Genomic DNA, 57,671 nt, shown 5'->3' with positions numbered 1-57,671 from the left:
ATTTTCAGCGGATGATGGACCTGCTGGCAGAAGAGTCAGGTTATGCGGAGTTGAAAACAGCACCGGTCATACCCATCGGCCATTCGGCCTATGCCACCTTTCCCTGGAACTTTGCTGCATGGAATCCGCAACGCACCCTGGCATTGGTATCGGTACATGGAGATGCACCGCAAACACCGCTTACGGGGTATGGCGGCAAAAATGTGGAATGGGGAGGCCGGAATATAGATGGGGTTCCGGCCTTATTTATAATGGGTGAATATGAATGGTGGGAGGACCGCATTACTCCGGGTTTCGATTATGTTAAAAGCCATCCCGCATCGGTGGTTTCTTTTTTTGCAGATGCGGGTCACGGACATTTTGACTACAGCGAGGCGATGATCCGGTATGTGTGCCTGTTCATAAAAAAGGCAGCGGCAGCAAGGATCGGAACGGCAGGCAGGTTGAAGCCCGTAGATCCGCAACAGGGCTGGCTTATGGACCGGTGGCGGAAGGACAGCCTGCCGTTTTTTAAGGCGGCTCCTTATAGCAAATACAGGGGCGACCGTTACACGGCTTCCTGGGTTTTTGACAAAGAGATGGCCGATGTTGCGGAACGATCGTATGCAAAAGCAAGAGGTAAGAAGGAACAGTACATCGGGTTTGTGCAGAAGGGTATTGTTTTACAGCCGCAGAAGAGCCATGCAACGTTCTCCGGAAAATTCAGCCCGCTTGCGGATGGTATCAGTTTTAAGATCAAAGCATTTTTTGCAGATAGTACCAAAGCAAAGACGGGCAGGAACCATGCTGTAACGCCGCTGGTAGTTTCAGGGATATGCGGGCCTGTAAAAAAAATAGATGACAGCACTTTCCGGATCCATTTCGGTAAACTGGGTTTTAATAATAAAAAACGCAGCAATGATATTTGGCTCCTGGCCTACAATGACGGAGACGATGCTTATAAAAGCGCTGTACAACAGCTGGATATGCACATTCCCCTGGTAAATGCAGAAGGCGCTATACAAACGATCCGTTTCCCGGAGCTGGCAGATGTGTCCCGTTCCGTCAGATCCGTACCGCTCCATGCCGTATCTTCTGCAAGTCTGCCGGTGTATTATTATATCAAGCAGGGCCCGGCTTATATAGAGGGAACGCAGCTGATCATCACCAATATTCCGCCAAAGGCAAAGTACCCGGTAAAGATTACAGTGGTTGCCTGGCAATACGGCATTGCCGGAAAAATACAGTCTGCCCCGCCTGTTGTGCAGGCGTTTTATATAAGGTAAACAGTAGGGCAGCAGGTATAATGGGCTTGTTTTAAAACTTACATGCGCATCTGTATTCTCCGTGATGCCCGGTACTTAGCGGAACAGCGCTGCCTTCCATTTCTTGTATGCTTCCGGCAGGCAATGACCGCAGGGACGGTATCCGTGCGCCAGGGCCTCTGCTTCATCTTTAAAGAATACCCGGTTCTCTGCCATCATCCTTTTGCCGGAAGCACATTGCAGCAGACCGTAGATCCGGTATCTTTTATGACCGCCGAGCGTGATGTGGCCTTTACGGATCAATGCCCGGGTATACGGTCTCCGCCCCGCAGGATCGACGCCCAGTTCTATATGATGTATCATATCTGTAACGATGATTTTATGGTGGAGCGAAGGTCCTGCAGCTGCCGGATCCCGGCAATCCGGAACTTGCGCAGTGTACAGGAGTGCTTAAGACAATTGCTTTTACATAACAATCAGTATCTTTCACACCTGGTTGCAATTGCCCTGTAAAGTTGAAACAGGATTAATGATATATAAATAGGACTATGATCGGTTATCGTTTATGGATATTCGCCGGATTGTTGCTGGCAATAAATACAAGCGCACAGAAAAACGGGATGCCATCCGGCCTGAGGGTAGACCTGGCCCGCAATACGGACAGGGTATGGCAGAATGGCTTTGCTGTTAGCCGGAGCCTGGAACAGGCATTACGGGAACCCGGTACTTTCCAGATGACGCGTATTGCCAGTATACATCCCTGGTTTTCCTGGATCATGACCGGCAATGAGCCGGGCGCCGGCCAAACAGCTTACCAGATCCTGCTGGCTTCTTCGGCTCAAAGGTTGCAGTCGGGTACCGGTGATGTATGGAATTCGGGCAAAGTAGCCACTTCGCAGCAATCGGGCGTGGTGTACAATGGGAGCGCATTAAAGCCCAATACGATCTATTACTGGAAGGTAAAGTTATGGGACCGGCAAGGCCGACCAACTGCTTTTTCAGCACCGGCGGCTTTCCTGACGGATAGCGTCCCGGAGCGGTTCCGGGAACCATCCGTGCCCCTGGAAAAAACGGTTCAAAAGCCCGTAACACATACCGTGCTCCCTAATAAAAACCGGTTCTATGATTTTGGGAACGCCGCATTCGGACAGCTTCACCTGATTGCAGAGGCAGCAGGGGAGCGGGATACGCTTTGGATTCACGTAGGAGAAGCGATCGATGAAAAGGGCGCGGTTGAAAAAAAACCGGCAGGAACGATCCGCTACCAGCGGCTGGCAGTTCCTTTAAAAAAAGGGTTGCATTCCTATGTTCCCGTATTTCCCCCCGATAAAAGAAATACCGGGAACAAGGCGATACGGGTGCCGGGTTATATCGGGGAGGTATTCCCTTTTCGCTATGTGGAGTTTGAAAGAGGTTCCCCGGTGGTTATAAAGTTGCTGGAACGCTATGCGGTCCATTATCCATTTGAGGATGCCGCTGCTGAATTTGAAAGTTCAGACACCCTGTTGAACCAGGTATGGGCGCTATCTAAGTATACGATCAAAGCCACCAGTTTTACAGGAGTATATGTGGATGGAGACCGGGAACGCATCCCCTATGAGGCCGATGCGTTGATCAACCAGCTTTCCCATTATGCGGTAGATGCCGAGTTCAATATGGCCCGGCGTTCCTTAGCCTATCTTATTTACAATGCTACCTGGCCAACGGAATGGTCGTTGCAGAACCTGCTGATCGCCTGGAATGACTATTGGTACTCCGGGGATATCCGCACCGTTAAAATGCTTTACAGGGAGTTAAAGCCGAAGATATTGCTGGCACTGGCCCGGCCGGATGGACTGATCAGCACCCGTACCGGCAAGCAGGACAGCGCATTTACTGCGTCGATCCACCTGACCAGCTTTAACGGGAATGTAGTGCTGAAGGACATTGTAGACTGGCCGCAAAAAGGTGGTTTTGGCTTGCCGCCCGATGCTCCCGGCGAGTCGGACAGCTATGTGTTTACAGACTATAATGCCGTGGTCAATGCCTTTCATTACGAAGCATTGATCTGTATGAAAAAGCTGGCATGGGCTCTGGGTGAAAAAGCAGATGCCGCTTTTTATGATGCACAGGCGGTAAAAGTAAAGGAAGCATTCCGGCGCAGTTTCATTGACCCTGTTTCGGGGATTGTAAAAGACGGGGAAGGTACGGAGCATGCTTCGCTGCATGCCAATATGATGGCACTGGCCTTTGACCTGGTTCCGCAACAGAACAGGGCTGCGGTCATTGCTTATATCCGCACAAGAGGAATGGCCTGTAGTGTATATGGTGCCCAGTTCCTGTTAAGCGCGTTGTATGATGCAGACGAAGCCGCTTATGGCCTGGAGCTGTTAACTGCAAAAGGGAAGCGCAGCTGGTATAATATGTTGCGCACCGGGTCCACCATGACTACCGAGGCATGGGGTACGGAGTATAAAAATAACCAGGACTGGAATCATGCCTGGGGCAGCGCACCTGCCAATATCATTGTGAGCAGGTTGATGGGTGTTACACCACTGTCGCCGGCTTTTAGTACCATAGCAATAAAACCCCGTCCCGGTCCGCTTCGTCATGCCCGGCTAAAACTGGCTACGCTGAAGGGAAATGTGCAGGTGGAGTTTGACAAAACCGAAGGATCATTTCAGCTGAAAACCGTTATGCCCGCCAATACCGGCGGCAAGGTTTGCTTACCCAGGAAATCAGATGCGGACCAGGTTTTCAGGAATGGGAAAAAGATCACGGCAATAGCCGAAGGCAACTTTTGGGTTGTGAATAATGTACCATCAGGAACGGCCCGATGGACCGTCCGTTATTTCTGAACGGGTCGGTTTCCACATTCGGGCGAATCAGCTGACTAAAAACTGATTGCTGATAACTGAAGGCCGGTAGCCACAAACCGCGTGGTTAGTCTGTATTCACTTTTCTGAAATAGACCATCAGGTGTTTACGCATTTGGCTTCTGAATGTTTCCAGAGTGCCGTCTTTAAGCGTGTTCACCAGGTCCTGGTGTGTTACGGGGTCTTTTTCTTCGATGGCATTTTTTGAATACGCGTCTGAGGATTCGCTGAGTTTGGCATATACGTGGTCGAATATCGGGAGCAACATTTTTTGAAAACGCATGATGGTCTCATTCCCCGAAAATTGATAAAGCATAGAATGAAACTCAATATCGTATTTTACGATTTCGATTTTTTGAGTGGCTTTCTGTTCTTTTTTAATGATATCATTGAGTTTTTTAAAATCAATGTTATGTCTGCGCAAAAAGAGGAGATCCCCCAATCCCACCTCGATCACCAGGCGCATTTCAAAAATTTCATTTAAAGTATCTTCATCCAACAACTGCGGGGTGAGTATGCGCCCTACAATATTGAAAACATCAGGACGGGCGATCAGCATTCCCCTGTTTTTGCGGGATTCAATAATCCCCAGCGTCCGGAACCGGGAAAGTGCTTCCCGGATGGCTGTACGGCTTACTCCCATGGCTTTGGCCAGCTCCATTTCCTTGGGCAGCGGATCGCCGGGCTGAAAATTTTCTGTGCGCAGGTATTCCTGTAAACTCATTTCAATTTTGTCAACCTGGGTTAATGTTTCTACCGGTCGTAGGTTATATAGTGACATATACGTAGCAGATTTTTAAGCACCAAAGATATAAAAAGCAACTTAATAAGCGAATATGTACTACTTTTTAAATGTATGAGAACGACGGTTGAAAGCCCTATGCCCGAAAGTCCTGTTTCGGAAGCGGATTGCTGGAAAAGGAACAATAGGAGCTGTTTTATGCATAAAATGGCTATAAGAACGCGGCATCAGATAGGTGCAGGGCTCATTCATAATATCAAATATGTACTACTTTTTTTAAAAATATTTGGCAAATAGAAGCGGAGCGTTTATATTCGTGTTAATATGTAATACATATTAACGATAACTGTCCGCCATTTATTAAACAAAATTTTTACAATGAGAAGCTTGTCTGCATTTAGGGTGTTGCGGCGCCGGTTCCAGCGCCCGGGCCGTAAGGCGTTTATCAGGGTCTTTCTGATCCAGACCGTATTTCTCTTGTGTTCTAACTGCTTTTATGGTCAGAATACGGGGGAAATAAAAGGTACGGTCAGGAACAGCGCTCAGGAACCATTGTCCGGTATTTCCATTATAATAAAAGGCACGCAAACGGGTGCAGTTACAGATAATGCAGGCCGGTACGCCATAGTGCCAGGCTCGGCTGATCCTGTATTGCTGGTCTCCGGTGTTGGCTATGCTGCTACGGAGATAGTAGCAGGCGGAAGGTCTGTAATCGATATAACACTGCAGCGAGAATCCCAGGAGCTGGAAGATGTAGTAGTGGTGGGGTATGGCCGGCAGAAAAAGATCAATCTTACAGGAGCAGTAGAACAGGTAGATAGCCGGTATTTTGAGAACCGGCCGGTTCCCAACGCCTCCCGGTCACTCCAGGGTGCGATCCCCAATCTTAACATTGGGTACAAGGATGGACGGCCTACTGCTAATCCCGCCTATAATATCCGCGGGCTTACATCCATTGGGGCAGGAGGAAGCGCCCTGGTATTGATAGACGGGGTTGTAGGCGATCCCCTGTTTTTGAATCCGAACGACATCGCCAGCGTTACCGTGCTGAAGGACGCCGCCTCGGCTGCCATATATGGTTCCAGGGGCGCTTTTGGAGTAGTACTGATCACCACAAAAACAGCAAGTAAGTCCAGGCCGAAGATTCATTATTCCGGCAGCTATTCACATGCGGAGCGGACGATCAAACAAAAAATGGTCACCGAAGGCTACTTATGGGCAAAAATGTTCAAAGAGTCCTATACCTCCTGGACGGATTATACAACCCTGCCTTCAACAATAGGTGGCAGCGGTCTTCTGTTTTCCTCCAGCTACCTGGATTCCCTGCTTTACCGTTCCCAGCATCCGGGGGCTCTGCCCGATGTGAGTACAGATCCGGCAACAGGTAACTATATGTATTATGGAAATACCGACTGGTTTAATGAACTGTATGCATCGTCCATTCCTTCCACCCAGCATGCCGTCAGCGTGTCCGGCGGAACCGATAAAGTGGATTATGCTGTTTCCGGTAATTACTACGGCCAGGGTGGATTATACAGGATCAGGGGCGATCAATATCATAAGTATAATCTGCGGGTAAAAGGAGGTGTTCAGGCAACCGATTGGCTGCGGATCAATACGAATAATGATTTTTCAAATTACCAGTATACAGATCCATTTAATAACGGGAATATCTGGAACACATTGAACGTAGGCGGTTATATTGTTCCTATGGCGATGTTATATAATCCTGACGGATCCCTTACCCGGACTGCTGCCGGTAGCCTGGGGCAAATGATCGGGGGCGCCAAAGCCGAAACCAACAGCTCTTTTGTGCGGAATAATATCTCTTTTATCGCCACACTGATAAAAAATAAATGGTCCATCCGGGGCGATTTCTCCCATCAGCAAACGACTTCGGATGTGATCAATAAGAGTGTAGTGGTTCCCTACAGCGTAAAACCCGGCGAGATCCTTACACTGGGCACTTCTGCAATGTCGAATACGCAGCAAAAGACAACCTATACCGCCTATAATCTTTATACAGATTTTAGTCAGTCCTTTGGAAAGAATGATTTCAAGATCATGGTGGGTACCAACACCGAAATCAGCCAGCTGAAAAACCTTTTTGTGTACCGCGATAACTTACTGGTACCGGACCTGACAGACTTTAACCTTGCTGCCGGCCAGAATATCCAGCTTACGGGCGGAGGAAATGAATGGGCCACATCAGGTGTGTTCTCGCGGATTAATTACAGCTTTGCGGGCAAATACCTGCTGGAGTTGAACGGGCGTTATGACGGATCTTCGAAATTCCCGGCGTCGCAGCAGTTTGGCTTTTTCCCTTCCATATCTGCAGGGTGGAGAGTTACGGAGGAACGCTTCATGAAAGGGTCCAGCGCATGGCTGGATAACCTGAAGTTCAGGGTTTCCTATGGCGCTCTTGGTAATAGCCAGATTGATCCTTACCTGTATGTAGAACAGCTAAAAGCAAGGCTTTCCCCGGTAGTTATTTCGGGATTGTACCCTGCATATATTACCAACCCCGCCGTTCTTGCAGATAATTTTACGTGGGAAAAATCGACCACAACGGATTTTGGAATGGATATCGAAATGCTTAAAAGAAGATTGTCGGGGTCTTTTGACTGGTACCGGCGTATGACTACGGATATGATCACTATTGGCCCTGTATTGCCTGCGGTATTCGGGGCCGGCGCACCCAGGGGAAACTATGCCGATCTGAAGACCACCGGCTTTGAACTGTCTGTTGCCTGGAGCGACCAGATCAGGACGGCCAAACCCGTTAATTATATGATCCGTTTAACGCTGGCCGATAATGTTTCCTATATAACAAAGTATAATAATCCCACAGGACTGCTTGCACCGGATCCCAACACTTTTATTACCAACTATTATGTAGGGCAGCGGGTTGGCGATATCTGGGGATATACAACTGAGGGCCTTTTTGCTTCCGAGGAGGATATTGCAAATCACGCCGATCAGAGCGCTGTAATTGTTTCATCCGGGAATAAAGTATTGCCGGGGGATATTAAATTCAAAGATCTGAATAACGATGGCAAGATCAATAAAGGACTCGGTACGCTGAAGGATCATGGCGACTGGAGCATTATCGGAAATTCCACACCCCGGTATAGTTATGGGATCACAACCAATGTTGACTGGAACCAGTTGTTTTTATCGGCATTCTTCCAGGGCATTGGCAAAAGAGATTGGTACCCCTCCTACGGTGCTACGGAATTCTGGGGGCAGTATTCTGTTTGGTATGGAACCATTCCAGCGGCAACCCTGAAGAATAACTGGACGCTGAACGGAAATGATCCCAATTCGTACTGGCCCCGGTACAGAGGCCCTATGCCCTATGGTGAAAGGGAATTGCAGCCGCAAACCAGATATCTTCAAAATGCCAGCTATATACGTTTGAAAAATTTAACGGTTGGATATTCCCTTCCGAAGGCGCTCCTCCGGAAAGCCCGGCTGGAGAACGTACAGGTTTATTTGTCTGGAGAAAACATCTGGACCTATACACCCATGTCCAGGATCAATGGTAATATCGATCCCGAGCTGATCAGCCCGGTTCAGGCCAGCACAGATGGTAATGCTTATCCGATATTGAAGACCTATACATTCGGAATTAATATCGGCTTGTAATGAACAACTAAAAAGAAATGTATGAGACATTTAACTTTTATTATTGCCTTTTGTTTTTTATTGGGCGCCTGCAAAAAAGTGCTGGATAAAAATCCTGTTGATTCTTTAACACCTTCCCAGGCCTTTTCATCTGAGCAGAATTTACAACTATACGTCAATTCATTTTACCAGATGTTGCCCAATGCGTTAAAAATAACCGGAGCCAATGCCGGCACACTGGAAGATTATTATATCAGTGGCGATATCATGAGCGATGTGACTGCCTGGAGTCAAAACCTGCCGTACCTTACCGGCGGTTACACCAGTAAAGTTGCGCAGGGATGGGATTGGGGCAACCTCAGGAATATCAACTATTTTCTTGAACACTACAGGGCGGCTCCTGTTCCGGATGCGCGGAAGGAGCATTTTGGAGGGATCGCAAGATTTTTCCGCGCCTGGTTTTATTTTGATAAAGTGAAACGGTTCGGAAACGTACCCTGGTACGGGAAAGTACTTACGTCGGGCGATTCCCTTCTCTATAAAAAAGCAGATCCCCGGACTCTGGTAATGGATTCTGTTCTCGCCGATATCAACGGAGCTGTTCAAACGATCAGTGATAAAAAGGACAACAGCGCATCCAACATAACCAAGTGGGTTGCATTGGCCCTGAAGTCCCGGATCTGTTTGTTTGAAGGTACGTTTAGAAAATACCATCCGGAACTGGGACTTGCCGCATCAGCCAATGCCTGGCTTAAAGATGCCGCAGATGCCGCCGCGGAAATCATGAACAGCAATTTATACAGCCTGGTATCTTCCAATAACCCTGCAAAGGATTACCGGAGCCTTTTTATCAGTGAAAATCCTGTAAGCGCGGAGGTAATGCTGGCCGCTGTTTATAACAACAATTTAAAAAAATGGAATAACGTAACAGGGTTCTTCTCGGACTATGGCCAGTATCAGCCCGTGCTGATCAAGCGGTTTATGAATACGTATCTGAATATTGACGGCACACCGTTTACGGATAAACCCGGTTTTGATACGATCCGGTTTTCGGGGGAAGTAAAAGGCAGGGATGCCCGGCTCGCACAAACAATCAGGACTCCCGGGTACAAACGGACAGATGGAAGCGCCGCCGCTCCTTATCTGGGAGCGGCCTATACCGGCTATCAGATCCTCAAGTTTTCAATTGATGATAAGGCATATGATCTTAACGGGCAGGGTTATAATTCAATCCCGATCATCCGGTATGCGGAAGTGTTATTGAACTACGCCGAAGCAAAAGCGGAAGCGGGCGATTTGACCGGGGGCGACTGGAATAAGACTATTGCATTACTAAGACAGCGGGCGGGTATTACCAATACGGCGATGCCGGCTACCGTAGACGGCTACCTGAAAGATAATTTTTATACGGATATCAATTCTGTTCCGGTGATGGAGATCCGGCGAGAACGCGCTATAGAGCTGGTAGCAGAAGGGTTCCGGTACGATGACCTGAAGCGCTGGAAGGCAGCTAAGCTCCTGGAAAAGGAAAAGGATGGTATGTATGTTCCGGAAATGAATAAGCTGTATGATCTCAACGAGGACGGGAAAGCAGACGTGTCGTTTGTTGCGGCCAATCCCGCCAATCCTGTGGCCGGGGTCTATTATTTCGTTATTGATAATAAAACAACGAAGTTGTCATTGGGTGATCATGGCCGCATACTCTGGCAGGCGAATATGGTCCGTCAATTTGATGACTATAAATATTTTGCTCCCATACCCTATAATGAATTACTGATCAATCCCAACCTTCAGCAAAATGCAGGCTGGGACCATCCGTGAAAGTATTTGTAAATTGATTTAGAAATCCTAATAAAAGTGAATAGTAAATGAACAACTTCTTTTTACGAACAACCGTTTATTTTGTTGCGGTCTTTTTTTGTGCAGGACTTGTAACTGAAGGTGCCCGGGCAGGGACCGCTGTACCTGGTGACCCGGTCACAAAAGAGAAGCCCGTCCCTCCTGTAAATATTGGGTCAAGGCTGGAGCTATTTGTGGATGGGTATCTTATTGACAGACTGACCGGTGGAGGGAAGATCGTATTGCATCACCCGCAGCCCAGGGAAATCGTGATGATACATGATCAGCCGTGGGAGGGCAGTGGCAGCGGCTATCACAGTATCTTTAAAGATGGCGATAAGTATAAGATGTATTACAAAGCCTGGCAACATGAGGCAAGCAGCGACCTGACGACCGCGCATCCGTTGTACTGCGCCTATGCAGAAAGTGAAGACGGAATCCACTGGACAAAACCTGATCTTGGGCTGTATGAATTCAAAGGCTCCCGGAATAATAATATTGTTTTTGTAAGTGGCAAAATGGGGAAGTTTAACCTGAATGCCGGGCACCCTGCAGTCTTCAAAGATGATAACCCCGATGCACCGGCCGATGCGAAATATAAGGCATTGCTGATAGACCAGGGATTAATAGCTTTTAAATCTGCCGACGGGATTCACTGGAATTTGATGAGTGATGATTATATTATTAAAGACGGGGCATTTGATTCGCAGAACCTCGCATTCTGGGATGCTGACAAAAAGGAATACCGGGCCTACTGGCGGTTCTTTTCAAAGGGAACACCGGATAAACCTTATATTGGTAAACGGCTGATCCGGACCGCAGTTTCAAAAGACTTTATTCATTGGACAGAGCAGGCGAACATACAATATGAAGACTCGCCGGAAGAAGAGTTGTATACCAATCAGATTAAGCCCTACTACCGGGCACCACATATATTGCTGGGCTTTCCCGCCCGGTATATTGAAAGAGGTTGGTCTCCTTCTATGAAAGCCTTACCTGAGCTTGAAGAGCGGGAAAAACGGGCTGCTAAATCGTTGCGCTATGGCACGGCATTAACGGAGTCGCTGCTGATGGCCAGCCGGGATGGCGTGAACTTTAAAAGGTGGAATGAGGCCTTTTTAAGACCCGGTATAGAGCGGAACGGCACCTGGACCTACGGAGACCAGTATATTGGCTGGCATCTGGTGGAAACAAAAGCGGCAGACCCCGGAGCACCCAATGAATTATCACTTTATGCAACGGAACATTACTGGAAAGACAGGGCGAGTTACCTGAGGCGTTATACGCTTCGGCTTGATGGCTTTGTTTCTGTCAATGCACCCCTTAGCGGCGGGGAACTGGTGACCAGGCCGATCATTTTTAAAGGGAATTCGCTCAGCCTTAACTTTTCTACTTCCGCGGCAGGGGGCATACAGGTGGAGGTGATTGATGCAGCAACCAACCGGCCGGTGAAAGGCTTTACACTGGATGATTGCTACCCGGTATTCGGGGATACGATCAGCCGGAAGGTGGAGTGGAAAAAGGGCAGTGATCTTTCCCCGCTGCAGGGGAAGGCCGTTAAATTACGTTTTGTTCTCAAAGATGCAGATCTCTACGCCTTTCAGTTTCAATGACCGGCGTACCGGCAGGGTCGGGGTTCAGCCAAAGCCGCGGCTGAAGAGCCGGCTGGGTTGGAGATGTGTAATAGTATGCCGATGGGCAGATGTTTTTAAAAATAGTAATCTTCAGTATGAAAGAAATATTTAAAGGTTTATGGTCGGCCATGTTTACACCGGTAGATGGTACGGGTGCGCCGGAAATGGAACAATTGGAAAAATTGGCGCGTCTGCTGGTCACTCAGGGACAGGATGGCTTGTATGTCCTGGGGTCAACAGGCCAGGGGGTTTTGTTCACCGAGGCACAGCGAAAGGCCGTACTGGAAAAAGTAACGGAAGTAGTGGCCGGCCGCGTACCGGTAATGGTTCAGGTAGGTGCGCTTACTACTGCAGAGTCCGTAAGGCTTGCCGTACATGCAGCTGAATGCGGCGCCAACGCTATATCATCGGTGGCTCCCATTTATTTTTCCGGGTCCGTCGCCAACGCTTTACTACATTACAGAAAAATTGCGGAGGTAACGGACCTGCCCTTTTTTCCCTATCAGCTCGGCAATAATACCATGGGGGATATACCGGACTTTATTGAACGGTTGCTGCAGATTCCTAATATAGCCGGTATGAAACTGACCACCGGGCAGCTCATGGAAATAAGTGCGATCCATCTGCAGGCAGGCGACCGGCTGAAGTTGTTCAGCGGCGCAGATGAATTGATGTGTCATGCCAGCCTCTGTGGTGCAGACGGTGCTATCGGGTCCTTTTATAATTTGTGGGGAGTAGCCTGCAAAAAGGTATTAGAGGATTTCAGAGAGGGGGACTTTGAACAGGCCAAAAACTTTATGCTGGAATTTCAAAGGACGATCCTCTATGTATTGCCCAATATCTGGACTTTTTTCAGAAAGGCAATGCGGTTGAAATACGGTATTGATATCGGGCAAACCAAGGCGCCGCTGGGGCTGAATCAGGCGGAATGGACAGACGAGGAAGTCCTTTCTTTGTCGGATAAAATTGAGGCTGCAGCGGGCATAAAAGATGTTGCTAGCCAGATAACTCCGGCAATACAGCAGGTACGAAGCATTAAATAATCGTTATTGAACGAGCCTTATGTGGTATTTTTTATGGAATCGGGTCAACTGTTCGTATTTTCCTTGGAAGGCAGCCGGGGCCCTGCTGGCTGTTGTTTTACTGGGAACTTCCTGCGCTGTCAACCGCAAAATCTCCGGCTCACCCCCACTGAGTCAAGTGGTGCTGAAGCTGGAACCGGGGCAGGATAACCCGCGTAATAGCGAAGGATCGTTTGTGACGTTGAAAGATGGCCGTATCCTGTTTGTCTATTCCAGGTATACCGGTAAAAATGCGGGGGATCATGCTCCGGCATACCTGGCAGGCCGGTATTCTTCCGATGGTGGTAAGACCTGGTCCGGAAGGGATGAAGTGATCGTAACACAGGAAGGCAATATGAATGTGATGTCGGTCTCTTTGCTCCGGTTGCGAAATGGAACGATCGCCCTGTTTTATCTCCGGAAAAACTCCGCCGTGGATTGTATTCCTGTGGTGCGCTTTTCTACAGATGAAGCTAAGACCTGGACGACGCCTGTTGACTGCATCACAGATCAGAAGGGCTACTTTGTGCTGAACAATGACCGGGTGATCCAGCTGAAGGATGGCCGGCTGATGATGGCGGTTGCCCGGCATTCCCGCCCCTCAGATGCAAAGTGGCGGGAAACGGGCGCATTGTTTGCCTATTATTCCGATGATAACGGGAAAACCTGGGTGCCGGGAAAACAGGTGAATACTCCTGCAGGGATCATTACACAGGAGCCCGGCCTGGTGGCATTAAAGAGAGGTCGTATAATGATGTATATCCGGGCAAGCGGGGGTACCCAGTATGTTTCCTATTCCAATGACCGGGGTGCTACCTGGAGCACAGCCACGTCATATAATTTGAAATCGCCCCTTTCCCCCGCCACAATAGAGCGTATACCTTCCTCCGGGGACCTGCTGGCAATCTGGAATAACAATGATGGTAGTATTCCTGCTATTAAAGGCAGGCGAACACCCTTAACGGTGGCCATCTCAAGAAATGAGGGACGGTCATGGGAGAAGATTACCGGTATTGAGACGGATACGGATGGCTGGTATTGCTATACCGCGATCCATTTTTATAAAAAGTCCGTCCTGTTGTCTTATTGCGCAGGTAGTCAGAAGGCGGGTACCCATTTATCAGTTACGGATATTTCCCGGTTTGATCTTAAAGATCTTTATAAAAGATAGGCTATGCAGAACCAGCAACAGTTTTTAATAGAATTAAATGGCAATGACGAAGGGCCGCAGGCACTGATCGTTGCCGGTGTACATGGTGATGAATATGAGCCGATGATCGCAGTTATGGAATTGTTCCAAAAACTGGAGGGCATTTTGGCAAAGGGCAGGGTAAGCCTTATTGCTTGTGCAAACGAAACGGCCTACAACGCTGCAAGTCGCACGGGCGCAGACGGGCTGGACCTGGCAAGGATTTGCCCCGGGGCACCTGCCGGAACCGTTTCGGAAGTTGCGGCCTTTGACCTCTCTGAACGAATCCGCAATTGCAGTCACTTGGTGGACCTGCATACAGGCGGTGCTTTATTTGATCTGTTCCCGTTGTGCGGTTACCTGTTGCACCCGGATCCGCAGGTGCTGGATGCACAGCGGCAGATGGCCGCCGCTTTTAATTTTCCGCTGGTTTGGGGAACGGATGCGGCACCGGACGGAAGAACCTTGTCCGTTGCCAGGGATGCAGGTGTTCCCGCCGTTTACGTGGAATATGGAGGTGGTAATAGCGTGCAGGAAACAATTGTTGATGCCTGCGTGGAGGGTTGTTTGAACGTGCTGGATCATTTGGGTATGCTCACAGCCGGGGCAAGGGAAAAAAAACTTTCGGAGGTGGTATACACTGTTGAGGATGCTACGCCCGGAGGTGGTTTCTTACAGGGGAAAATGGTGTCGGCATCTGACGGGATCTTTTTGCCGAAAGTACAGGTAGGCGCGCTTGTTGAGAAGGGGGAAGAATGGGGTGTTATTTATGATCCGCTCCTCCGGCAGCAACGCAGCGTTACAGCAGACAGCTCGGGCCTGGTGTTATTTTTGCGCAGGCACCCCCGTGTACACCCAGGCGATTCACTGGGCGGCATTTTACCGGTTAATAAATAAAAGAGTATGGAAAATAAAGCGGGTGTTGTTTTGATTACAGGGGCCGCAGGTGGAGTCGGGCGGGCTGTAGTTGAAAAGTTTGCAGGCAGGGGATTTGCCATAGCCATGACGGATATTGATGCCGGTCGGCTGGAGGAAACGGCCATGCTGGCTGCATCGTTTACCGGCGGGTATATCAGCTTGGCTGGAGATCTGCAGGATACCGGGTTTTTGGAAAAACTGGTGGATACCTGTATGGCGCGCTGGGGCCGGATCGATGTGCTGGTCAATAATGCCGTGTGGCGTTCGGTGGAAACATTAAATACGATTTCCATAGAGGACTGGGAAAAAACACTGCGGATCAATCTTACGGCACCTGCGTTTTTATCAAGGATTACGGCTGCCCGGCTGATGGAGCAGGGCCTGGCTTGTGTGATCATCAATATTTCCAGCGTAATGTCGGAACTGGCTGGCGGGTATGCGCCTGCCTATACCGTTTGCAAGGGTGCCCTGGAAAGCCTTACCTATGAACTTGCCGTTTTGTACGGACCCAGGGGATTTAGGGTGATTGCGGTAAGGCCCGGTAATGTGGACACATCACTTGGTAAGGACTATCAAAGTGAGGCGCAGCAAAATATCAGCGCGCATATGACGTCGGAGATCAATGAGAGAACACCGTTAAACAGGTCCGCAGATCCGGGAGAAATAGCGGACGCGATTTTTTGGTTGTCTTCTCCTGAAGCCTCTTTTGTTACCGGAACCTGCATTACGGTCGATGGGGGGCTGTCGCATAATTTCAATGCATACATCACAAAAAAACAACTAAAAGCGAAAGAGTTTTGAACGGGATCTGGAAATATGAAGCCTTGCTTCCTGAGGTTGCTGCCAAACATCGCATCTTCATGGGAGAGGGAGATACGCCGCTGGTGAGGTCAAAAAATATCGGTGCGCTTTTAGGACTGGATGCGCTTTATTTTAAACTGGAAAGTCTAAATCCGACGGGGTCCTATAAAGATCGCTTTGCAGCTATGGTACTGTCAGTATCAGGATCGCAGAAGGCATCCTTTTTGCTGGCTACTTCCAGCGGCAATACAGGCGCAGCTTTGGCTGCTTACAGCGCTGCGGCATCCATTCCCTGTTTTTTGGCGGTTGTGGATGGGGCGCCCGCCGGCAAGCTGGAGCAGATGGGGATCTATGGCGCCCGGATTTTTATGATAAAGGATTTTGGTCTTACGAAAGCCGTTACGGAAACCGTAATGAAAGAGTTGAGGGCATTAGCCATTGCGCACCATACGGATGTTGCGATCAGCGCCTACTGCTATGCTCCCCAGGGAATGGCGGGTGTGGAAACGATAGCCTACGAAATTGCAGAGGGGCTGCCGGGTGTAAATGCAGTATTTGTTCCGGCGGGGGGTGGTGGATTAACGCTTGCCAGTATCAAAGGTTTCCGGAACTGGCAAAGACTGCATAGGACATTTGAAACACCCGCTGTTTTTTGCGTGCAGCCTGAAGGTAACAATACCATTGCCGGTGCGCTTATGGGCCAGCAAAAAACAGTAAGGGCACTGGCCCGGTGCACCAGCGGTATCAGCGGGCTGCAGGTACCCAGTTTGCTGGATGCAACACAGGTAATGGCGGCGGCAAAAGAAGGAAGCGTAAAAGGATCACTCGTTTCAGATGCTGCAGTGTATGAGTGTCAGCAACAGCTGGCCGGAATGGAGGGGATCTATTGCGAACCTGCGGGAGCCGTTGCGCTGGCGGGTTTAAAAGAAGCGATCCGGCTGGGACAGGTCCGCCGAACGGACCAGGTGGTATGCCTGGTTACCGGCCACGGGTTTAAAGATAGCCGGGGGCGTCTTTTTTCCGCGGATCGTTGTACCCGCTTTGAACACACAGCTGAATCTATCGCCTTTATCAAAAAAAATATTTAAGAAATGAGTATCGTAAAAGAACTACTGTCGGGGGATGCGATCCCTAAAAGTCACTTGCCTTTTTCACCTGCGATTAGAAGTGGCGGTTTCCTGTTTATTTCGGGTCAGGCCTCGGTGGATGGAGGAGGAAAAATCGTACCCGGTAATTTTGAGGAGGAATGCCGGCGCTCCTTTGATAATCTGAAAAAGATTGTTGAAGCTGCCGGTTTGACCATGGATCATATTGTGCAGGTGCGGAATTATGTTGCGAACCAGGATGACCTTGTGAAATTTAACGAGATCTACCGCGCGTATTTTTCACCTCCCTTTCCTGCACGAACCACATTGATCGGATGTTTGGGAACAGTTTTGAAGTTTGAAGTGGACGCTATAGCGCGTTATTAATAAGAATGTGCGGAATTCCTGTCCGCCTGATCCGGTTGGGATTCATAAAGAATGTACAGATGAAAAAGCGTATTGCATTGGTCGGTATCTATCATGAGTCGAATACCTTTAACAAAAGGCGAACGGGTTATGATGATTTTGAGAATAGCCATTTGTTGACAGGCGCTGCAATTGTTGAACAATATGAAAAAGCGCATCACGAGATCGGCGGCTTTATTGAAGCGCTGGATAAAAATGCGATAGAACTGGTGCCTGTTTTTTACGCAGAGGCCACACCGGGGGGCATGGTGTGTACGGATGCTTATCAGCGTTTAAAGCAGGAACTGTTGCAATTGCTGGAAGCAGTGCTTCCTGTAGATGCAGTATTGGTAGTGCCACATGGAGCAGGCGTTTGCGAAACCTGCCCGGATATGGATGGTGATTGGCTGCAGGCGGTACGCAAAATGGTGGGGCCCGCGATTCCCGTTGTGGGTACCCTGGACCCTCATGCAAATGTAAGTGTACAAATGATACAGCAAACGACTGCATTGATCGCTTACGCTACCAATCCGCATTTAGATCAGCGGCAAACAGGTATCAGGGCTGCACAGCTATTAAACCGGATATTACTGGAGGGGTTTAGCGTGAAACAGGAACTGTTGCAGTTGCCGCTTTCGATCAGTATTGAGCAGCAGCATACAAATGCCGAGCCCTGCCTGTCGCTGTACCGTGAAGTACAGGAGGCAGCTGGTGCAGCCCGGGCTACACATGTAAGTATTGTTCTGGGATTTCCTTATGCGGATGTGCACGAAATGGGCAGTGCCGTGATAGTGATCGCCGGACAGGGCCTGGATACCACTCAATTGATGACGGAAATAAATGCCTGCTTTATAAAACGTCTTTCACAGTTTCGCGGAGAGAAGCTAAGCCCTCAAAGGGCGATTGACCAGGCCTCGCAAGGGGAGAAACCAGTACTGTTGCTGGATATGGGTGATAATGTAGGAGGAGGATCGGCCGGAACAAGTATGTTCCTGATGGATCTGCTGGAAGCAGCAGGAGCAACGAAAGCCGTTATTTGTATTCATGCTCCTGCTACGGTAGCCGCTCTGGCAGGTCTGGGCAGCGGAACAAGGTCGGTGGTCGCACTGGATGCATTAAATGTTCTGAACCGGGCCCAACCCTACAGGGTAACAGTGCTTGGTCATTATAAAGGGCATTTCCGGGAGCCTGATCCCAGGCATGGCGGACAGGTACAATATAATATGGGGGAGGTGGCGTTGCTGAAAACGGAACTGGGAAACCTGATTGTTGTTACCTCGCTTCGCGTGCCGCCCTTTAGCAGCAGGCAGTTGAGCTGTTTGGGTATTGAGCTGGAAGGGCTGAACTGGATTATTGCAAAGGGGGTTAATGCTCCTGTTGCCGCCTACCGGGATATTTGCCCGGTTATGATACAGGTGAACACACCCGGAGAAACCTGTGCAGATATCACATTGTTTGATTTTAAAAACCGAAGGAGACCGCTTTATCCGTTTGAAACCATTACCGGCAATGAAACAGGGAACTTACCAGGAATTTAAAGGAGCCATGACTGTTTGGCAGTATCCTTTTTATACAGAAGGCCCCGCAGTGGATGCTGCCGGAGAGCTGTTTGTGACCAATTTGCAGGGAGGTCAGATCCTGCGTATTACACAGGAGGGGAATGCAGCAGAATGGGCGCGCTCCTCCTGTCCCAATGGCCAGATGATTGCAGCCAACGGGGAACATTGGATCTGTGATAGCAATGAGGCCTGTGTAAAGCGCTTTGATCCTTCGGGGAAATTTTCGGGTGTTTTGGCAGAAGGGATAGTTGGAGATCAGATGATCCGATGTCCGAATGACCTGGCTGATGATGGCGATGGCGGGTTCTTTTTTACTGATTCGGTACGGCATACCGGTATTGTCGGCCATGTAGACCGTCATGGAAAAAAGAGGCTCATCGCCAAGTATCTTGATTATCCGAACGGGATTGCATTGCATCCTGTAACCCACCACTTGTTTATAGCAGAGAGTTATCAAAACAGGATCCTTGTGGTGGATCTGGACCGGGCATCGCCGGCTCCTGTTGTTCTCTGCGATCTGCCCCGGCATGCGTCGGGGAAGGCAACGGCCAACCTGCCGGATGGACTGGCTTTTGATTGTTTTCATAACTTATGGGTGGCGCATTATGGCATGGCCGGCATCCAGCTGCTGGATGAGCAGGGCACCTATATGGGGAAGCTGGAAACAGGGTTTCTACTCACGTCTAATGTATACCTGCAAGACGGGCTGTTGCTGGTTACAGGGGGATCCGGTGAGCCGGGCCCTGGTTTTGTACAGTTGTTAAAAAAAGAAGAAAGTGAAATATAAAAAGATCGGGATATTTGAAATATCTGCATTGACCCTGGGAACCGTTTCCCTGGGTATACCCTACGGGGTGTTCAGTGGTCAGCAGCAACCGGATACCGGTGTGGCCGGGCAGCTGCTGCGGGCAGCGTCAAAATATGGGATCTCATCTTTTGATACGGCAAGAGAATATGGGATAGCCGAACAGTTGCTGGGCACATTGGTGGCGGACGGGCTATCCGCAGGTACGGCCATTGTCAGTAAGTTTAAGATAACGGCAGATGCTGTTACCAGACCCGCGCTTGCAAAGCAGCAGGCGTTTGATAGTGTAAGGGAGTCGCTGTGCCGTTTAAATCTCGGGCAGTTGCCCTTTTGCCTGTTTCATATGGTGTCCGGTTACGATCCCAACGCTGTTTGTGCCGTGGTACCCGGAATACTGGAGTCGCTGATACAGGAAGGCCTGATCGCTTATGGCGGTATTTCGCTGGATAATTTGACGGAGCTCAAAACATTCGCGGCGCTGCCCGCAATAAAAGTGTTGCAGGTTCCTGTAAATATATGGGACCAGCGTTTAATGGGTGACCCCGTATGGGAAACGCTGGCCGCACAGGAAAAAATAATTTTTGCAAGAAGCGTTTTTCTTAAAGGGCTGTTACTACAGCGTCCGGAAGAACTTTCCGGTGATCTGAAGGCGGCCGCTTATTTTATTGAACAATTGGCGCTCTTTGCAAAAGCCTGCGATATGAGTGTTGCCGGATTTTGTTTCTCTTATGTGCGCGATCTTCCGGGGATCACGAGCATCGTGTTTGGAGCGGAAACCCTGCAGCAATTGGAAGAGAATATCGGATTGCTGAATGGTAAACGAATTCCTGCCGACGTACTGGAAAAAGCAAAAGCCTGTTTTAAAGGAGTTCCCGAAAACGTATTGATTCCCCGATCATGGAAATTATAAAAATATGATACAGTTCTTTAGTCTGGAAGGAAGGGTAGCGGTTGTTACAGGAGGCGCCGGCCTTTACGGAAAACCGATTTCACTGGCATTGGCTCAGGCTGGTGCACAGGTGATCATCGCTTCCCGGAATTTGATGGAATGCAAGGCTTATGCAGCGGAGCTGCGGGAAATGGGCTTGAAGGCTGCCGGCCTGCAGCTGGATCTGAAAGATGAAAGGTCGATCACCGGCTTTGTGGCGACGGTCATCCGGGATTTTGGAAAAATGGATGTTTTGATTAATAATGCGGTTTCCCGGGAAGGGTTTAAAAACCTTGATGCAATGAGCAAGGCCGAATGGGAAGGAGCGCAGGCCGTAAACTCCACCGGGTTAATGTTACTGACGAAAGAAGTACTAAAAGATATGTGCCGGCGCAAAGCCGGTAACATCATTAATATCGGCTCCATACAGGGCTCGGTGGGGCCAAACTTCCCGGTGTATGGAGAAACGGGGATGACGAGCCCCGTAAATTACACCTATGATAAATGGGCAATGGTGGGGTTTACAAAATGGATCGCTAACTACTACGGCAGGTTCAATATCCGCTGTAACTGTCTGAGCCCGGGAGGGTATGGCCCAGGGGTTAGTGAAACCTTTGGGGAGACCGAGTTCAGCGTAAATTATAAGCAGCTGACCCCATTGGGGCGATTCGCCAATGATGAGGATATTAAAGGACCGGTTGTTTTCCTGGCATCCGATGCCTCGGCCTTTGTTACCGGCCATAACCTGTTGGTGGATGGGGGATGGACAAGCTGGTGATCATTATGGAGGTAAAGGCAAAGCCTGATTTTAAAAACTATTTTAATTATTGTGTTGATGGAGATCAGTGCCATGGAGCGGGAAATGTTTTATTATAAAAACCGGATTTACAAATCATAAAAAAGCAGCAATGAGCAGGTATCAGTATTCAAGACAATTATTGGATCGCGCGGCTAAGGTACTCGCCGGAGGCGTATCGTCGGAGTTTAGGAAATACAATCATCCGCATGCATTGTTTTATTCGCATGGTAAGGGAAGCAGGGTTGTGGATGTGGATAATAATGTGTACCTGGATTTTACACTAAGCCAGGGACCTTTGATCCTGGGCCACTCGCACCCGGAAGTGCTGCACGCCATTCAATCTTATTCAGAACAGGGACAACTGTATGCGGGTCAGCATATCCAGGAAATTGAGCTGGCCGAGAAGCTGGCAAGGCTGATCCCTTCTGCCGAGCTGATCCGCTTCTGCCTTGACGGGTCAACAGCCGTTCAAACTGCTTTTCGGGTAGCCAGGGCGAAAACGGGGAAGCAAAAATTTTTGCGTTTTGAAGGACATTATCACGGTTGGCTCGATGATGTGGCCTGGGGAATTTCTACTCCGGGAGTAGAAGCACTGGGCAGCCGGGAAGAGCCGGAGGTGTTTCCCTGGTCGGCAGGGATGGCTGCCAATACGAGAAATGAGTTCATCGTATTGCCCTGGAACGACCTGGACCTGGTGAAGCAAACCCTGGAAAAACAGTACCACGAAATAGCAGCGATCATTACCGAGCCGGTGATGTGTAATAACGGATGTATTGAACCGGAGCCGGGCTTTTTACAGGGGCTCAGGACACTATGCGATCAATACGGTATTGCGCTGATCTTTGATGAGGTGATCACCGGTTTCAGGGTCGGACTGGGCGGCGCACAAAGTTATTTTGGTGTAACACCCGACCTGTCAGTGTTTGCAAAAGCGATGGGAAGTGGTTACCCGGTAAGCGCTGTTGTTGGCCGGCGTGAGTGGATGGAGCTGATCGAACAATCAGTGGTGATCCACGCAGGTACTATGAATTCCAGCTGCCCGATGATTGCAGCCGCATTGTCAACCATACGGGTATTGGAGCGGGATAACCCTTACCCGCGGATGTTTGCACTGGGAAAGCGGCTGATGACGGGGTTAGCGGAAGCGGCCCGTCAGCATAACCAGAATTTATTGCTAAGTGGACCCGGACCTGTGTTCAGCAGCTGCTTCACCGATCTGGAAAAAGTAAGGGACTACCGGGATACGCTAAAAACGGATAAACCCAGGTTAAGCAGGTTTATTGCAGCTATGCACGATCGGAATATCCGGATCATTGGCAGGGGCCTTTGGTATATCAGCGCGGTACATACGGAGGAAGAGATTGATGAAGCGATACAGGTGGCTAACGAAGTACTGGCAGCTTTATAGCAGGATTTTTGAAAACAGCCTTCCGGCAATAAACCGGGAGCATTAAAATGATATACGGTTATGGAACGTTCGGGAAAAACGATGGCGAGAGCCTGGATGGTGGTGGGGCTTCTGTTTATAATAGCCATGCTCAATTATATAGATCGTACCATGATCACTACGATGCGCAGCTCTATTGTGAATGCCATCCCGATGACGGATGCAGAATTTGGGTTGTTGACGGCAGCCTTTCTTTGGGTGTATGGATTATTTAGTCCATTGGCCGGCTTTCTGGCCGACCGGTTTAGCCGCAGCAAAGTGATACTGGTTAGCCTGCTGATCTGGTCGCTGGTTACCTGGATGACTTCCTATGCCACGTCGTTTCAGGGGTTGCTGGTTACAAGAGCCCTGATGGGGTTAAGTGAAGCCTGTTATATTCCGGCGGCACTGGCATTGATCATGGATTATCACAAAGGCAGCACCCGGTCGCTGGCTACGGGCATACATATGGCGGGGATTATGGCGGGTCAGAGTCTTGGCTTCTTAGGTGGATGGATCGCCGAAAACCATCAATGGAATACCGCTTTTTTTTCTTTTGGCATTTTTGGAATGGTGTATGCCGTATTGTTGCTGTTTGTTTTGAAAGACGCTCCGCGTGAGCAGATGGGGGATAAGGAAAAGCGCAACCCGGTCACAGGGTTTCCGGCCACCCTGAAACTGCTTTTCAGGAAAAGGTCCTATATCCTGCTGCTTATTTTCTTTGCACTGGTTAGCCTGATGGCCTGGCTGGTAGTAGGCTGGCTGCCTACCTATTTCCAGGAAAAATTTCTGTTGTCTCAAACCAGGGCGGGGATCTACTCTACGGGCTATGTTTTTACAGCAGCGATTTTTGGCGTGCTTGCGGGGGGTGTATTGGCCGATCAATGGAGTAAGGTCAATAAAAGAGCGCGGATATGGGTGCCTGCAATCGGCTTGTGTGTTGCGGCTCCGGCAATTTTTTTGGCCAGTTATACGTCACTGCTTTTTGTGGCTGTCGGGTGTTTTGTTGTGTATGCATTTACCAAATCCTTTACGGATACGAACACGATGCCCATACTCAGTATGATCGTTGGCACTGAGTATCGTGCCACGGGGTATGGGATTCTTAATTTTTGCGGAACATTGATCGGTGGTATTGCCTTGTATTTTGGCGGAGCCTTAAGAGATGCCCATATATCGCTGAGCGTCATTTACCAGTCGGCCGCCTTTCTGATCGTTTTGGCGGCACTGGCTTTAATGGGTATCCGGACAAAAGCGTAAACGGCTGCATCAGAGGGGGCGCTGCTGTGCTGCCCCGGTCCGGGCAGCAGGCATACAGGATACTATCTGCTTTTGTTCTCTCTGACCAATTAACTTTGTCAAAAACGTTGCGTGCAAATGAATACGATATATCTTAAACTGTATAATAATGAAACAGCCCGGTAACCGGTTCCCGATCAACCGCCGTCAGTTCCTTGCTTCCAATGCGGCGCTTGGTGTTTTTTTGTTTTTGCAGGGAATACCGGCCTGGTCTTTTGCCGGGATGCAGGCCGGCAAAAAGGCGCTCGAATTGAAGCATTTTCCCAATGCCCTTTATGCTTTTGTGTGGCGCAACTGGGGGCTGGTACCCCTGGAGCGGATGGCTGCAGCGGTGAACGCCACCCCGCAGCAATTAGGGCAGATTGCCCGGTTTATGGGACTGCCTCCGGCGCCGCCTGTTACAGATGAACAGTGGCAACGGAGTTATTTAACAGTGATCCGCAGGAACTGGCACCTGCTGCCCGATAGCCAGTTGCAGACCCTGATGGGCTGGGATAAGGCACGCATGGATTTTACATTAAAGGAGGATGATTTTTTTTACATCAAGCTGGGCAGTCTGAAACCCGAATGTGCTCCTGTTGTTTATCAACAGTTAGCGGAAATTCCGGCAGAAGGCAAGCAGCGGTTTTCACGGCTTTTACGGCAGGCCTTCCCAAAAGGGTTGCCCAAAGAGCAGATGCCGTATTTTCATTTTGTGAAGGAATTATCTGCGCCGTTTAAAAAGGAGCAGATGCCTGGACAGGCTCCGTCTCCGGCGGGTTTTAACCCGAGGCTGACCTATCCCTATTTTGCCCTGTTTGGCGATCCGTTGCTGGATACATCGATCGATTCTTATCCCGATGCATACCTGGAGCGGCTTGCTGCATCCGGGGTGGAAAGTATCTGGATGCACATCGTTCTCAGCAGGCTTACACCCTTCCCATGGGACCCCTCGGTCAGTCAGCACTGGGAGCAACGGCTTGCGAATTTGCAGAAGCTTTCCAGCCGTGCCCGGGCGCACGGCATTGGTATTTATCTGTATCTGAACGAGCCCCGGCACCAACCGGAAGCCTTTTATAAAAAAAATCCCGGACTTCGCGGACAGGGAACAGCCCTTTGCACCAGCAACCCCGAAGTACAGCGCTACCTGGAAGATTCCATAGCTCAAATAGTGGAGCGTGCGCCGCTGATCGCCGGTTTTTTTTCTATCACGGCTTCTGAAAATCCCACCAATTGCTGGTCGCACGGGCAGGGGAAAGGATGTTCCCGATGTGGCCCGGCTGGCCCGGGAACCGTAATTGCTGCCTTGAACAATACTTACAGCCAGGGCATCCGCAAGGGCTACGAGGCCGCCAAAGCGGCGGGGAACATGGCCGCAGATACGGTGCCGCCACAACTGATCATATGGGACTGGGGATGGCGTGATGATTGGGCGGCAGCGATCATCCCCCAACTTATAACAAAGGATAGTCTGTTAATGAGTGTAAGCGAGTGGGAGCTGGATATTGAGCGGGGCGGTATTAAAAGTAAAGTAGGAGAATATTCGATCTCAGCTATAGGGCCGGGTCCCCGGGCAAAGCGGCATTGGAAGCTGGCGCAGGAGCATGGACTGAAGACGATGGCTAAGATACAGGCCAATAATTCCTGGGAAATAGGCGCGGTACCATACATACCGGCGCTGTATAATGTGGCGAAGCATATTGAGCGGCTTCGGACCGAAGGCGTGGCAGGGCTTATGCTGGGCTGGACACTTGGAGGCTACCCTTCTCCCAACCTGGAAGTAGTAGCATTAATGGGAAGTGATAAAAGCCTGTCCTCCGCCGATGCAGTGCAGCAGGTGGCGGACAGGCGGTTTGGTGCCGCCGCTCCGGTTATGACCCACGCATGGAGGCAGTTCAGTGAGGCGTTCAGTAAGTTCCCTTATCATATAAGCGTAGTTTATGGAGCGCCGTTGCAGGTTGGACCCGCCAATCTTTTGTGGCAGGCTCCCACCGGTTATAAAGCCACCATGGTAGGACTGCCTTATGATGATATCAATGGCTGGCGTTCTATCTACCCGGCAGATGTTTTTACCCGGTTATTGCGCGAGCTGGGCGATACTTTTGCCGGTATCGTTCAACAACTGAACGAAGCGGCTAAAAAAACAGCATTGTCACAAAATGAGCGGCAGGCAGTATTGCAGGAGCGGAACATCATTGAAGCCATTGCCCTGCATTACCGGAGCATCGCCAACCAGGCCGAATTCATCGTATGCCGGGACAGGCTGGCAGCAGCTGCCACGGACCGCAGGAGCATAAAAGACCGCCTTGCACATTTACTGATGCAGGAAACGGCGCTTGCAGAACGCATGGCCGCCTTACAGATCAGCGATTCAAGGTTGGGCTTTGAAGCCTCCAACCAGTATTTTTATACACCGGCAGACCTGTATGAAAAAATACTGAATTGCAGGGATCTGCTGGAGCACTGGCTTCCGGCTGTACCGGATTGAGATCCACAAGCGTGCTACCCGGTTCTGGAGAAGCAGGCTTTCGGCCTGTTTTGTCCGGGCACCAGCCAGATCCGGCATCGCTCTGGTATTATGGGAAGTCTGCTGTCACCGTTGCTTTGAAAGACGGTTCCCTTTAATCAAACGGCTCTTTTGGAAGTTGCATCAGGTTTTAAGGTATCACTCCCTGGCAAATAGGTTGCCGGGATTGGACATCGCAAACACTTCTGTGGCCAGCAGGATTGGTAAATCTTTTGCAATTACTTCATTTCAAACTCCCAAATTGGTTTCAAGCCGAGCAAGTGCTCCACAAAATAATTCCATTTCTTTTTGGTGAAATAGTCGTTATACTTACCCACATACCCATGATGCTGACTTGGCAGTATCAGCATATCAAAATCCTTGTCTGCTTTTACCAGTGCTTCTGCCAGCTTGAAAGTGGCAGAAGGGTTCACATTCTCATCAATGCCGCCATGTACGATGAGCAGCTTCCCTTTCAGATTGCCCGCCATGGTGATATTGGAGACCTGCTCATAAGTGGAATCCACCGGCCATCCCATATACATTTCAGGCCACCAATCCTTTTCCATTCTGAAATCATGATCGGCAGAACTGGCAACGGCCACTTTATAGAAATCAGGGAACTCCAGCACCGCATGCCCCGCATCATAACCTCCGGCAGAATGACCGAAAATACCTACGCGATCCGTATCCATCCAGCTGTATTTTTTGCCTAATTCCCTTATGGCCAGTACATGATCCGTTAAGTTCTTGCCCATGTTTTTATAGGAAACATTGTGGAAAGCCTTGGAGCGGTTGGCTGTCCCTAATCCGTCTACAGTTATAACAATGAATCCCAGTTCTGCCAGCGCCTGGTTGGAGCGTGATATTGAGCTGACAAAATTCTGAGGGAACATAAAGGTATGTGGTCCGGTGTATGTTTGATCAATGACGGGGTATTTTTTAGCAGGATCAAAATTGGTAGGCTTCCAAAGTGCTCCATAGATCGTTGTAACCCCATCGCGGCCGGTGGCTGTAAACGCTTCGGGGAAATGATAATTCATGGCCAGCAAGGCATCTATATTGGCTTTATTCAGCTCCGCTATGATCCTCCCATTCTTACTATCTCTTAACACAAATACAGGTGCCTGATCGAGCGTGGAAATATTATCGGTAAAATATTTGCCATCTGGTGAAACGGTTATGTCGTGATTGGCGTTTTCAGGTGTGAGCAATGTTAATCCTGTGCCATCCAGTTTTACCCGGTACAAATGCTGATAATATGGATTGCGGCCGGCTTCTTTGCCGGAAGCCGTAAAAAAAAGGACTTGCGCTTTTTCATCGAGGAACAGGAGGTCATTCACATAGAAAGCTCCATTGGTGATGGGTGTTACCGATTTGCTCTTTGGGTTAAGCAGGTACACTTGTTTCCAGCCGCTTTTTTCGGAAGTAAATAAAATTTTAGCAGGGTCTTTCGTTAAATAAGAATTATAATTGTCGATGTTGGTGGCACTGGTTTCTGAATATACGTTGTCCTGGGTCCCGGTAGTAAGATCAAGCCGGAACAGATCAACCTGTTGATAGCCACGTACAAGGTTCTTTATGTAAGCGATGCCGGGCTCCCGGGACCAGTCGCAGGATGCTGCGTTGACATTGCGGAATGCATCTTTGCGGATCATTTCCCCGGTCGCAATATTGAAGAAAACGGGCGTCATATATATCATATTTGTATCACCGGGGGAACCGCGATAATAAGAAAGTAATTTGGGTTTATAAAGCGTATCAATGCTCCAGTCGAGCAGGTACATCTTCTCTGCTTTGCGCAGGTCACAGATATAGGCCTGTATCCATTTTGAATCGGGCGACCAGTTCACAGAAAAGTGCGGGGGGCGTTCTCCATTTTCTCCTTCGATGAGCTCTCCCCAGCCATAGTAGGTGGCATATTCATAGTGCTTAGCCCCGTCTTTGCTCAGTTGCTTCACTTCGCCGGTTGCGGTTGAACGAACAAACAGGTTGTGATCTTTCGTATAAGCAACCCATTTGCCATCGGGTGAAGTGCCTTCCTTCCTCCTGTTTTCCGGCCGGTGTTTGCGGACGATCGTATAAGTATTGAGGTCAAGTATATAGTCTTTTCCTGCTGCATTGATATCGATATGCGTTTTGTCGGCATAGCGCGCTGCAGTCAACGGCAGATCGGTAGCGCTGACTTCTTTTTTCAATGAATCACTCAGCAGTTTTGCCAGGCGTTCATGGTCAAACATCCGCTCGGGTTTCATTTTTTTCCAATCCAGTTTATAAAAGACCTTCCCGCTTTTATCCTGGGTAAGGAAAGACAGTCCGGTGCTGTCGGCAAACCAGTTGTGCGGGGTAGTGGTATTGAATATCTTTTTATTGACAAGATTGCTATAAATAAAAGATACGGCACGGGCATAATCCTGCCTGGTTACCTGCTGGGCTTTTAGTGAGCTTACAATAGTCAAAAGGAGAAAGAGGGTACAGTATTGCTTCATAAACATTGTTTATACACTTAAATTTAACGCAGGTTTTGACTCTTATTGGTTGACCATCAACATGGGTAGATAGACAATTATTTGAAAAAGCAGGCGCGCTTTAAGATCAGGCAAACCATCCATATCCATGTTGATAGATGGGCTTAAAGTTATTGAAATCTTTTGTCAGGCAGATGTTTTTGGCGCGTAATATTTTTCGGATTTTGGAGATCTGATCCGGATCCCCCGGGATAAAACCACCAGGCAGAAAGGGTTGTTGGATCCTGTATCGCCTTTATGGCCTCCGGGGCTTAAGTCAAAGGAAAGGGCTTTAAACAAAGTGTGGAATGAAAATGAAGCGGATGCAATCATGCCATTGCCTGGATTGGTGTCTGCGCGAATGTAATAGATCCGGGTACCGGGATGTTCAAATAGCCCGGTGCTCAATATTTCTGTTAAAAGTTGTTTTATTGACCTCCGATGGCTCCTCTCCTTACAGCATCAAGCGGTTGGGCGCTATGCAGGTTCCCATTTCCCGTTCTGCTTTGCAATGTCTATAGATTTTTGCCCGTGCTCAGTCATAAGCCCCAGGGCTATCATCCGTTCCGCCCGTTCAATATTAGGCTTACTCCATTTGCTTTTTCGGGGATTCCTGGGGGAGAAAGTCAGGTAATAACTTTCTGCATCGCGTTTTTTGCATAGACTGTCTATCCATCCAAAACAAAGCGCTTCTTCGGTTGCTTCAATTAAATGAACGCTTTCTGCGTTGCTTTTTTTGTGATATAAGATTAACCAGACCGATTTTTCCGTCAGGCAGTTTTTTGTTAGCCAATCCCTCCAGTCTGCTCTTGTCCTGGCATAGATGGCCTGCTTCCCGTCTTTTGTTTCCATAATTAGTTAAAGGTGTTTTTGATTTCCAGGTAATGGGGGTTGGTCATAACGCCCAGGATATTTCCGAAGGGGTCAACTACTGATGCTGTTACAAAACCGTTACTGCCTCTTGCCGTAATAGGGGCATGTATCGTTGCACCCATCGAAATTAAGCGGTCCACTGTTGACGGAAGATCGTCAACATGCCAATATACAATGGCTCCGGCCGGTTTGTCAGTAAGGCTCCCGGGGGCATATTTACTGTCGATGATACCCAGTTCGTTTTGGTAGTCGCCAATCCGAAACTCGGAGTAACCGGGAACATTGAAATAAGGCTCCATCTCCAGGAGGTCCGCGTACCATTTAACAGCCTCCTTATGGTTGGCGGCGTAAAAATTAACGGTTGCTACTCCTCGTAAAGTATTTGTCATAATTTATTGATTGTTTTGCTAATGTTCTTTGCACCTGGCTCCTGATGGGCACTGCTGTATATAATGGCTTGCATTTTTGCTTTAGACAGGCTTTTCAGTGTGTGGGCACACTGTTCAAATTTAATGTAAATATTCCGACGGCGAACTTTAATGTTCCCGGGGACTTCTGGTCCGGGCAACGCATGCCGCCGCCGGACCAGTTCCAGACCCAATAATTAGTTTCGCAATGTCTTCATCACTGCGGCAAACTCTTCATTTTCGTAGCCCGCGGCCTTGGCTCTTTTGAGCCAGCTTGCGGCCAGTTCAGGAAATTCGCTGTTGATGCCGCTCAGTCTGGCTGTGGCAAGGATCCTTTCGGTAGCGCCTACAGAAATAGAGAGCGGGCTTTGTGAGATCCTGTAATCACCACTGCTGATCACCGCTCCCTCATGCTTTAAAAATTCACCCATTCCGGGAGCAATTTCTGCAATAATATCGCTGTATTCTTTTACATCAAAATTTTCTGATTCGGCTATTAATGCCCCGTGGAAAAATCCTATTGCAGCTCCATAGATATATGAAAGGGTTGCTGTATCCAGCGCAGCGGCGGCAGCTGTATTTTCGCCAAGATATTTTAAGTTGCCCCCAAGGACTTTCAGCAAGTCTTCGATCTCCAGGTACCTGCCTTTTTGACCCGAGAACAAAATCGTTGTATCCGGCTGTGCCATCTGTTCCGGGGCAACCTGTATAGCGCCGTCTATATAGCCGGCGTTCCGGCTGCTAAACCAGGCTTCACTGGCGCGGGCTTCCTGGGCGGTACCGGTAGTTAACTGGACGATGATCCTTCCAGATAATGTATCTCCGGTTTCCGCGGCAAAGATCTTTTTTGCTACATCGTAATCATGAACAATGACGATACTTACCGGGCTGGCTTCGATAGCTTGTTGTACTGTTGGTACAAATGCGGCCCCTTCTTTTATAAGTGGGTCCGCTTTTGCTGCTGTCCGGTTGAATACCGTGACCTGAAACCCCTTTTGTAAATAGAGCTGTGCTATTTTTACTCCCATAGGTCCGAGACCTATAATACTGATCTTATCTTCTTTTGCTTTCATTTGTTCAATTGTATTTGATTAATATTGCAAATGTAGATGCCGGAGACAGGGCATCCAATAAGGGAAAAATGATTCCCCCAGGGAACAATTATTCCCTATGAAAAGATAAATTCAGTAGATAGAATAAAAATGATCAGCCTATGTATACAAGGAAGATCCCGGAAGATCTTGATTGCGGAATTGTGGTTACCATGAAAGTGCTTGGCGGCAAATGGAAAGCCTGTATCGTGGATAGCATCAGTAAAGGTGTAAAACGGCCGAGCGATCTGCATCGTGCCATCGTTGATGCCAGTCCGCGGGTTCTTAATATGCAGCTTCATGAACTTGAAAATTCCGGTATTGTATCGAAGAAAATTTACCCGGGCCTCCCCCTTAAAGTAGAATACAACCTGACTCCATTGGGGTGCAGCTTATTGCCGGTAATAGAAGCGATTGATAAATGGGGTATTGAAAACAGTCAATTGATCACGCATCTGCGGGCAGATGTCCGGGAAGTATAAAGTTAACGCATCATAGTTCAGCGTCACCCGGTCCCGGATCCTTGCTGTGTATTCATAAGCCGGTGGATCCAAATGTTGTCCCTGTGTTTACCTCAATAAAAAAGGTTTGCCAAACTGATTGGATTTCAATTGTATGGGCCTTTGTGAAGTGACCCGGATTAGATTCGAACCAATGACCTTCCCGCCTTATGGGCGGGATGCGCTATCCGGCTGTTGTATGAGCGCAGTAATCCGTTTTGAACTTTTCCATTTTTTAATTTCCCGTTCCCGGTTTAGGGCGGCTTCTTTGGAAGTAAATGTTTCGGTGTATGCGATCCGCCAATCTTTGGCTTTTGCCGTAAAACCGGAATGATTGGTCAAATGTTTTTGCAGACGCTGCTCCGGTTCATCAGAGGTAAATCCAACGTAGAATTTATTCATAGTTGGTGAATAAAGAATGTAGAGGGTGTAAAACATGGAAAGCGTTTTGTGACCCGGATTGGATTCGAACCAATGACCTACTGCTTAGAAGGCAGTTGCTCTATCCAGCTGAGCTACCGGGCCAATTATTTCTCATCAAAACGATCATTGCTTATTGGCCGAACCAATGATCTTCCCGCCTTTATGGGCGGGATGCTCTATCCAGCTGAGCTACCGGGCCAATTATTTCTCATCAAAACGATCATTGCTTATTGGCCGAACCAATGATCTTCCCGCCTTTATGGGCGGGATGCTCTATCCAGCTGAGCTACCGGGCCAATTATTTCTCATCAAAACGATCATTGCTTATTGGCCGAACCAATGATCTTCCCGCCTTTATGGGCGGGATGCTCTATCCATCCCGATGGAATCGGGATACCGGGCCAATTATTTAAAAAAAACGTTGATCCATAAGGAACAGGATCTTTAACTTTTGATCAAATGAGGTTGTCCGGGATTTCTCCTTTTCCTATTAAAGAACTCAAGAATGGGCGCAAATATAGACTAAAATTACCTGTTTTTGAAAAAACATTAAAAGCAAATCCGAAAAAATTTGCTGGTATTGTTTTTCAAATTTATATTTGCCGCTCATGAATTATTCAAACAACAACAATTGGTGGTGGCACGGAAACTCTTTTGGGGTGCTCTGATGCTATTGTCTTGTTGTAAACAATATTATAAGTGAACCCCGGTAGTACCGGGGTTTTTCTTTGAATGAACTGAAAAATTATGAAAAAAGTAAGGATCCAAACAGAAATGCAATCATTGCTGGCCGATATTTTTACGCCGGTGGGGATCTATCTGCGGCTGCGCGACCGCTTCCGGGACACCATCCTCCTGGAAAGTGCAGATACGAATGCCACCAATAACAGCTGGTCCTTTATCGGGGTGAATGCCATTGCCGGGATCGAAATGATCTCCGGGGACACCATTGATCTTAAATTGCCGGGACAAACGGCAGAGAAGATCCGGCTTTCGGAGCGCCAGAAGATCGAAGATGTGCTCACCGACTTTATGAGCCGGTTTGAGACCGAAGAGAACAGCTGCAAAGAGGCGCGTTATGCACAGGGGCTGTATGGGTATACAACCTACGATGCCATTCAGTATTTTGAAACTATACCGGGCAGCCGGTTTAAGAACAGCGGGGAAGATATTCCGCTGATGCGTTACCGGTTGTATCAATATATCATTGCCATCAATCATTTTAAAGATGAGCTGTTGATCCTTGAAAATAAAATAGAGGGCGTAAAAAGTGAAAAAACAGCGCTGCTTTCGCTGATCAAAGGCAGGGATGTACCGGTATACCCTTTCCGCGCAGTGGGAGCGGAAGAGTCGAACATGACGGATGATGCGCACCGCGATATGGTACGCGCAGGCATTGCCCATTGTCACCGGGGCGATGTATTCCAGATCGTACTCAGCCGCCGTTTTACACAAAAGTTTTCCGGTGATGAATTTAATGTGTACAGAAGTTTGCGCAACATTAACCCTTCGCCTTACCTTTTCTTTTTTGACTATGGCGATTACAAGCTGATGGGCTCTTCGCCGGAATCGCAGCTGATCATCAACAAAGGGAAAGCCACCATCCATCCCATTGCCGGCACTATTAAGCGTACAGGTGACGACCGAACGGATGCAGAGCAGACGAAAATATTGCAGGCCGATCCCAAGGAAAATGCAGAGCATGTGATGCTCGTAGACCTGGCGCGGAATGATCTCAGCAGGGGCTGTGGCGATGTGCATGTGAGTCACTTTAAGGAAGCGCACTATTATTCCCATGTTATTCACCTGGTGAGCGAAGTAAACGGAACCGTATTCCCGGGTACCCATCCTTTTGACCTGTTCGGAAAGACTTTTCCTGCAGGCACTTTAAGCGGTGCTCCCAAAATAAAGGCGATGGAGCTCATCAGCCAGCTGGAGCCTACGGCGCGTAGTTTTTATGGTGGGGCCATTGGCTTTATGGGGTTTGATGGAAGCTGTAACCAGGCTATCATGATCCGGAGCTTTTTAAGCCGCAACAACACGTTAACAAGGCAGGCCGGTGGCGGTATTGTGGCCGCCAGTAACCCGGAGGGCGAACTGCAGGAAGTGATCAATAAATTAGGCGCTTTGAAAAAAGCGATCACGGAGGCTGAAAAGATATTATAAAATTTATTGTTTTTAGTTTATCGTTTCTCGGAATCATAAACATCAAACCATAAATAACAAACGCGAAACTATAGATAATGAAATTACTCGTTTTCGATAATTATGATTCCTTCACCTATAACCTGGTGCATATGGTGGAAAAGATCCTGCATCAGAAGGTGGAGGTGTTCCGGAACGACCAGCTGCCACTGGAGGAGGTAAAGCAATATGATAAGATTATTTTATCGCCCGGTCCGGGTATCCCGGTGGAATCTGGCCTGCTGCTGCCGCTGATAGAGGAATATGCCGCTTCCAAATCCATACTGGGCGTGTGTTTGGGGCAGCAGGCGATCGGTGAGGTGTTTGGCGGTACCCTGTATAATCTTCCCAATGTATATCATGGAGTGGCTACCAACTGCAACATCATCCGGCGCAGCGGAAGCCTGTTCAATGATATGCCGGATCAGTTCGAGATCGGCCGTTATCATTCGTGGGTGGTATCCCGCGAAAATTTCCCGGAAACACTGGAGATAACGGCAGTGGACGACCAGGATATGATCATGGGCCTGCGGCATAAAACCTACGATGTGCAGGGCGTGCAGTTTCACCCGGAAAGTGTGCTTACGCCAATGGGTGAAACGATCATCCGCAACTGGCTGAAAAATTAATCCGGATCTTGAAAAGAAGCTATAGACGACCGGCCGGTGCATTGCCATACAAAGCTGCCGCAGCAGCGTTCCATTGATAACAGATCGGAACGGTGAAGCGTGCGACGCAACGCAGATGCCACAAGTATTACAGCCGGCACAAAAAATAAAATAATGAAAAAAATATTATCCCTGTTATTTGAGCATAAGACCCTGGACCGCACGGCGGCAAAGGAGGTGCTGGTAAACATTGGTAAGGGTGTATACAATGAACATGAGGTGACATCTTTTATGACGGTATACCTGATGCGCAGCATTACCCTGCCGGAGTTGCAGGGCTTCCAGGATGCCCTGCTGGAACTTTGCTTACCCATGGAGTTTGACGGTATGGATACCATTGATATTGTGGGTACCGGGGGCGATGGAAAAAATACGTTTAATATTTCCACCTTGTCCTGCTTTATCGTGGCCGGTACGGGCAATAAAGTGACCAAGCACGGCAACTATGGCGCGTCTACCATCAGCGGGTCATCCAATGTGGTGGAATCGATGGGCTACCGGTTTAAGAATGACAATGCTGCACTGCGAAGGGAACTGGAGGAAGCCAATATCTGCTTCCTGCATGCGCCGTTGTTTCATCCGGCTTTAAAGAATGTAGGGCCGATCCGTAAGAACCTGGGGATCCGAACTTTTTTCAATATGCTGGGACCGCTGGTGAACCCGGCATTCCCGGCCTTTAGCATCATTGGGGTATACAACCTGGAAATGGCCCGGCTGTACAATTACCTGATGCAGCAGCAGTCAAAGAATTTTGCGATCGTGCATGGCCTGGATGGTTATGATGAGATCTCGCTGACCGGCGATTCCAAAGTAATTACGGCAACGGGGGAGCAGGTTTGGTCGGCCACAGAGCTGGGCGGTATGGAAGTGACGCCGGAGTCTATTAGAGGCGGGGATACGATAGAAGCAGCGGCGAATATCTTTTCAGACATCATACAGGCAAAAGGCACCCTGCAGCAGGAGGCTGTGGTGCTGGCCAATGCAGCGGTAGCCCTGCAGGTAACGGGCGTTTATCCCAACTATACCGATGCGTTTGAAGCGGCAAAAGAAAGCCTGCGGTCGGGTAAGGCTTATCAGTGTTTGCAACGGTTAATTGCATTGCAGTGATGAATGGCAATAGTCAGGGGTGAATCGTGAATGGTGATCATGCCAAAAACCAGTTCGGTCACAGGGACTGTAGATAGCGTTCCCTGCAGGAGCATCGGATCGGTAAAAAATATACAATAAATGTATGGTGTACCATAGGTACGCCACGGCGGATTTTAAGGAACGACTATGAATATATTAGATACGATCATTGAACACAAGAGAAAAGAAGTAGCAGCCCGAAAGCAGCAAACGGCATATAAGGCGCTGGAAGCAACAGCCGCTTTTCAGCAGCCGGTACGGTTATTGTCGGCATCGCTGGAGCAACCCGGCAGCACCGGTATTATAGCGGAATTCAAACGGAAGTCGCCCTCCAGGGGGTTTATCAATAAGGACGCCGATGTAACGGCGATCACAGAAGCTTATACAAAGTATGGTGCTGCTGCCTTGTCGGTACTGACCGATGAAAACTTTTTTGGCGGTGCTGCTGCAGATCTGATCACTGCACGGAAAAATGATATTCCCATCCTGCGCAAGGATTTTATTGTTGATGAATACCAGATCGTAGAGGCCAGATCCTTCGGCGCAGATATCATTCTTTTGATAGCCGCCTGTCTTACGCCTGCGGAAGTGGAGCGGCTGGCCCTGTTTGCTGCATCCCTGGGGCTTGAAACGATCCTGGAACTGCATGCCGAAGCAGAGCTGGAGCATGTATGCGATGCTACAAAGATCGTGGGGATCAATAACCGGGATCTGAAGACCTTTTCTGTAGACCTGGAGCGGAGTCTGAAAATGGCGGAGAAGATCCCTGCTGATAAAATAAAGATCGCGGAAAGCGGGATCGATAAAATTGAAGACATCCTGCTGTTTCGCCGCAACGGGTTTAAAGGTTTTTTGATCGGCGAATATTTTATGCGCCAGGAAAACCCGCCCGTTGCATTTGCCGACTTTGTAAGCCGTTTAAAAAAAGAAGCATGAGGCGGCCCCTGGTTAAAGTATGTGGTATGACGCAGTTGCAACAGGTGCAGGCGCTGGCTGCGCTGGGAGTGAACTACGCCGGGTTTATCTTCTATCCGCCTTCACCGCGGTATGTGGGCAATAAGATAGAGCCAGGGGCATTGAAACAACTGGAGGGCATTAAAAAAGCCGGCGTTTTTGTAAATGCCACAATGCAGGAAGTGAAGGATGCGGTTGTTGCCTATGGCCTGGATACGGTTCAGCTGCATGGCGATGAAACACCGGAGTATTGCGGCGCGCTAAAAGGTGCGGCAACCATCGTAAAAGTATTTCGCATAACAGGTAATGAGGACGTGGCGCATATTACAGCGCCGTATACAGCAGTTGCAGATGCTTTTTTGTTTGATACAAAAGCGCAGGAATATGGTGGCACCGGTAAAAAATTCGATTGGTCGGGCTTGCAGCATGCCGGGCTGGAACACCCGTATTTTTTAAGCGGCGGCATTGGCCCCCAGGATATAGACCAGCTGCGGTCGTTTCTGAAGAACAATAATGTGTATGCACTTGATCTGAACAGTAAGTTTGAAACCGCCCCGGGGATCAAGGATATGAAATTGCTTGAGGCGTTTATGGGCAGCCTGGGAGGATAGCCTGTAGTTAGTATACGATACCAGCAGGATAATAAGGGAACCATGGAAAATATATTTCTGCGAAAGGCTGCCTGGTCCGACCTTACGGCAGTACTGCAATTGCAAAAGCGCTGCTATCAATCAGAGGCAGCCATTTATAACGATGATACCATTCAGCCGCTCATACAAACGCTGGAAGAGTTGCATGAAGAGATCAGCCAGGGTATGTGTTGCCTGGTTGCCTGCCAGGGGCAGACAATTGTTGGCTCGGTCCGGGGAATTATAAAAGGAATTACCGGGTACATCAACAAATTGATTGTGGCACCCGAATACCAGAACCGGGGCATCGGCAAACAGCTGATGCAGGAAATGGAAGCGCTGCTGGCGCCGGTTGCTGGCTATGAATTATTTACGGGAAACAAGAGTCTCAAAAACCCGGCGCTATACCAAAAGCTGGGTTACAGCGCCTTCAGGGAACAGCCGGTCAATGACGGGCTGACCCTTGTTTTTCTTCATAAGCGATCGCCGGAGGCGGTAATATAGAGGGGAGACCGGAAGTTTCAAGCAAACTGAACAGAAAGCCAGATCCATCTAAATGGTCCCTTCGGTCGTCGTGTCACCCTAAAACTGTAAAAGAAGTCCCAGAGCAGGCCCTGTAGCTTGTTTTTGCTGCCAGGGGTAACAAAAAAGCACCTTTGCGGATATAGTATAAAATAACAACCATCATTTAAAATTTTATACTATGCAAACGAAAGATGTTTCCCTGGTTTTCCGGTACCGGCCGGTCAGTTTTCAGCAGGTCTTTTATCTTATTTTTATGGCGGCGCTTCTGCTGACCTCCCTGGGCGCTTTTGCCCAAACGAGATCCGCATTACCGGAAGACCGGCTGACGGGCAAAGGTTTCCGGTTGGGTTTGAACGGGGGGTACGACCTGTTCCCCGATTATAAGAACAATACCCCTTATATCCGCTATGAGGGTGGCCTGAGCGCGGGTCTTACTGCCGGTTACTACTGGAAGTGGTTCAGTGTGGGTGCTGATGTAGATTATATCAGGAACCGTCCGCAGAACCAATATCCCACCGATTCTGTTTTTGACCCGGTGAACAACTTTCTGATTAAGGATTTTACATTACAAAAACAGGATATTACCCGCATCTTTTATGGAGTTGGGCCGGGCGTACATTATACGGATCGCCAGGGCCGGTTTGCCGTGGAACTCAACGGCAGAGCGGGCTTTGCCTCCATCAGGGGCGGCAGTCTGGCACTCACTGGCCGAAACGGGGCAACAGAGCAGGTGCTCAATTATCATGGAGGATACAATGTGAGCAATGCCCTCAGTTTTAAAGGATCGCTGCGGGCACAATACTTTTTTAATGATTTTATCGGGATGCATATAGGTGCGTATTACCTGCGCCACCTGGATACAAAAGACGCTGTTGGCCCAGCCGGCTATTCAGCAGCCTACCGGGCTTTTGAACCGAACGGGGACGGACTGCGCTCCTTTACGGAAAAAGATCTGAGAACGATCGGTCAGCCCTGTAACTGTGATATAGCATCCATCGGCGCTTACGCCGGCATCAGCCTCCGGCTGCCCTCCCGCAGAAAGGCAAAGGTACCGGCTCCTGTAGTGCCGGTACCCGCGGCGGCCTGTAATACCTGCCAGGTTTACGCGCTGGCTGTTACAGCAAGGGATCAGTATACAAAAGAAGTGCTGCCGCATACCGATGTGGCCGTAAAGGATGCAGCAGGCAATGTGGTCCGTTCCGGTGTTACCAATGCATTCGGCGTGATCGTGTTTCCCGGTATGACACCTGGAAGTTATGCGATCAATGGTAAGTTGTACGATGTGGACCTGGCCCCGGCACAGGCGGCAAAGGGTGAATTCATTGCCAATGGTACCCTGCAGAAAGAACTTTTGTACACCGACCAGAATTTTATACTTAAAGGAAATGCGGTGGTATGTAATACCGCAACTGCATTACCCGGTGCTACCGTGGTATTAAGGGACCGCGCCAGTGCGGTGGAGAAAAATACCCAAACGGATGGTGAAGGTGCGTTTATTTTCCATCTGAAACAAAAATCAGAAATGACCGTGTTTGGCCGCAAGGAAAAATATTTTTCACAAATGGTCAATATCTCCGCGGCCGACTATAACCGGAATACCACACTGTTTGTAAAACTGGAAATGTGCATGGAGGAAGCTGATTGCGACAAGGCCATCCGGTTGGAGAATATCCACTACGACCTGGATAAATTCTTTATCCGTGAAGATGCCAAACCGGAGCTGAACCGCCTGGTGCAATTTATGAACGACAACCCCGGGGTACGCGTGGAACTGTCCTCTCATACAGATTCCAGGGCCTCCGATGCCTATAATCAGAAACTGTCGCAGAACAGGGCCGATGCAGCCAAAGCCTACCTGGTTTCCAAAGGCATTACCGCTGGCCGGATCGTTGCAAAAGGCTATGGAGAAACCCGGTTGCTCAACCGCTGTGCCGATGGAGTAAACTGTTCGGAAGCAGAGCACCAGTTCAACCGGCGCACAGAAATGAAAGTCATCTGCCCCGGAAAATGATCCCGGGCGCCAGGGCAAGGGATCCGGAAACGGCCCGTTGCTCCTATAATAATATATCACTAATCCCATAAAAATGTCAAGAATGAAAAAGTATATCATAAGATCACTGTCAGTAATTTGTTGCTGCTCACTGGTCCTGATGCTGCCTTTGTCCTGCAGCAAAAAAGAAACCTGCGATTACTCAACACCCGAAAGCGCAGGGCAGGGCTGTAATGCCGGAATGGATGTGGCCTTCCTGGTGGATTATACGGGGAGCATGGGCGCTGCGATCGATTCGGTAAAAAAAGAGGTGAACAATATCGCCAACGCTATTGTAACAGAATCCGGTGGTGATTACCGGCTTTCCCTTTCCATATTTGATGAATATACAAAGCCGGGCACCGAACTTCCGCTGCCACAGTACATCAATGCCCCGGATTATACAGGGCTGCCGGCCAATCAGAAACTGGTGATCAGTACAGGGCCCACCACCAACCAGTACCTGACCATGATGGAGAAATTTGCCACGGCGAACAAAGTATCATTCAGCACCCAGCTGGCTAAGCTGAACAATCCCGCGGCTATGAAGCTGGGCGCGGGGATCGGGGGACCCGAGCCGGGCGACCTGTTACTGAACGAAATACTCAGCAACCAGTTTGCCGGAACCTGGCGCAGCGGCAACATTACCAAACTGGCGGTGATCATTACCGATGCGCCGGCCAGCGGCGATGATGATAATGCTACGGCTGCGGATGATACCTACCTGGATGCGCTTGCCGCTACTGCCAATAGCATGGGCGTTCAATGCATTCTCCTGACCACCTTTAAGGGGAACGCCACCTTTCCGGCAAACTATAAGTTGCAGCTGATTGCTCATAATACCGGGGGGAGGGCTTATGAGTTCAATAATTTTAACAATATTTCGCAGGATCTTATTGCCATTATCCAAAATATCTGCAACCAGGATAAGGAACGGAAATAGTTCAGATAAGAGGTCGTTGCAGCTTTCAAAGAAACCCCAAGGCGGAGCCTTTCCAGGTCTGTCCGGTTGATCCGGGCAGGCCTGGTATTGTTTCGCAGCGGGCGCCGATGCCAACAGGCATCCCGGCCTTCATTCTTCAAAAACAGCGAGGCAGGCAGGTACCACAGATTGCCGGTGTTTTCCGGCATGAAGATAAAAACCGCTATTTTTGGACCATTATAATTACCGGATCATGCGTATTGTAAAAGAGATAGCGGGGAGGATTTGTGCGGCCTGGGCATTGGTTACGTTTATTGTGACCTTTATTCTTGTATTGCCCTTCGCATTTGTTTCTTACCTGTTTCCGGAGCCTGCTTCCACGGCCTACTTTATTAAGGTGTCGAGAATATGGATGCATATATGGTTTTTCCTGATCGGCTGCCCGATACGCGTGCGGGGAACAGCGCATTTTAAAAAGGGCGCGGGATATATTGTGACCTGCAATCATAATTCACTGCTGGATATTCCCCTTTCTTCGGCCTTTATTCCCGGTCCCAATAAGACGATTGCCAAAACCAGTTTTGCCAGGATCCCGGTCTTTGGATGGTATTATACAAAAGGGTCCGTACTGGTTGACCGGAAAAGTGAAACCAGCCGCAAGCGGAGTATTGAGAAGATGAAAGCCGTGCTCCGGCAGGGCATGCATATGTGCATTTATCCCGAGGGTACGCGCAACCGTACAAAAGAACCGCTGAAACCCTTTTATAACGGCGCCTTTAAGCTGGCAGAGGATACCGGGCATTCCATCGTTCCTGCAGTGATCCTGGGTACCAAGCAGGCCGTTCCGCTCAATAAACCCTTTTTCTTTTTGCCCCGAACGCTGGAGATCCATTTTTTAAAACCGGTTGAAGTAAACGGAAGGAATGCAGCCGCGCTGAAAGAAGAAGTGTTCAATATTATGAAAGCGCATTTGGAAGTTTGAGGATCTGGATCCTGATCATTCGGTAGTGAAAATTTGGTAATGTGGAAAATGTGGAAATACATCAGGCATGAAACCCGGCCCAACGTTGAACTCTAAACTTTAAACCTGGAACTTCCTAATACCGCGGTCCTCCGTTAAAGAAGGAACGGTTGCGGTTGATCTTCAGATCCTGGAGCATTCCTGATTTGGGACTGATGGTGAAGTTGTAGTATTTATAGATCCCGACAGGAGAAACACTGGCCGAGAACTGCCAGCAGTGAAGATCGCGCGAAATGGTAAACCCAACCGTCTGGATCTGCTTGGTCTTAAAATCATAGGCACCATTTACATTAAAGTTCCATTTTGGGGTCAGGTTAAAGCTGCCGCTCAGGTTAGTGCTGGAGTTGATGCCATTGCCTGCATAGGCGCCGGAAGTGGTAGTGGGCCTGCTGTAGGTGAGTGAGTACGAAATATTGAAGGACCAGGGAGTATTGAAATCTACAAATTCAGCGGGGTTCTGACGCATATACTCCATCAGGCGCTGCTGATCACCCTGCAGCATGGGGTCATTCATTTGTTTGTTCATAGCCTCATCCCGTTGCTTGGCTTTATTGGCATCCTTCGGCTTGCTTTGGAAACTGGTGCTCATGGTAACGCTGGCATTGGTAAGCGTACCGATATTGAACCGCCGGCCCTGCCAGGCATATTCGTCAAATTTGGGTATCCCGTTGGCATCCAGCTTGTAAGGCATAATGGTACCATTCGCGCTCAGGTTGATCTTTTCAAAAAGGTTGGTCCTGAAATAAATATTGAACGGTGCAAGCCGGGGACTGAGCGAATCTGCAAACAGGTTATAAGAGGAGTTGATACCAAAACCTTCGATCAGGCGTATCTTTTTAAACCCGTTCTCGTCTACCCCGCTGTTGCTGGCCGTTTCGCTGTCGGTACTGTCGGACTCTGCCTTCTTCTTTTTCTTAGCCTTTACTTTCATTTCCAGGTTATTATCGATCCCGAAATTAAAGCCTCCAAACCTGCGGGGTTGATAGGTGGGGACTGGAGAATAAGACAGTCCCGCCAGCTTATCGTAATAAACTGTAGACAAACTATCGTTCACCCTGTTCCTGATGGTCACCGGCTGAAAATTGTTCTTGTTGATATCCGGTGTATAGTTCAGCGATATGTTGGGGCGGATCACGTGCCGGATCCCCTGTATCCGCTTGTTGTGGAACTGGTAGGTACCATAAAGGGCCGTATTCAGGCTGATGCCCATGCTCATCTGTTTCCGCAAACCAACGCCGTGATCCATTCTTGCGATAACGGTGTCATAGACCACTGTCTCTCCGAACTGGTTTGGACCCTCCAGTGTTTTTACCTCGTAGTTCGCGATCCGGCTTACCATAGTCTGCGAGTAAGAGATAGAGGGGGATATCATTAAGGCCCCGCCAAGGACGGGCGGCAGTGAAAGCGATATGGGAATGCTCTGGTTGGCGTTCCACTGCAGCGTGTCCCACATGCGTGCAAATGCATTCTTATATTGGTTCAGACCCCTGAGGGAGTCGCGCACCCGGTCGGCATACTCGTAATAAGACATGGAGTTCTGGAAACCCGTCTGGAAGCCGATCCCCAGTTGCTCATACCATTTTTTTGAGCCGCCTGAATTTTTTTTCTGAAAAGGGTAAACGGTGTTTACCGTAAACGCCATGTTCGGAAAATTAAAGGTGACGAGGCGCTGTGCGTTGTTCTGGTTATGGTTGAAGCTGGCGGTAAAGTTAAACGGTTTGTCCTGCCAGGTTTTGGCATAGGTGATAGACGAGCCGGCCGTATTATTGGCCAGGTTCAGCAGGTTGCTGTTGGGTACGTTTTCGTTATACCGCGTGGAACTCATGTTCACATTAGCGGAAAAGGTAACTCCCGGCCTGGAACGGCTGTCGGAAGAGTGCGACCAGTTAAGCGTGTACGTGCTTACCTTCGAAAAATCCGGGTCGCCCTTGAAATTGCGCCGGGTGCGCTGTAATCCAAAGTTCATGGATCCCTGGTACCGGTATATTTTCCGGTAAGTGGGCTGCACGTTCACCATCCAGCTGCCATAAGAGTAGATATTCCCGTAGGTCTGTACATCCCAGTGGTCGTTGATCACCTGGTAGTATCCCAGGCGGGAGAGCCCCAGCCCCATCTGATCATTGCGCTCAAAGGAGGGCGACATCATCCCAGAGTGGCGCCCCTGCGACAGGGGATAAAAACCGAACGGGAGGTAGATGGGCACCGGAACGGAATCAAACTCGGGTCGTACTGCCCCGGTAACCGCCAGTTTTTTATTGATGATCTTGGCCCGGCGCGCCCGGAAGCCAAAGTGCGGATGATCCAGGTTACAGGTGGTAAAAAAAGTGCCCTGGCCGTACATGGTGCGTGCATCGATCTTTTTTGCAATCTCGGAGTGCACATACATTTCGCCTTGCTGGGTGATGGTACCCTTGGTGATCCCCTGCTGCGTTTTTATATTGTACTCCATGCCCTCGCTTTTATAGGCATCCTGCCCCTGCTTCATTTCCGCATAGCTGGATATTTCGCCGGCACTGTCCCTGCCGGCTTTTGCGGTTACAATATGTTCCATCTGGTCGATCCCGATTTCCGGAGCGGTCAGGGTCATATCAAGATATTCCGCTTTGGCGTCGCCATAAAGATTGATCTTCTTGGAATCGAGAAAACCGACAATGGAATCCTTTCCCGAATAGTTAACCGGCCCGGAAAGGGTATCTTTGGACACTTTCAGCCGGAACCTGCTGGTTTTGGGGATGGCCGAGGTATCGCTCTCCAGTTTGGCAGAATCGGCTATCTTTAGGCTGTCTTTTGCCGGGATCGTGTCTTTTATGGATTTTTGAGGAACGGTGTCTTTCTGAAACAGCAGGTTTTCCGCCCCGGTAAGATCCGGAACGGCAAAAGCGCTTACGCCTTTTTTACCAGCCAGTAATATCATAGCTGTTAGAAAAGGGACAACAAAATAAATTCTTTTAAATTTGCGCATTAGGGTTTAAGCCAAAGTACGGCGCAAATGTATAAATAACATAGTAAAGATTTTGTGAAGCTTGAAACTAAAAGTCAGATATTACTTCGAAGCGTGAAAAAATTATGAAAAAAATTGTAATTCAGTCAGTTCTATTTATACTTTCAGTGAGCAGTTTTTCCGGTATTGCTGCGCAGCAGGGCACATCAGGCGCCAAATCCGGAGTGGTGAAAACGATTATTGTGGATGCCGGGCATGGAGGGAGCGACCCCGGGGCCGACGGCCTTCAGACCACCGAGGCAGCCATTACCCTTCAGGTGGCACGGAAGCTGGCTACTGCCATGCGGGCCCAGCTCAACGGTATTAATATCCTGGAAACCAGGACCACTTCCGCACTGCCGGGAGGCTTGTCCAATGCTGTGGCGGCTAACCGGTTCCGGGCCGATTTTGCCAACCGCAACAACGGCGACCTCTTTATTTCGCTGCATTGCAATGCTGCCGGAAGGCGTCCCGGGGGCTGGTATATAAAAAAAGTAATAGGCCGGGAAGCGCATACAAAGACGGTGACCGTAGGAAAAGGCAAAAAGAAAAAGAAAGTCAAAAAGACCTATTATGTTAATAAGTATGAAGACGTTTGGGTCGAAAATAAGGCAAGAGGTACCGAAACCTACATCTGGGCTGTGGGAAAGAATGAACAGAAGGTTAACTCCATGAAGAATATCGATGATGAGGATAAGGACTATTATAATGAAGAGACCGGCGATGGCTCGGATGCGCCCCCGCTGCCCGATGTCAATGACCCCGCAGAACGGGTTCGTATGCTGATTTATGCACAAAACTATTTCCGGAAGAGTTATTCCCTCGCTGCGCTGGTGGAAAAGAACTTTATTGCCGGGGGACGCCTCAGCAGGGGGGTGCAGCAGCGCAATCACAAGGGGATCTGGGTGCTGCAGGCTACCGGTATGCCGAGTATCCTCGTTGAAATGGGCTTTATCAGCAACAAAGAGGATGAAGCTTACCTGATGAGCTCCGATGGACAGGAAGCGATTGTGAATAGTATTCTTGCCGCAGTTAAGACCTATATTGAAAAATACAGCAATGTTGCACCAGGCTCCCTGGCAGCTGCGGACAGGGCCGAGTAGCCGGTTTTAACCTCAGGGTTGTACAAAGAATTAACGATTCCGAAGGTGAGTTTTTTCCATAAATACGCTGGTTTTTAATTTTTTCGGACGTTATTTGCAATATAATCGGAGTTAATTGGCTTCAGAGAGAATTTAAACCATGTTTCAATGAAAATATCAAATGAACTTAAAGTAGGAGTTTTAGCTGTATTAGCTATTACGGCCCTAATATTCGGGTTCAGATTTTTGAAAGGGAAGGATATTTTTAACCATAACCCCAAGATTTACGCCATTTTTAAGTCGGTAGGCGGGCTGGAAAAGTCCAATTTTGTAAAGATCAACGGACTCACCATCGGAGCGGTTTATAAAATTGAACCCTCGAATGCAAATATTGACTCTGTAAGGGTAACCCTCAGCATTACGGAGGATGTGAACATACCCAGCAACTCGGTGGCTTATATTTCGGGAAGCCTGCTGGGCGCGTCCGAAGTGGTGATCGATAAGGGGAGTTCAACCCAATACCTGGGGGATGAGGACCGGGTCAATACCAAGGTGGAAGAAGGCCTGTTGGGAAATCTCTCTTCAGAAGCCAAACCGCTCATGGGAAAAGTAAAAACCGTGGCTGATTCGCTGACCCTGTTATTGTCAAACGTCAACAATACGCTTGATGTATCCACCCAGCGGAACCTGCAGGAAGCGATCGCCCATCTGAAAAATACGGTGGCCTCCCTCAACCTGTTGCTTACAAGTGTGCAGAAACCCCTGGCAGCCTCGCTGGACAATATGAGCGTATTTACAGAATCGCTGAAGCGTAACAACGGTAAAGTGGACCAGATCCTCGGAAATGTAGATACGCTGACCAAAAACCTGTCCGCACTACAGCTGCAGCAAACGATGGATACCTTAACATCAACGGTAGCGGCATTGCGTAACACGGTTAGCCGTATATCAAGCCCGGAGGGCAGCATCGGTGCGCTGATGAGCGACCGCCAGCTTTATAACCGTCTTAATGAAGTGGCGCTGAGCGCGGAGATCCTGCTGGACGACATCAGGGTACATCCCAAGCGCTATGTGAATATCTCTGTTTTTGGCAAAAAAAATAAAGCAGGAGCGCTTACGGCGCCTGCGATAAAGGACACTGTTCCTCAATAACATGCACAATTCTTTTTTTAAGAGATCCTGCTTTTTCTTCCTGCTGCTGGCATGGGTAGGCGCCCTCAGGGCGCAGCAGCCCGGGCCGGCGGCTGCCGGCGGCTCTGCGCCGGTCGACATTATACACGCCGACAGCCTTTCGCTAAAAAAAGCGGATGACAGCACCAATCTTACCATCCTGGTGGGCAATGTGGTCATGAAGCAGGGCACCACCACGTTCAAATGTGACCGTTGTGTGCGCAACGACCGCACCAAAACCTTTGAGGCCTGGGGCAATGTGCACATCAATGATTCGGACACCACCAATATTTATTCGGGGCATTTGCGCTATCTTACGGATAAGCAGATCGCCTACCTGGATAAGAACGTAAAGCTGACCGATGGCCATGCCACGCTTACCACGCCGGACCTGGAGTATAATATGACCACTAATATCGCTACTTATAAGAACGGGGGAAAAGTGGTGAACCAGCGTACCGTTATCACCAGTAAGGAAGCGTTTTACTATACTGATATTAAAGATGTCTATTTTAAAAAAAATGTACTGGTCAACGATCCGGGCTACCGGATCACGACCGATTCACTGTTGTATAATACAGAGAACCAGGTAGCCCGCTTTATTGCACTTACGCATATAAAGGATAGTACCAATGCATCCATGGATACCCGCGAAGGGTATTATAACCTGAAAAACGGCGATGCCCGTTTCGGTCAGCGTCCGCTGATCAATGATGGTAAAGGAGTAACGATAGAAGCGGACCAGGTGTCCCTGGACCAGGGATTTGCAAAGGCCGAAGGAAATGCGGTGGTGATCGATACGATCCGCAAAACAACCATTATCGGTAACCTTATTTACCAGAACCGGGTTACGGAGGCGGTCCTGGCCACGCTGAAGCCCCTGATGATCATACAGCAGGGAGGCGATTCGATCTTTATTACAGCCGATACGCTGTTCAGTGCCAAGCTGACCGACCTGTATGTGATATCCCCGGCGCTGGGTGGTGACAGTATAAAAGCGAAACCCGATACCCTGAGCCACGGAACGCAGGATTCACTGGTGGCAGGGCCGGCAGCGTCCGCTGCAAATCTGGCTGCAGCTCCGGCGGTGGTACCGTCAGTCCGGGATTCGGCGGCGATAAAAACAGCCATCACGGCTGCCGGGAAAAAGACGCTCCCGCTGCCTTCCTCAACGGATCCGGAGCATAAAGCAGCTGTCAGGGACAGTGTGCCGGGCAAAGCCATTACCGATGTACCCAAAGTACTGGCCAAGACGGTAAAGGATACGGCAGCCCGGGCCGGCGGCAGAGGCATACAGCCGGCAGCCAAAACATCAGCAAAGACCGCATTGTCATCAAAGGGGGCGGCAGCCAACGACAGCACCAACCGGTATTTTGAGGCATTTCATCATGTAAGGATCTACAGCGATTCGGTACAGGCCATTTGCGACAGCCTGTTCTATTCTTTTAAGGATTCTACCTTCAGACTGTACCAGGATCCGGTGGTATGGGGGAATGCCAGCCAGATAACGGGGGATACCATCATGCTGCATACCCAAAACAAACAGATACATCATTTTGAGGCCTACAAAAGAGGCTTCATGATCAACCGTATTGAAGACCAGGCCTATAACCAGGTAAAAGCTACCCGTATGGACGGTTATTTTACGGATGGCAATATGGATTCGGTCAGGGCAAAAGGTTCAGCGGAATGTATTTACTATGCGCAGGACGCAGACAGCGCCTATATTGGGGTGAACCAGACCAAATCAGATATCCTGGACGCCTATTTCTCCAATAAACAGCTGCAAAAAGTTGTATTAAGGACGGATGCCAGTGGCACCCTTTACCCCCTGAAGGACAAATCCCCGGAGGAGATGCGCCTGCCTGACTTTAAATGGCGGGAGGCAGAAAGGCCGAAAACAAAATATGAGTTGATGCAATAACCGGCCGCGCGGTGAGACCTGTTTGGTCTTGATACCGCGATTGCAGACCTGTCGGGCCTGCTTTGGATGGGATGCTGTTTCAGGCTTTTTTATCCGTTACGATGTACCATTCCCTGCCGTTGATAATTTCAATGTGCCAGATCCATTCAGCAATATTAAAAGAGGTTGCTTTGCCCGCTAAATGGACAATGGCATCTGCTGTAAAACTGATATTGTTCAAAAAAGCCGACTGGTGAGCATCCTTTTCAGGCCGCCGGGCCCTGTCATCAAAAATTACTCTCATGGCTTCATTGCGCTGCTGGCAGCGCTGTATAAATATACATTATAAAAAAGGCGGATCAAAATTTTTCTATGCAGGGCCCGCACCCGCACATTCCATGCAGCGGCCGGCAGGGGTACCATTCCCCCTTCGCGATGCTTCCGGGGATCCCCTTATCCCATCCATTTCCTGTATCTTTACGCCTCATTAAAAAAAAGCAACAGGAACATGCAGGCATCATATAAACAACCGGATGAGCAGGGGTATTATGGAGCATTTGGAGGAGCTTACATTCCGGAAATGTTATACCGGAACGTAGAAGAACTGAGGGGAAATTATTTAAAGATCATGGCAGAGCCTTCCTTTCAGCAGGAATACCGGCTTTTGCTTACAGATTATGCCGGGAGGCCGACACCGCTTTATCATGCAGCCCGGCTGAGCAATAAATACCAGACCAACGTATACCTGAAACGGGAAGATCTTTGCCATACCGGGGCACATAAGGTCAATAATACCATTGGCCAGATCCTGGTAGCAGAGCGGCTGGGGAAGAAACGCATTATTGCAGAAACCGGTGCCGGTCAGCATGGGGTGGCAACGGCCACCGTATGTGCGCTGAAAGGGCTGGAATGTATCGTGTATATGGGGGAAAAGGATATTGAACGCCAGGCGCCCAATGTGGCCCGGATGAAGATGCTGGGCGCTACCGTGATCCCCGCTAAAAGCGGCAGTAAAACCCTGAAGGACGCTACGAATGAAGCGATCCGCGACTGGATCAATAACCCGAACGATACTTTTTATATTATAGGTAGTGTGGTAGGACCACATCCCTACCCGGATATGGTAGCTCGTTTTCAAAGTGTGATCAGTAAAGAAATAAGGACTCAGCTGGCGGAAAAGACCGGCTCAGAGCTGCCCAGCGCGGTTATTGCCTGCGTGGGCGGCGGCAGTAACGCTGCAGGCACCTTTTACCATTTTTTGGATGAACCTTCGGTAGGTATTTATGCAGTGGAAGCGGCGGGTTGTGGTATCGATACCGATAAAAGTGCAGCAGCCACTCAACTCGGAAAACCCGGTATCCTGCACGGCAGCAGAAGTTTCCTGATGCAAACAGAAGATGGCCAGGTAGAGGAGCCCTACAGCATTTCTGCGGGGCTGGACTACCCGGGTATCGGCCCGATGCATGCCAACCTGTTTGTGACCGGCAGGGGTAATTTTTTGAATGCTACCGACCAGGAGGCACTGGATGCTGCATTTGAGCTGGCTAAACTGGAGGGGATTATCCCGGCGCTGGAAAGTTCCCACGCACTGGCGGCACTTAAGAAAGTATCCTTTGCAAAAGACGACAATATTGTTATTTGTCTCAGCGGCCGGGGCGACAAGGATATGGAAACCTACATGAAAGCCATGGGGCAATAAAGATGTAACTTTATTGGATAAATTGTAAAACAATGGGGCTGGTGTACGCGGATATAGAATTGATCAATGCAGCGGATCTGGAATTTGCCAAACGGCATGTGATCGGCGAAGAGGAAGTAAGGCGCATGCGTCTGAATATTTTGGTGGATTCCGGTGCCTATATGATGGCCATCAATGAAACCATCCAGTCGCAGCTGGAATTACCTTTTGTTGAAAAACGTAAGGTACAGCTGGCCAGCGGCCAGGTAGTGGAATATGATGTGGTAGGCCCGGTTGACGTACGTTTTGCCAACCGGAAGGCGCTTTGCAGTGCTTTTGTATTGCCGGGTGATCGCGAACCACTCCTGGGCGCTATTCCTATGGGGGAGATGGATGTATTGATCCACCCGAAAAGACAGGAACTTGTGGTAAATCCGGAGCACCCTAACTACGCCGTTTTAAAAATGAAATGACTGAAAAAAGCGAAAAAGAATTTTGATGAGCCGATTAAAAGAACTATTTGAGCGAAAAGAACGGAACGTATTAAACGTATATTGTACCGCGGGTTTTCCAAGCCCGGAAAGTACCCTGCCGGTTATGGAAGCGCTGCAGGAGAGCGGCGCCGATATCATTGAGCTGGGGATGCCCTATAGCGACCCGCTCGCAGATGGGGAAGTGATCCAGAACAGCAGCACCATCGCCCTCAGGGGCGGAATGACCCTTTCCCGGTTATTTGAGCAGCTGAAGGAAATGCGTGCCCGCGTCCGGGTTCCTGTAGTGCTCATGGGGTATATGAACCCGGTGCTGCAATATGGGTTTGAAAAATTCTGTGCAGATGCGGCTGCCGCCGGGGTAGACGGGCTGATCCTTCCGGATCTGCCTCCTTTTGAATTTGAGGCTTCTTATAAAGTCATCATAGACCGGTACGGACTGGATTTTATTTTCCTGGTAACGCCCGAAACTTCAGAAACACGGGTGCGGCAACTGGACGCGCTCAGCAGCGGGTTCCTTTATGCCGTGTCCTCTTCCTCTACCACCGGCAACGAAAAAGACTTTGCGGCAGTGGAGGCCTACCTGGAACGGTTGAAAAGCTACCAGCTTAAGAACCCGGTACTGGTGGGTTTTGGTATAAAGGACCAGGATACATTTTCCAGGGCCTGTAAATATGCAAACGGTGCCATCATCGGCTCGGCCTATATAAAAGCGCTGGAAGGTAAAACAGAAGTTGCAGCCGCTACCCGCGATTTTATCCGGAATGTGCTGGGCTGATCCATCCCCCTGCAACAGGTGGGCCCGGTAAGCTGCATTTATTAATGTTTTGCTAAATTGTTGTTACAGTGCCTGCCATCTGTAGCTATTTACGTCACGTAATCAGTTGGTTGCAGTAATTCCCGGTTTGTTGCCGGGTGTATCTGCCATAAAAAGCGCCAACAAATAAAACAGGATCTTGTTTCACTGGGAGGCATGGTTATTGAAGAATGAAGTGTCCCAAAAATTATTGAGTTAAATGAATAAAATCAGTCTTTTTCTTGCTTTGGTGTTGCCGGTTTGTGCAATGGCTCAAAAGCTTACATTAACAGGAACTGTAACGGGGTTGCCCGACAATACCCCGGTGATATTAATCGATCTTGAAAATGGCTCCTCCAAATTGGGCGAAGCCAGGTCGAAAGCCGGGGGCTTTGTGCTTACCGGTAAACTGGAAGCGCCCACGATTTTGGGGCTGATGGTAGGGGATACAATGAAGACGGCTGTATTCCTGGGAAATGAAAAGGTAAAAGTTTCCGGATCTGTGAAAACAAAAATGGATGACTGGAAATTTACCGGATCCAAAACACAGGATGATTTTACCGAATTCCAGGATCAGTTTATCCCCAGATTTGAAAAGGTCAACCAACTGGGAATGGTATTGCAGTCGGGCATGGGCAGTGATAGCCTGAGTAATGCTATGAAAAGCCAGGTAGATGATATTCAGAAAAATGTAGATCTCTTTATCAGCAAACATCCGTCATCGCCGGTGAGTGCAATGGTGATCTTATCAACCATCGGTTTTACAGAAGATATTGCCGTTCTTGAAAAACGGGCAGGCAGTCTTACCAGAGAAGCCATGGCTACAGCCATGGGCGGCCAACTGAAAAAGGCGCTTATTGATGCCCGCTTTAATGCAGTAGGGAGCGTAGCCATCGACTTTATGCAAAAAGATACCCTGGGTAAGGATGTATCACTGGCCCAGTTCCGTGGTAAATATGTACTGGTCGATTTTTGGGCAAGCTGGTGCGGACCCTGCCGCAGGGAGAATGTGAACCTGGTAAAAACGTTTCAGAAATATAAGGATAAGAATTTTACCGTATTGGGCGTGTCGCTCGATGAAGAAAAGGACCGCTGGCTCGCAGCTATCAAAAAGGATGAGCTGGCCTGGACCCAGGTCAGCGACCTGAAGGGGTGGGAAAATGAAGTGGCCCAGAAATACCGGATCACTGCTATTCCCCGCAACCTGCTGCTGGGGCCGGATGGAAAGATCCTGGCCAAAGATCTCAGGGGTGAGGACCTGGATCATAAACTGGCGGAGCTGCTGGATAAATAGCCGGAGCAGGGGATCTGCTGCATTTTTCAGTAAGAAGCTGTTGAGAAACGGATCAGCATAATCGATACCCATGGCACCATGGGGTTATCGCCTCGTTAAAGCTGCGCTGATGCACGACTTTAACAGGAACAACGCGCCTGTAACGCTTATAAGGATAATCAGAATGCTACTTTAAATAGCTTCTATGAAAAAATAGTCGCTACTTTTAACCAATGAAGTTTTGGATGTTCCTGTTGCTTTGTGCCGGGGGCTTTACCGCCTTTGCACAACGGACAATAGCCGGCCAGGTGGTAGCAGAGGGCACCGGGCTGCCGGTGCCGGGCGCCAGCGTATACATCAATAATACAGCAACCGGGGTGGTTACGGCGGCCGACGGTAGTTTTCAACTGAATGAAGTACCACCCGGCGACCTGGTGGTTTCCTGTATCAATTTCGAAACGCTGATGTATCCGGTAAAACCGGAGGCATTGCCATTAAAGCTGAGGTTTGAGCTGCGGCCCAGGATCAGGGAGCTGGAAAATGTGGTGGTAGGAGGATGGGTTACTGAAACCTGGGAAAAATGGGGAAGTGTATTCCTCGAAACCTTTTTGGGCGCAACCCCGGCGGGCCGGCGATGTGTACTGACCAATAAGGACGTACTCCGGTTCCGTTTTTACAAAAAACAAAACATCCTGGAAGTGGTTGCTGAAGCCCCCCTGCTGATCGACAACCCGAAACTGGGATATATCATCCAGTACGACCTGCTCGATTTTAAGATCAACCTTACAGAACATTCTTCTTATTATGCCGGCTTTGCCTTGTTTTCCGGACGGCAGGGCTCATTGAAGCGATCCGTGCAGAAAAACCGGAAGGCAGTGTATTACGGGTCTCCCATGCATTTCATGCGGGCACTTTATTTTAAAAGAACCGTGGAAGAGGGATTCCAGATGAAGAGGATGACCCGGGTCCGGAACGCCGAAAAAGAACGGGTACGGCAGATAAGAAAGAACGGGGCTGCCCGGATAGCGGATAAACGGCTGGAAGGCACAGCCATGAATGAACCCACGGATTCAGCTGCTTACTATGACACGGTAATGTTCCAGAAAGATTATGAAGAAGTGTATGCTGATCACGATCTGACGCCCGATAGCCTGCTGGTGGGAACGGATCGTGCGAATAAAGTGGTATACTGGAATAATTACCTGGCGGTGCTTTATGTAAAGGAAAAAGAACCCGCGGAGTTCCTCAGATATACCGGGGAACAGCGCCCGGCCTATTATCCCCGTTCCTGGATACAATTAAAAGGTCCCCTGATCATTGATGCACGTGGCAATTGGTCTCCTCCGCAAAATATTGTTACCTCCGGCTATTGGTGGTGGAGCGATAAAGTGGGTAATATGCTGCCATTGGATTATGAACCCTGATCGTATTGCTCCGGTGCCAGCTACGAGGGGATCTTAAAGAAAAAATAAAAGGATCAAAGCCCTGCTTCCTGCCGGATGAATTGCTCATAGTCAGGATCAAAACAAACGAAAAATACTTTTTTAACGGGGGGAGCCCGTATCAGGAACGCCTTTACAGCACTTACGGCAACAGCCGCTGCCTCCTTTTTGGGATAGCCGTAAATACCGGTACTGATGCCGGGGAACGCAATGCTCCGGCAATGATGAACGGCCGCCAGTTCCAGTGAATGGGTGTAGCAGGCACGCAGTTTTTCGGCTTCCTGTTTGTTACCTCCATTCCATACGGGTCCTACAGTGTGGATCACATAGGTCGCAGGGAGCCGGCCGGCGGTTGTGATCACAGCTTCGCCAGTCTTGCATCCGCCCTGCCGGGCAACGATTTTCCTGCATGCTTCAAGAATTGCGGGGCCTCCCGCACGATGGATGGCGCCATCCACACCGCTGCCGCCCATCAATGAGGAATTGGCGGCATTTACGATGGCATCTGCAACAATTTTTGTGATATCTCCTTTTAGAACTTCGATCATCATAAGGGCGGTTATGAGCGATTATCCAACCCGGAGGCCGTTGGGCACCGGCTGCTCCGGAGACAGCAGTGTAATGGTATTTCCGTCGCCAACCGTACCCAGTACCAGGCACTCACTAAAGAAGTTGGAGATCTGTTTGGGCGGAAAATTCAAAACAGCGACGACCTGTTTCCCCGGCAGTGATTCAACACTGTAAAGCTTTGTAATTTGTGCGGATGACCGGTAATGGCCAAATTCTCCAAAGTCGATGGTAAGTTTGTAGGCAGGCTTATGAGCTTCCTTAAAGACTTCGGCATGTATGATGGTACCTACCCGCATTTCGATTTTTGTAAAGTCCGACCAGTTGATCGTTGGTTCTTCCTGCATGTGCTTTGTTATTTATGTATATGCGGAATATACGATAAAAAGACCATGCTGCAGGATTTGGGCGCAGGACAAACACAACTAATGTCAGCATTGATCTGCTCCCGGGGGAGCAGCGTGTTTATAGCAAATGTGTTGTTTTGATCAACAGGGTTCCAAAGGAACCCCGTGTTTGTTTGGCCCCGGCAATTTTACGTGGCTCCGGCGGGAGCCGGGAAACACCTTGCCATAAGCAAGAGGTACAATATCTGAAACGGTTCCGGGCTCCCCTTTTTACCCGATTTAGATAGGTTTGCCCCGGTTTGGGCGCGGTTCCGTGTTTATGGGAAAAATATTTATGATAACCGATGGCCTGCTTATTTTCGCTGCCTGCGGGCTATTGTATTTCTTTTGGAAAACGGTCGCCCACCAGGTTTAGCAGGATGTTATGTTCCAGCAAGGCTTTCAGATTAGCGAGTACAAGCGTAAAACCTTCAGTGGAATCACGTACCTGTGCAATGAGGTGACCGGCATCTCCTTTAAAACCGCTGTTGACGATGCTTACGAAGGTCTTGTCATCGCTCAGTGCTGTAAAGGTCCAGGATACTTCCGTTTTTTCGTCATAGTTGCCCCATTCGATCGTGATATGCTTATTGAGCTCCGCGCTGGTTACGGTTACCGGAACGGTGTGGTTGTACATTTCCCAGGTCCATTCAACGGATTTTCCTTGTTCAAGGGGGCCGGTGCTTTTGGTAAACCAGATCTTCGTGGTTATAGCGGGGTTAATAAATGCGTCAAATACCTCTGAAACGGGCCTGCGGATCAGCATTGCTGCTTTTGCAAAATTCTGGGGTTCCATTGTTTTGTTTTTATAAAAGTACTTAATTATTCAGACAAGCCCGGGCAGGCCTGTTTGGGTGCCGGGCAGCTATCTCTGAAGGATTAAAGCATTTCCGAAACCGGTATGCAGGTCTGCGTAAAGATCAGTACCCCTGGCAGCTGTAACCGCCATCCGGATCAGGGAGGACCTGTTGAACTGTGTTTGCCCTGGTCATGAGCAGTTTCCGGCTTTTGAAAAGGCTGCAGTAGTCGCAGCAGGTTGCCCGGGCCGGTAACCGTATTTAGCTGAAACAGGGTGGCTCCCCGGGGTGAAAGAAGGATCAGCGCAGGGTAGGCCGTCTTCCTTTTCCCGAAAAGAAAACGGATGAACGCATGTTCACCGGTACCAACGCCGGTAGGCTGGTAGCTGAAATGGCGACCCAGGAACCGGATCGGTCTTTTTTCATCTGCATCTGCCCGTATGAAATAGAAGTATTGATTCAAACAGGAGATCAGCTCCTGGTCTTTAAGTGTTGTTTGCTCCATTAACCTGCAATACGGGCACCAGTCGGCCGTAACAAAGAA

The 57,671-nt window shown here is 49.2% G+C and carries 49 protein-coding genes and 1 tRNA gene (2 of these 50 cut by a window edge); 36 read left to right on the top strand and 14 right to left on the bottom strand.

The window, feature by feature from the left end; genetic code table 11:
* Nucleotides 1–1,265: the 3' portion of a hypothetical protein gene (locus BLS44_RS12520; RefSeq protein ID WP_090390425.1), read on the top strand. The gene continues 316 nt to the left of window position 1, outside the view; only the last 1,265 of its 1,581 coding nucleotides appear in the window; the start codon falls outside the window, past its left edge; its stop codon occupies nucleotides 1,263–1,265.
* A 75-nt stretch (nucleotides 1,266–1,340) separates the two neighbouring features.
* On the opposite strand, the gene BLS44_RS12515 is transcribed toward BLS44_RS12520, so the two are convergent.
* On the bottom strand, nucleotides 1,341–1,607 hold the full coding sequence (locus BLS44_RS12515) for an Ada metal-binding domain-containing protein (protein ID WP_090390424.1): 267 nt from the start codon (nucleotides 1,605–1,607) through the stop codon (nucleotides 1,341–1,343).
* Nucleotides 1,608–1,792: 185 nt separating this feature from the next.
* On the opposite strand from BLS44_RS12515, the gene BLS44_RS12510 reads away from it, so the two are divergent.
* A complete protein-coding gene (locus BLS44_RS12510) occupies nucleotides 1,793–4,081 on the top strand; it encodes an alpha-L-rhamnosidase-related protein (RefSeq protein WP_090390423.1) in 2,289 nt (762 codons plus the stop codon).
* A gap of 85 nt (nucleotides 4,082–4,166) precedes the next feature.
* Here BLS44_RS12510 and BLS44_RS12505 read toward each other — a convergent pair whose 3' ends face one another.
* Nucleotides 4,167–4,880, bottom strand: a complete 714-nt coding sequence (locus BLS44_RS12505; RefSeq protein ID WP_090390422.1) for a FadR/GntR family transcriptional regulator — start codon at nucleotides 4,878–4,880, stop codon at nucleotides 4,167–4,169.
* 339 nt (nucleotides 4,881–5,219) lie between these two features.
* On the opposite strand from BLS44_RS12505, the gene BLS44_RS12500 reads away from it, so the two are divergent.
* From BLS44_RS12500 to BLS44_RS12425, 16 genes are all read left to right on the top strand, one after another.
* Entirely contained in the window at nucleotides 5,220–8,489 is a 3,270-nt protein-coding gene (locus BLS44_RS12500) for a SusC/RagA family TonB-linked outer membrane protein (protein WP_090390421.1), read from the top strand.
* A gap of 21 nt (nucleotides 8,490–8,510) precedes the next feature.
* Nucleotides 8,511–10,289: a RagB/SusD family nutrient uptake outer membrane protein gene (locus BLS44_RS12495; protein WP_090390420.1), complete on the top strand. Its 1,779-nt coding sequence runs from the start codon at nucleotides 8,511–8,513 to the stop codon at nucleotides 10,287–10,289.
* A 47-nt stretch (nucleotides 10,290–10,336) separates the two neighbouring features.
* Nucleotides 10,337–11,920, top strand: coding sequence for a glycoside hydrolase family protein (locus BLS44_RS12490; protein ID WP_218127748.1), 1,584 nt, complete (start codon nucleotides 10,337–10,339; stop codon nucleotides 11,918–11,920).
* A 116-nt stretch (nucleotides 11,921–12,036) separates the two neighbouring features.
* Nucleotides 12,037–12,984 (top strand): dihydrodipicolinate synthase family protein, encoded by a 948-nt coding sequence (locus tag BLS44_RS12485; RefSeq protein WP_090390419.1) that lies wholly within the window; start codon nucleotides 12,037–12,039, stop codon nucleotides 12,982–12,984.
* A 214-nt stretch (nucleotides 12,985–13,198) separates the two neighbouring features.
* Nucleotides 13,199–14,173: a sialidase family protein gene (locus tag BLS44_RS12480; protein WP_245729200.1), complete on the top strand. Its 975-nt coding sequence runs from the start codon at nucleotides 13,199–13,201 to the stop codon at nucleotides 14,171–14,173.
* A gap of 3 nt (nucleotides 14,174–14,176) precedes the next feature.
* Nucleotides 14,177–15,088, top strand: coding sequence for a succinylglutamate desuccinylase/aspartoacylase family protein (locus BLS44_RS12475; protein WP_090390417.1), 912 nt, complete (start codon nucleotides 14,177–14,179; stop codon nucleotides 15,086–15,088).
* A 6-nt stretch (nucleotides 15,089–15,094) separates the two neighbouring features.
* Nucleotides 15,095–15,910, top strand: a complete 816-nt coding sequence (locus BLS44_RS12470) for an SDR family NAD(P)-dependent oxidoreductase (RefSeq protein ID WP_090390416.1) — start codon at nucleotides 15,095–15,097, stop codon at nucleotides 15,908–15,910.
* On the top strand, nucleotides 15,907–16,998 hold the full coding sequence (locus tag BLS44_RS12465) for a pyridoxal-phosphate dependent enzyme (RefSeq protein ID WP_090390415.1): 1,092 nt from the start codon (nucleotides 15,907–15,909) through the stop codon (nucleotides 16,996–16,998). Before BLS44_RS12470 ends, BLS44_RS12465 begins: the two co-directional genes overlap by 4 nt.
* Nucleotides 16,999–17,001: 3 nt before the next feature.
* A complete protein-coding gene (locus BLS44_RS12460; protein WP_090390414.1) occupies nucleotides 17,002–17,382 on the top strand; it encodes a RidA family protein in 381 nt (126 codons plus the stop codon).
* Nucleotides 17,383–17,441: 59 nt separating this feature from the next.
* Complete coding sequence (locus BLS44_RS12455; RefSeq protein ID WP_090390608.1) at nucleotides 17,442–18,938, top strand: M81 family metallopeptidase; 1,497 nt, start codon at nucleotides 17,442–17,444, stop codon at nucleotides 18,936–18,938.
* Nucleotides 18,910–19,746 carry an SMP-30/gluconolactonase/LRE family protein gene (locus BLS44_RS12450; protein WP_090390413.1) on the top strand — a complete coding sequence of 279 codons (837 nt, stop codon included), beginning with the start codon at nucleotides 18,910–18,912 and terminating at the stop codon, nucleotides 19,744–19,746. Before BLS44_RS12455 ends, BLS44_RS12450 begins: the two co-directional genes overlap by 29 nt.
* A complete protein-coding gene (locus tag BLS44_RS12445; protein ID WP_090390412.1) occupies nucleotides 19,736–20,674 on the top strand; it encodes an aldo/keto reductase in 939 nt (312 codons plus the stop codon). Before BLS44_RS12450 ends, BLS44_RS12445 begins: the two co-directional genes overlap by 11 nt.
* 4 nt (nucleotides 20,675–20,678) lie before the next feature.
* Nucleotides 20,679–21,470: an SDR family oxidoreductase gene (locus tag BLS44_RS12440; protein WP_090390411.1), complete on the top strand. Its 792-nt coding sequence runs from the start codon at nucleotides 20,679–20,681 to the stop codon at nucleotides 21,468–21,470.
* A 130-nt stretch (nucleotides 21,471–21,600) separates the two neighbouring features.
* A complete protein-coding gene (locus BLS44_RS12435) occupies nucleotides 21,601–22,899 on the top strand; it encodes an aspartate aminotransferase family protein (RefSeq protein ID WP_090390410.1) in 1,299 nt (432 codons plus the stop codon).
* A 60-nt stretch (nucleotides 22,900–22,959) separates the two neighbouring features.
* Nucleotides 22,960–24,177 (top strand): MFS transporter, encoded by a 1,218-nt coding sequence (locus BLS44_RS12430; RefSeq protein ID WP_245729199.1) that lies wholly within the window; start codon nucleotides 22,960–22,962, stop codon nucleotides 24,175–24,177.
* Nucleotides 24,178–24,325: 148 nt separating this feature from the next.
* The gene (locus tag BLS44_RS12425) at nucleotides 24,326–26,683 is read left to right on the top strand and encodes a hypothetical protein (RefSeq protein WP_218127747.1); all 2,358 of its coding nucleotides are present in this window, start codon (nucleotides 24,326–24,328) and stop codon (nucleotides 26,681–26,683) included.
* A gap of 257 nt (nucleotides 26,684–26,940) precedes the next feature.
* Here BLS44_RS12425 and BLS44_RS12420 read toward each other — a convergent pair whose 3' ends face one another.
* From BLS44_RS12420 to BLS44_RS12400, 4 genes are all read right to left on the bottom strand, one after another.
* Nucleotides 26,941–29,190 (bottom strand): S9 family peptidase, encoded by a 2,250-nt coding sequence (locus BLS44_RS12420; RefSeq protein ID WP_090390605.1) that lies wholly within the window; start codon nucleotides 29,188–29,190, stop codon nucleotides 26,941–26,943.
* Nucleotides 29,191–29,685: 495 nt separating this feature from the next.
* Nucleotides 29,686–30,060 (bottom strand): YdeI/OmpD-associated family protein, encoded by a 375-nt coding sequence (locus BLS44_RS12410; protein WP_090390408.1) that lies wholly within the window; start codon nucleotides 30,058–30,060, stop codon nucleotides 29,686–29,688.
* A gap of 2 nt (nucleotides 30,061–30,062) precedes the next feature.
* Nucleotides 30,063–30,470, bottom strand: a complete 408-nt coding sequence (locus tag BLS44_RS12405; RefSeq protein WP_090390407.1) for a VOC family protein — start codon at nucleotides 30,468–30,470, stop codon at nucleotides 30,063–30,065.
* Nucleotides 30,471–30,685: 215 nt separating this feature from the next.
* On the bottom strand, nucleotides 30,686–31,561 hold the full coding sequence (locus BLS44_RS12400) for an NAD(P)-dependent oxidoreductase (RefSeq protein ID WP_090390406.1): 876 nt from the start codon (nucleotides 31,559–31,561) through the stop codon (nucleotides 30,686–30,688).
* A gap of 140 nt (nucleotides 31,562–31,701) precedes the next feature.
* On the opposite strand from BLS44_RS12400, the gene BLS44_RS12395 reads away from it, so the two are divergent.
* Nucleotides 31,702–32,061: a winged helix-turn-helix transcriptional regulator gene (locus BLS44_RS12395; protein WP_090390405.1), complete on the top strand. Its 360-nt coding sequence runs from the start codon at nucleotides 31,702–31,704 to the stop codon at nucleotides 32,059–32,061.
* 186 nt (nucleotides 32,062–32,247) lie between these two features.
* Here BLS44_RS12395 and BLS44_RS12390 read toward each other — a convergent pair whose 3' ends face one another.
* Both BLS44_RS12390 and BLS44_RS12385 read right to left on the bottom strand, forming a co-directional pair.
* Entirely contained in the window at nucleotides 32,248–32,517 is a 270-nt protein-coding gene (locus BLS44_RS12390) for a GIY-YIG nuclease family protein (protein ID WP_090390404.1), read from the bottom strand.
* 13 nt (nucleotides 32,518–32,530) lie between these two features.
* A tRNA-Arg gene (locus tag BLS44_RS12385) sits at nucleotides 32,531–32,604 on the bottom strand.
* 645 nt (nucleotides 32,605–33,249) lie between these two features.
* Between BLS44_RS12385 and BLS44_RS12380 the strand changes: the two genes are divergently transcribed.
* The 9 genes from BLS44_RS12380 to BLS44_RS12340 all read left to right on the top strand — a co-directional run bounded on the left by BLS44_RS12380 (nucleotide 33,250) and on the right by BLS44_RS12340 (nucleotide 42,523).
* The gene (locus tag BLS44_RS12380) at nucleotides 33,250–34,668 is read left to right on the top strand and encodes an anthranilate synthase component I family protein (RefSeq protein ID WP_090390403.1); all 1,419 of its coding nucleotides are present in this window, start codon (nucleotides 33,250–33,252) and stop codon (nucleotides 34,666–34,668) included.
* Nucleotides 34,669–34,745: 77 nt separating this feature from the next.
* On the top strand, nucleotides 34,746–35,315 hold the full coding sequence (locus tag BLS44_RS12375; protein ID WP_090390402.1) for an anthranilate synthase component II: 570 nt from the start codon (nucleotides 34,746–34,748) through the stop codon (nucleotides 35,313–35,315).
* A 153-nt stretch (nucleotides 35,316–35,468) separates the two neighbouring features.
* Nucleotides 35,469–36,461: an anthranilate phosphoribosyltransferase gene (gene trpD / locus BLS44_RS12370; RefSeq protein WP_090390401.1), complete on the top strand. Its 993-nt coding sequence runs from the start codon at nucleotides 35,469–35,471 to the stop codon at nucleotides 36,459–36,461.
* Nucleotides 36,462–36,629: 168 nt separating this feature from the next.
* Nucleotides 36,630–37,418, top strand: coding sequence for an indole-3-glycerol phosphate synthase TrpC (gene trpC, locus BLS44_RS12365; RefSeq protein WP_090390400.1), 789 nt, complete (start codon nucleotides 36,630–36,632; stop codon nucleotides 37,416–37,418).
* Nucleotides 37,415–38,047, top strand: a complete 633-nt coding sequence (locus BLS44_RS12360; RefSeq protein ID WP_090390399.1) for a phosphoribosylanthranilate isomerase — start codon at nucleotides 37,415–37,417, stop codon at nucleotides 38,045–38,047. Before trpC ends, BLS44_RS12360 begins: the two co-directional genes overlap by 4 nt.
* Before the next feature lie 42 nt (nucleotides 38,048–38,089).
* Nucleotides 38,090–38,569, top strand: a complete 480-nt coding sequence (locus tag BLS44_RS12355; RefSeq protein WP_090390398.1) for a GNAT family N-acetyltransferase — start codon at nucleotides 38,090–38,092, stop codon at nucleotides 38,567–38,569.
* Nucleotides 38,570–38,768: 199 nt separating this feature from the next.
* Nucleotides 38,769–40,601: an OmpA family protein gene (locus BLS44_RS12350; RefSeq protein WP_090390397.1), complete on the top strand. Its 1,833-nt coding sequence runs from the start codon at nucleotides 38,769–38,771 to the stop codon at nucleotides 40,599–40,601.
* Nucleotides 40,602–40,683: 82 nt separating this feature from the next.
* Nucleotides 40,684–41,562 carry a vWA domain-containing protein gene (locus BLS44_RS12345; RefSeq protein ID WP_143019755.1) on the top strand — a complete coding sequence of 293 codons (879 nt, stop codon included), beginning with the start codon at nucleotides 40,684–40,686 and terminating at the stop codon, nucleotides 41,560–41,562.
* A 208-nt stretch (nucleotides 41,563–41,770) separates the two neighbouring features.
* Complete coding sequence (locus BLS44_RS12340) at nucleotides 41,771–42,523, top strand: lysophospholipid acyltransferase family protein (protein WP_245729197.1); 753 nt, start codon at nucleotides 41,771–41,773, stop codon at nucleotides 42,521–42,523.
* Between the two features lie 115 nt (nucleotides 42,524–42,638).
* Here the strand turns inward: BLS44_RS12340 and BLS44_RS12335 are convergent, their stop codons facing one another.
* Complete coding sequence (locus tag BLS44_RS12335) at nucleotides 42,639–45,476, bottom strand: putative LPS assembly protein LptD (RefSeq protein ID WP_245729196.1); 2,838 nt, start codon at nucleotides 45,474–45,476, stop codon at nucleotides 42,639–42,641.
* A 152-nt stretch (nucleotides 45,477–45,628) separates the two neighbouring features.
* Between BLS44_RS12335 and BLS44_RS12330 the strand changes: the two genes are divergently transcribed.
* The 3 genes from BLS44_RS12330 to BLS44_RS12320 all read left to right on the top strand — a co-directional run bounded on the left by BLS44_RS12330 (nucleotide 45,629) and on the right by BLS44_RS12320 (nucleotide 49,718).
* The gene (locus BLS44_RS12330) at nucleotides 45,629–46,645 is read left to right on the top strand and encodes an N-acetylmuramoyl-L-alanine amidase family protein (protein ID WP_090390393.1); all 1,017 of its coding nucleotides are present in this window, start codon (nucleotides 45,629–45,631) and stop codon (nucleotides 46,643–46,645) included.
* Nucleotides 46,646–46,792: 147 nt separating this feature from the next.
* Nucleotides 46,793–47,776 carry an MlaD family protein gene (locus BLS44_RS12325; RefSeq protein WP_090390392.1) on the top strand — a complete coding sequence of 328 codons (984 nt, stop codon included), beginning with the start codon at nucleotides 46,793–46,795 and terminating at the stop codon, nucleotides 47,774–47,776.
* 1 nt (nucleotide 47,777) lies between these two features.
* Complete coding sequence (locus BLS44_RS12320; protein ID WP_090390391.1) at nucleotides 47,778–49,718, top strand: OstA-like protein; 1,941 nt, start codon at nucleotides 47,778–47,780, stop codon at nucleotides 49,716–49,718.
* A gap of 79 nt (nucleotides 49,719–49,797) precedes the next feature.
* Here BLS44_RS12320 and BLS44_RS12315 read toward each other — a convergent pair whose 3' ends face one another.
* The gene (locus BLS44_RS12315; RefSeq protein ID WP_090390390.1) at nucleotides 49,798–50,001 is read right to left on the bottom strand and encodes a hypothetical protein; all 204 of its coding nucleotides are present in this window, start codon (nucleotides 49,999–50,001) and stop codon (nucleotides 49,798–49,800) included.
* A 204-nt stretch (nucleotides 50,002–50,205) separates the two neighbouring features.
* Between BLS44_RS12315 and trpB the strand changes: the two genes are divergently transcribed.
* The 5 genes from trpB (at nucleotide 50,206) to BLS44_RS12285 (ending at nucleotide 55,359) form a co-directional block, all read left to right on the top strand.
* Complete coding sequence (gene trpB / locus BLS44_RS12305) at nucleotides 50,206–51,396, top strand: tryptophan synthase subunit beta (RefSeq protein ID WP_090390388.1); 1,191 nt, start codon at nucleotides 50,206–50,208, stop codon at nucleotides 51,394–51,396.
* Nucleotides 51,397–51,428: 32 nt separating this feature from the next.
* Nucleotides 51,429–51,848: a pepsin/retropepsin-like aspartic protease family protein gene (locus tag BLS44_RS12300; protein ID WP_090390387.1), complete on the top strand. Its 420-nt coding sequence runs from the start codon at nucleotides 51,429–51,431 to the stop codon at nucleotides 51,846–51,848.
* 25 nt (nucleotides 51,849–51,873) lie between these two features.
* A complete protein-coding gene (gene trpA, locus BLS44_RS12295) occupies nucleotides 51,874–52,644 on the top strand; it encodes a tryptophan synthase subunit alpha (protein WP_090390386.1) in 771 nt (256 codons plus the stop codon).
* Between the two features lie 238 nt (nucleotides 52,645–52,882).
* Nucleotides 52,883–53,956 (top strand): TlpA disulfide reductase family protein, encoded by a 1,074-nt coding sequence (locus tag BLS44_RS12290; RefSeq protein WP_090390385.1) that lies wholly within the window; start codon nucleotides 52,883–52,885, stop codon nucleotides 53,954–53,956.
* Between the two features lie 212 nt (nucleotides 53,957–54,168).
* Nucleotides 54,169–55,359: a carboxypeptidase-like regulatory domain-containing protein gene (locus BLS44_RS12285; RefSeq protein ID WP_090390384.1), complete on the top strand. Its 1,191-nt coding sequence runs from the start codon at nucleotides 54,169–54,171 to the stop codon at nucleotides 55,357–55,359.
* Between the two features lie 53 nt (nucleotides 55,360–55,412).
* On the opposite strand, the gene BLS44_RS12280 is transcribed toward BLS44_RS12285, so the two are convergent.
* The 4 genes from BLS44_RS12280 to BLS44_RS12265 all read right to left on the bottom strand — a co-directional run.
* A complete protein-coding gene (locus BLS44_RS12280) occupies nucleotides 55,413–55,928 on the bottom strand; it encodes an O-acetyl-ADP-ribose deacetylase (protein ID WP_245729195.1) in 516 nt (171 codons plus the stop codon).
* Nucleotides 55,929–55,946: 18 nt separating this feature from the next.
* Nucleotides 55,947–56,291, bottom strand: coding sequence for a tRNA-binding protein (locus BLS44_RS12275; protein WP_090390383.1), 345 nt, complete (start codon nucleotides 56,289–56,291; stop codon nucleotides 55,947–55,949).
* 373 nt (nucleotides 56,292–56,664) lie between these two features.
* A complete protein-coding gene (locus BLS44_RS12270; RefSeq protein WP_090390382.1) occupies nucleotides 56,665–57,126 on the bottom strand; it encodes an SRPBCC family protein in 462 nt (153 codons plus the stop codon).
* Nucleotides 57,127–57,284: 158 nt separating this feature from the next.
* Nucleotides 57,285–57,671 carry the 3' portion of a thioredoxin family protein gene (locus tag BLS44_RS12265; RefSeq protein ID WP_143019754.1) on the bottom strand. The gene runs 135 nt beyond the window's last position, so only the last 387 of its 522 coding nucleotides appear in the window; the start codon falls outside the window, past its right edge; its stop codon occupies nucleotides 57,285–57,287.

The organism is Niabella drilacis (assembly GCF_900101395.1).
Taxonomy (GTDB): Bacteria; Bacteroidota; Bacteroidia; order Chitinophagales; family Chitinophagaceae; genus Niabella; species Niabella drilacis.
Note: the sequence above shows the minus strand (reverse complement) of the source record. Positions and strands in the feature narration are given on the sequence as shown.

Excerpts from the sequence above, each read along its gene's own strand:
- BLS44_RS12395 (WP_090390405.1), top strand. The coding sequence starts at position 31,702 with ATGTATACAAGGAAGATCCCGGAAGATCTTGATTGCGGAATTGTGGTT.
- BLS44_RS12390 (WP_090390404.1), bottom strand. The coding sequence starts at position 32,517 with ATGTTTTACACCCTCTACATTCTTTATTCACCAACTATGAATAAATTC.
- BLS44_RS12485 (WP_090390419.1), top strand. The coding sequence starts at position 12,037 with ATGAAAGAAATATTTAAAGGTTTATGGTCGGCCATGTTTACACCGGTA.
- BLS44_RS12315 (WP_090390390.1), bottom strand. The coding sequence starts at position 50,001 with ATGAGAGTAATTTTTGATGACAGGGCCCGGCGGCCTGAAAAGGATGCT.
- trpC (WP_090390400.1), top strand. The coding sequence starts at position 36,630 with ATGAATATATTAGATACGATCATTGAACACAAGAGAAAAGAAGTAGCA.
- BLS44_RS12460 (WP_090390414.1), top strand. The coding sequence starts at position 17,002 with ATGAGTATCGTAAAAGAACTACTGTCGGGGGATGCGATCCCTAAAAGT.
- BLS44_RS12430 (WP_245729199.1), top strand. The coding sequence starts at position 22,960 with ATGGAACGTTCGGGAAAAACGATGGCGAGAGCCTGGATGGTGGTGGGG.
- BLS44_RS12450 (WP_090390413.1), top strand. The coding sequence starts at position 18,910 with ATGAAACAGGGAACTTACCAGGAATTTAAAGGAGCCATGACTGTTTGG.
- BLS44_RS12410 (WP_090390408.1), bottom strand. The coding sequence starts at position 30,060 with ATGGAAACAAAAGACGGGAAGCAGGCCATCTATGCCAGGACAAGAGCA.
- BLS44_RS12275 (WP_090390383.1), bottom strand. The coding sequence starts at position 56,291 with ATGCAGGAAGAACCAACGATCAACTGGTCGGACTTTACAAAAATCGAA.
- BLS44_RS12355 (WP_090390398.1), top strand. The coding sequence starts at position 38,090 with ATGGAAAATATATTTCTGCGAAAGGCTGCCTGGTCCGACCTTACGGCA.
- BLS44_RS12475 (WP_090390417.1), top strand. The coding sequence starts at position 14,177 with ATGCAGAACCAGCAACAGTTTTTAATAGAATTAAATGGCAATGACGAA.
- BLS44_RS12300 (WP_090390387.1), top strand. The coding sequence starts at position 51,429 with ATGGGGCTGGTGTACGCGGATATAGAATTGATCAATGCAGCGGATCTG.
- trpD (WP_090390401.1), top strand. The coding sequence starts at position 35,469 with ATGAAAAAAATATTATCCCTGTTATTTGAGCATAAGACCCTGGACCGC.
- BLS44_RS12420 (WP_090390605.1), bottom strand. The coding sequence starts at position 29,190 with ATGAAGCAATACTGTACCCTCTTTCTCCTTTTGACTATTGTAAGCTCA.
- BLS44_RS12270 (WP_090390382.1), bottom strand. The coding sequence starts at position 57,126 with ATGGAACCCCAGAATTTTGCAAAAGCAGCAATGCTGATCCGCAGGCCC.
- BLS44_RS12425 (WP_218127747.1), top strand. The coding sequence starts at position 24,326 with ATGAAACAGCCCGGTAACCGGTTCCCGATCAACCGCCGTCAGTTCCTT.
- BLS44_RS12500 (WP_090390421.1), top strand. The coding sequence starts at position 5,220 with ATGAGAAGCTTGTCTGCATTTAGGGTGTTGCGGCGCCGGTTCCAGCGC.
- BLS44_RS12490 (WP_218127748.1), top strand. The coding sequence starts at position 10,337 with ATGAACAACTTCTTTTTACGAACAACCGTTTATTTTGTTGCGGTCTTT.
- BLS44_RS12280 (WP_245729195.1), bottom strand. The coding sequence starts at position 55,928 with ATGATGATCGAAGTTCTAAAAGGAGATATCACAAAAATTGTTGCAGAT.
- BLS44_RS12350 (WP_090390397.1), top strand. The coding sequence starts at position 38,769 with ATGCAAACGAAAGATGTTTCCCTGGTTTTCCGGTACCGGCCGGTCAGT.
- BLS44_RS12510 (WP_090390423.1), top strand. The coding sequence starts at position 1,793 with ATGATCGGTTATCGTTTATGGATATTCGCCGGATTGTTGCTGGCAATA.
- BLS44_RS12440 (WP_090390411.1), top strand. The coding sequence starts at position 20,679 with ATGATACAGTTCTTTAGTCTGGAAGGAAGGGTAGCGGTTGTTACAGGA.
- BLS44_RS12325 (WP_090390392.1), top strand. The coding sequence starts at position 46,793 with ATGAAAATATCAAATGAACTTAAAGTAGGAGTTTTAGCTGTATTAGCT.
- BLS44_RS12335 (WP_245729196.1), bottom strand. The coding sequence starts at position 45,476 with ATGATATTACTGGCTGGTAAAAAAGGCGTAAGCGCTTTTGCCGTTCCG.
- BLS44_RS12320 (WP_090390391.1), top strand. The coding sequence starts at position 47,778 with ATGCACAATTCTTTTTTTAAGAGATCCTGCTTTTTCTTCCTGCTGCTG.
- BLS44_RS12330 (WP_090390393.1), top strand. The coding sequence starts at position 45,629 with ATGAAAAAAATTGTAATTCAGTCAGTTCTATTTATACTTTCAGTGAGC.
- BLS44_RS12505 (WP_090390422.1), bottom strand. The coding sequence starts at position 4,880 with ATGTCACTATATAACCTACGACCGGTAGAAACATTAACCCAGGTTGAC.
- trpB (WP_090390388.1), top strand. The coding sequence starts at position 50,206 with ATGCAGGCATCATATAAACAACCGGATGAGCAGGGGTATTATGGAGCA.
- BLS44_RS12375 (WP_090390402.1), top strand. The coding sequence starts at position 34,746 with ATGAAATTACTCGTTTTCGATAATTATGATTCCTTCACCTATAACCTG.
- BLS44_RS12495 (WP_090390420.1), top strand. The coding sequence starts at position 8,511 with ATGAGACATTTAACTTTTATTATTGCCTTTTGTTTTTTATTGGGCGCC.
- BLS44_RS12435 (WP_090390410.1), top strand. The coding sequence starts at position 21,601 with ATGAGCAGGTATCAGTATTCAAGACAATTATTGGATCGCGCGGCTAAG.
- BLS44_RS12380 (WP_090390403.1), top strand. The coding sequence starts at position 33,250 with ATGAAAAAAGTAAGGATCCAAACAGAAATGCAATCATTGCTGGCCGAT.
- BLS44_RS12455 (WP_090390608.1), top strand. The coding sequence starts at position 17,442 with ATGAAAAAGCGTATTGCATTGGTCGGTATCTATCATGAGTCGAATACC.
- BLS44_RS12515 (WP_090390424.1), bottom strand. The coding sequence starts at position 1,607 with ATGATACATCATATAGAACTGGGCGTCGATCCTGCGGGGCGGAGACCG.
- BLS44_RS12290 (WP_090390385.1), top strand. The coding sequence starts at position 52,883 with ATGAATAAAATCAGTCTTTTTCTTGCTTTGGTGTTGCCGGTTTGTGCA.
- BLS44_RS12285 (WP_090390384.1), top strand. The coding sequence starts at position 54,169 with ATGAAGTTTTGGATGTTCCTGTTGCTTTGTGCCGGGGGCTTTACCGCC.
- BLS44_RS12400 (WP_090390406.1), bottom strand. The coding sequence starts at position 31,561 with ATGAAAGCAAAAGAAGATAAGATCAGTATTATAGGTCTCGGACCTATG.
- trpA (WP_090390386.1), top strand. The coding sequence starts at position 51,874 with ATGAGCCGATTAAAAGAACTATTTGAGCGAAAAGAACGGAACGTATTA.
- BLS44_RS12470 (WP_090390416.1), top strand. The coding sequence starts at position 15,095 with ATGGAAAATAAAGCGGGTGTTGTTTTGATTACAGGGGCCGCAGGTGGA.
- BLS44_RS12345 (WP_143019755.1), top strand. The coding sequence starts at position 40,684 with ATGAAAAAGTATATCATAAGATCACTGTCAGTAATTTGTTGCTGCTCA.
- BLS44_RS12360 (WP_090390399.1), top strand. The coding sequence starts at position 37,415 with ATGAGGCGGCCCCTGGTTAAAGTATGTGGTATGACGCAGTTGCAACAG.
- BLS44_RS12405 (WP_090390407.1), bottom strand. The coding sequence starts at position 30,470 with ATGACAAATACTTTACGAGGAGTAGCAACCGTTAATTTTTACGCCGCC.